Origin of the sequence: Acinetobacter colistiniresistens (assembly GCF_000413935.1) — a bacterium.
Classification (GTDB): domain Bacteria; phylum Pseudomonadota; class Gammaproteobacteria; order Pseudomonadales; family Moraxellaceae; genus Acinetobacter; species Acinetobacter colistiniresistens.
In genome coordinates this window covers 115,343-173,013 of the sequence record NZ_KE340382.1, presented here as the reverse complement: position 1 = coordinate 173,013, position 57,671 = coordinate 115,343, and the positions used below count along the sequence as shown (strand labels likewise).

Annotated in this window: 55 protein-coding genes and 6 pseudogenes (2 of these 61 running past the window's edge); 39 read left to right on the top strand and 22 right to left on the bottom strand. The window is 39.3% G+C overall.

Annotation, left to right across the window (positions count from 1 at the left end; all coding sequences use genetic code 11):
* The 3 genes from F907_RS02805 to F907_RS02815 form a co-directional block, all read left to right on the top strand.
* Positions 1–384: the 3' portion of an outer membrane protein assembly factor BamE gene (locus tag F907_RS02805; RefSeq protein ID WP_016653081.1), read on the top strand. 6 nt of this gene lie to the left of the window's left edge; 384 of the gene's 390 nt are visible here — the last part of the coding sequence; its start codon lies off the left edge, out of view; its stop codon occupies positions 382–384.
* Between the two features lie 193 nt (positions 385–577).
* On the top strand, positions 578–1,303 hold the full coding sequence (locus tag F907_RS02810) for a helix-turn-helix domain-containing protein (RefSeq protein WP_016653080.1): 726 nt from the start codon (positions 578–580) through the stop codon (positions 1,301–1,303).
* Between the two features lie 21 nt (positions 1,304–1,324).
* The gene (locus F907_RS02815) at positions 1,325–2,212 is read left to right on the top strand and encodes a LysR family transcriptional regulator (protein WP_016653079.1); all 888 of its coding nucleotides are present in this window, start codon (positions 1,325–1,327) and stop codon (positions 2,210–2,212) included.
* Between the two features lie 72 nt (positions 2,213–2,284).
* Here the strand turns inward: F907_RS02815 and F907_RS02820 are convergent, their stop codons facing one another.
* Positions 2,285–2,665, bottom strand: a complete 381-nt coding sequence (locus F907_RS02820; protein ID WP_005277219.1) for a carboxymuconolactone decarboxylase family protein — start codon at positions 2,663–2,665, stop codon at positions 2,285–2,287.
* Between the two features lie 280 nt (positions 2,666–2,945).
* On the opposite strand from F907_RS02820, the gene F907_RS02825 reads away from it, so the two are divergent.
* Positions 2,946–4,355 (top strand): methylenetetrahydrofolate reductase C-terminal domain-containing protein, encoded by a 1,410-nt coding sequence (locus F907_RS02825; RefSeq protein WP_016653078.1) that lies wholly within the window; start codon positions 2,946–2,948, stop codon positions 4,353–4,355.
* Between the two features lie 17 nt (positions 4,356–4,372).
* On the opposite strand, the gene F907_RS02830 is transcribed toward F907_RS02825, so the two are convergent.
* The 3 genes from F907_RS02830 to F907_RS02840 all read right to left on the bottom strand — a co-directional run bounded on the left by F907_RS02830 (position 4,373) and on the right by F907_RS02840 (position 7,019).
* The gene (locus F907_RS02830) at positions 4,373–4,864 is read right to left on the bottom strand and encodes a flavin reductase (RefSeq protein ID WP_016653077.1); all 492 of its coding nucleotides are present in this window, start codon (positions 4,862–4,864) and stop codon (positions 4,373–4,375) included.
* Positions 4,865–4,955: 91 nt separating this feature from the next.
* Positions 4,956–5,978 (bottom strand): methionine synthase, encoded by a 1,023-nt coding sequence (locus F907_RS02835; protein WP_032862381.1) that lies wholly within the window; start codon positions 5,976–5,978, stop codon positions 4,956–4,958.
* 27 nt (positions 5,979–6,005) lie between these two features.
* Positions 6,006–7,019, bottom strand: a complete 1,014-nt coding sequence (locus F907_RS02840) for a DUF1852 domain-containing protein (RefSeq protein WP_016653075.1) — start codon at positions 7,017–7,019, stop codon at positions 6,006–6,008.
* A gap of 448 nt (positions 7,020–7,467) precedes the next feature.
* Here F907_RS02840 and F907_RS19500 point away from each other — a divergent pair.
* Positions 7,468–7,536: pseudogene (locus tag F907_RS19500) on the top strand (hypothetical protein); the annotation flags it as partial.
* 220 nt (positions 7,537–7,756) lie between these two features.
* Complete coding sequence (locus F907_RS02845; protein WP_004890115.1) at positions 7,757–8,956, top strand: tyrosine-type recombinase/integrase; 1,200 nt, start codon at positions 7,757–7,759, stop codon at positions 8,954–8,956.
* Here the strand turns inward: F907_RS02845 and F907_RS02850 are convergent.
* Positions 8,949–9,170: a hypothetical protein gene (locus tag F907_RS02850; protein ID WP_005206861.1), complete on the bottom strand. Its 222-nt coding sequence runs from the start codon at positions 9,168–9,170 to the stop codon at positions 8,949–8,951. The two genes, F907_RS02845 and F907_RS02850, sit on opposite strands and share 8 nt — an antisense overlap.
* Positions 9,171–9,384: 214 nt before the next feature.
* On the opposite strand from F907_RS02850, the gene F907_RS02855 reads away from it, so the two are divergent.
* The 5 genes and pseudogenes from F907_RS02855 to F907_RS0118195 all read left to right on the top strand — a co-directional run bounded on the left by F907_RS02855 (position 9,385) and on the right by F907_RS0118195 (position 15,731).
* A complete protein-coding gene (locus F907_RS02855; RefSeq protein ID WP_005206863.1) occupies positions 9,385–10,281 on the top strand; it encodes a hypothetical protein in 897 nt (298 codons plus the stop codon).
* A 320-nt stretch (positions 10,282–10,601) separates the two neighbouring features.
* Positions 10,602–13,046 (top strand): hypothetical protein, encoded by a 2,445-nt coding sequence (locus tag F907_RS02860; protein WP_016653074.1) that lies wholly within the window; start codon positions 10,602–10,604, stop codon positions 13,044–13,046.
* Positions 13,047–13,452: 406 nt separating this feature from the next.
* On the top strand, positions 13,453–14,412 hold the full coding sequence (locus F907_RS02865; RefSeq protein ID WP_016653073.1) for a YagK/YfjJ domain-containing protein: 960 nt from the start codon (positions 13,453–13,455) through the stop codon (positions 14,410–14,412).
* Positions 14,413–14,594: 182 nt separating this feature from the next.
* Positions 14,595–14,894, top strand: a pseudogene (locus F907_RS19410) (DUF6508 domain-containing protein); the annotation flags it as partial.
* A 33-nt stretch (positions 14,895–14,927) separates the two neighbouring features.
* Entirely contained in the window at positions 14,928–15,731 is an 804-nt protein-coding gene (locus F907_RS0118195) for a GIY-YIG nuclease family protein (RefSeq protein WP_032811740.1), read from the top strand.
* 83 nt (positions 15,732–15,814) lie between these two features.
* Here the strand turns inward: F907_RS0118195 and F907_RS02870 are convergent, their stop codons facing one another.
* The 8 genes from F907_RS02870 to F907_RS19055 form a co-directional block, all read right to left on the bottom strand.
* Positions 15,815–16,483, bottom strand: a complete 669-nt coding sequence (locus tag F907_RS02870) for a hypothetical protein (RefSeq protein WP_005206876.1) — start codon at positions 16,481–16,483, stop codon at positions 15,815–15,817.
* A 12-nt stretch (positions 16,484–16,495) separates the two neighbouring features.
* On the bottom strand, positions 16,496–16,723 hold the full coding sequence (locus F907_RS02875; protein ID WP_005206878.1) for a hypothetical protein: 228 nt from the start codon (positions 16,721–16,723) through the stop codon (positions 16,496–16,498).
* Positions 16,724–16,852 (bottom strand): hypothetical protein, encoded by a 129-nt coding sequence (locus tag F907_RS19380; RefSeq protein WP_005206880.1) that lies wholly within the window; start codon positions 16,850–16,852, stop codon positions 16,724–16,726.
* Between the two features lie 2 nt (positions 16,853–16,854).
* Positions 16,855–17,109, bottom strand: a complete 255-nt coding sequence (locus F907_RS02880; protein ID WP_017402032.1) for a hypothetical protein — start codon at positions 17,107–17,109, stop codon at positions 16,855–16,857.
* A 556-nt stretch (positions 17,110–17,665) separates the two neighbouring features.
* A complete protein-coding gene (locus tag F907_RS02885) occupies positions 17,666–18,127 on the bottom strand; it encodes a hypothetical protein (protein ID WP_005206884.1) in 462 nt (153 codons plus the stop codon).
* A 186-nt stretch (positions 18,128–18,313) separates the two neighbouring features.
* Positions 18,314–20,518, bottom strand: a complete 2,205-nt coding sequence (locus tag F907_RS02890) for an ankyrin repeat domain-containing protein (RefSeq protein ID WP_016653071.1) — start codon at positions 20,516–20,518, stop codon at positions 18,314–18,316.
* A gap of 1 nt (position 20,519) precedes the next feature.
* Positions 20,520–20,738, bottom strand: a complete 219-nt coding sequence (locus F907_RS0118185) for a hypothetical protein (RefSeq protein WP_225761790.1) — start codon at positions 20,736–20,738, stop codon at positions 20,520–20,522.
* The gene (locus F907_RS19055) at positions 20,722–20,874 is read right to left on the bottom strand and encodes a hypothetical protein (RefSeq protein ID WP_005206888.1); all 153 of its coding nucleotides are present in this window, start codon (positions 20,872–20,874) and stop codon (positions 20,722–20,724) included. Before F907_RS19055 ends, F907_RS0118185 begins: the two co-directional genes overlap by 17 nt.
* Before the next feature lie 244 nt (positions 20,875–21,118).
* On the opposite strand from F907_RS19055, the gene F907_RS18640 reads away from it, so the two are divergent.
* The 5 genes from F907_RS18640 to F907_RS02910 all read left to right on the top strand — a co-directional run bounded on the left by F907_RS18640 (position 21,119) and on the right by F907_RS02910 (position 25,551).
* Positions 21,119–21,406, top strand: a complete 288-nt coding sequence (locus F907_RS18640) for a hypothetical protein (RefSeq protein WP_081400810.1) — start codon at positions 21,119–21,121, stop codon at positions 21,404–21,406.
* An 81-nt stretch (positions 21,407–21,487) separates the two neighbouring features.
* Positions 21,488–22,150, top strand: coding sequence for an IS1595-like element ISAcra1 family transposase (locus F907_RS02895; RefSeq protein ID WP_016651315.1), 663 nt, complete (start codon positions 21,488–21,490; stop codon positions 22,148–22,150).
* Between the two features lie 54 nt (positions 22,151–22,204).
* Complete coding sequence (locus F907_RS02900; protein ID WP_005206890.1) at positions 22,205–23,248, top strand: DUF932 domain-containing protein; 1,044 nt, start codon at positions 22,205–22,207, stop codon at positions 23,246–23,248.
* A 177-nt stretch (positions 23,249–23,425) separates the two neighbouring features.
* Positions 23,426–24,466: a YqaJ viral recombinase family nuclease gene (locus F907_RS02905; protein WP_005206891.1), complete on the top strand. Its 1,041-nt coding sequence runs from the start codon at positions 23,426–23,428 to the stop codon at positions 24,464–24,466.
* 182 nt (positions 24,467–24,648) lie between these two features.
* Positions 24,649–25,551, top strand: coding sequence for a recombination directionality factor (locus tag F907_RS02910; RefSeq protein ID WP_005206892.1), 903 nt, complete (start codon positions 24,649–24,651; stop codon positions 25,549–25,551).
* A 61-nt stretch (positions 25,552–25,612) separates the two neighbouring features.
* On the opposite strand, the gene F907_RS02915 is transcribed toward F907_RS02910, so the two are convergent.
* Positions 25,613–26,764: an IS4-like element ISAbe18 family transposase gene (locus F907_RS02915; RefSeq protein WP_016651381.1), complete on the bottom strand. Its 1,152-nt coding sequence runs from the start codon at positions 26,762–26,764 to the stop codon at positions 25,613–25,615.
* 253 nt (positions 26,765–27,017) lie between these two features.
* On the opposite strand from F907_RS02915, the gene F907_RS02920 reads away from it, so the two are divergent.
* From F907_RS02920 to F907_RS02945, 7 genes and pseudogenes are all read left to right on the top strand, one after another.
* A complete protein-coding gene (locus F907_RS02920) occupies positions 27,018–28,571 on the top strand; it encodes a type I restriction-modification system subunit M (protein WP_005206893.1) in 1,554 nt (517 codons plus the stop codon).
* Positions 28,568–29,287 (top strand): annotated as a pseudogene (locus F907_RS0118175) (restriction endonuclease subunit S); the annotation flags it as partial. The gene F907_RS02920 and the pseudogene F907_RS0118175, both read left to right, overlap by 4 nt.
* 158 nt (positions 29,288–29,445) lie before the next feature.
* Positions 29,446–30,051 carry a restriction endonuclease subunit S gene (locus tag F907_RS02925; RefSeq protein ID WP_016653069.1) on the top strand — a complete coding sequence of 202 codons (606 nt, stop codon included), beginning with the start codon at positions 29,446–29,448 and terminating at the stop codon, positions 30,049–30,051.
* A gap of 18 nt (positions 30,052–30,069) precedes the next feature.
* The gene (locus F907_RS02930; RefSeq protein ID WP_005206896.1) at positions 30,070–30,630 is read left to right on the top strand and encodes a nucleotidyltransferase family protein; all 561 of its coding nucleotides are present in this window, start codon (positions 30,070–30,072) and stop codon (positions 30,628–30,630) included.
* A 60-nt stretch (positions 30,631–30,690) separates the two neighbouring features.
* Positions 30,691–33,789 carry an HsdR family type I site-specific deoxyribonuclease gene (locus tag F907_RS02935; protein WP_005312113.1) on the top strand — a complete coding sequence of 1,033 codons (3,099 nt, stop codon included), beginning with the start codon at positions 30,691–30,693 and terminating at the stop codon, positions 33,787–33,789.
* 1 nt (position 33,790) lies between these two features.
* Positions 33,791–34,819, top strand: coding sequence for a Fic family protein (locus F907_RS02940; RefSeq protein ID WP_005312115.1), 1,029 nt, complete (start codon positions 33,791–33,793; stop codon positions 34,817–34,819).
* 25 nt (positions 34,820–34,844) lie between these two features.
* Positions 34,845–35,147 (top strand): annotated as a pseudogene (locus F907_RS02945) (recombination directionality factor); the annotation flags it as partial.
* Here the strand turns inward: F907_RS02945 and F907_RS02950 are convergent.
* The 3 genes from F907_RS02950 to F907_RS02960 form a co-directional block, all read right to left on the bottom strand.
* On the bottom strand, positions 35,137–35,421 hold the full coding sequence (locus tag F907_RS02950) for a putative quinol monooxygenase (RefSeq protein WP_005206902.1): 285 nt from the start codon (positions 35,419–35,421) through the stop codon (positions 35,137–35,139). The pseudogene F907_RS02945 and the gene F907_RS02950 sit on opposite strands and share 11 nt — an antisense overlap.
* Before the next feature lie 20 nt (positions 35,422–35,441).
* The gene (locus tag F907_RS02955) at positions 35,442–36,440 is read right to left on the bottom strand and encodes a zinc-binding alcohol dehydrogenase family protein (RefSeq protein ID WP_005206904.1); all 999 of its coding nucleotides are present in this window, start codon (positions 36,438–36,440) and stop codon (positions 35,442–35,444) included.
* Positions 36,441–36,512: 72 nt separating this feature from the next.
* A complete protein-coding gene (locus F907_RS02960) occupies positions 36,513–37,253 on the bottom strand; it encodes an SDR family oxidoreductase (protein ID WP_005228682.1) in 741 nt (246 codons plus the stop codon).
* Between the two features lie 135 nt (positions 37,254–37,388).
* On the opposite strand from F907_RS02960, the gene F907_RS02965 reads away from it, so the two are divergent.
* On the top strand, positions 37,389–38,288 hold the full coding sequence (locus tag F907_RS02965; protein ID WP_005206908.1) for a LysR family transcriptional regulator: 900 nt from the start codon (positions 37,389–37,391) through the stop codon (positions 38,286–38,288).
* 50 nt (positions 38,289–38,338) lie between these two features.
* Here the strand turns inward: F907_RS02965 and F907_RS02970 are convergent, their stop codons facing one another.
* Positions 38,339–39,355 (bottom strand): zinc-dependent alcohol dehydrogenase family protein, encoded by a 1,017-nt coding sequence (locus F907_RS02970; RefSeq protein WP_005312118.1) that lies wholly within the window; start codon positions 39,353–39,355, stop codon positions 38,339–38,341.
* Entirely contained in the window at positions 39,345–40,340 is a 996-nt protein-coding gene (locus F907_RS02975) for a zinc-dependent alcohol dehydrogenase family protein (protein ID WP_005206914.1), read from the bottom strand. The genes F907_RS02970 and F907_RS02975 overlap by 11 nt, the downstream gene beginning before the upstream one ends.
* Positions 40,341–40,807: 467 nt before the next feature.
* Here F907_RS02975 and F907_RS02980 point away from each other — a divergent pair, with 467 nt between their 5' ends.
* The 7 genes from F907_RS02980 (at position 40,808) to F907_RS03010 (ending at position 47,667) form a co-directional block, all read left to right on the top strand.
* On the top strand, positions 40,808–41,083 hold the full coding sequence (locus F907_RS02980; RefSeq protein ID WP_001133624.1) for a metal/formaldehyde-sensitive transcriptional repressor: 276 nt from the start codon (positions 40,808–40,810) through the stop codon (positions 41,081–41,083).
* A 21-nt stretch (positions 41,084–41,104) separates the two neighbouring features.
* Entirely contained in the window at positions 41,105–42,217 is a 1,113-nt protein-coding gene (locus F907_RS02985; protein ID WP_000842149.1) for an S-(hydroxymethyl)glutathione dehydrogenase/class III alcohol dehydrogenase, read from the top strand.
* A 228-nt stretch (positions 42,218–42,445) separates the two neighbouring features.
* Positions 42,446–43,276 carry an S-formylglutathione hydrolase gene (fghA, locus tag F907_RS02990; RefSeq protein ID WP_005312120.1) on the top strand — a complete coding sequence of 277 codons (831 nt, stop codon included), beginning with the start codon at positions 42,446–42,448 and terminating at the stop codon, positions 43,274–43,276.
* Between the two features lie 239 nt (positions 43,277–43,515).
* Positions 43,516–43,818 (top strand): putative quinol monooxygenase, encoded by a 303-nt coding sequence (locus F907_RS02995; protein WP_000920558.1) that lies wholly within the window; start codon positions 43,516–43,518, stop codon positions 43,816–43,818.
* A gap of 598 nt (positions 43,819–44,416) precedes the next feature.
* Positions 44,417–45,574 (top strand): iron-containing alcohol dehydrogenase, encoded by a 1,158-nt coding sequence (locus F907_RS03000; protein ID WP_005206919.1) that lies wholly within the window; start codon positions 44,417–44,419, stop codon positions 45,572–45,574.
* A gap of 85 nt (positions 45,575–45,659) precedes the next feature.
* Positions 45,660–46,337: a type 1 glutamine amidotransferase domain-containing protein gene (locus tag F907_RS03005; protein ID WP_005206921.1), complete on the top strand. Its 678-nt coding sequence runs from the start codon at positions 45,660–45,662 to the stop codon at positions 46,335–46,337.
* A gap of 202 nt (positions 46,338–46,539) precedes the next feature.
* Positions 46,540–47,667: an alkene reductase gene (locus F907_RS03010; protein WP_005206923.1), complete on the top strand. Its 1,128-nt coding sequence runs from the start codon at positions 46,540–46,542 to the stop codon at positions 47,665–47,667.
* Between the two features lie 83 nt (positions 47,668–47,750).
* On the opposite strand, the gene F907_RS03015 is transcribed toward F907_RS03010, so the two are convergent.
* Both F907_RS03015 and F907_RS03020 read right to left on the bottom strand, forming a co-directional pair.
* Complete coding sequence (locus tag F907_RS03015) at positions 47,751–47,981, bottom strand: hypothetical protein (RefSeq protein ID WP_005206927.1); 231 nt, start codon at positions 47,979–47,981, stop codon at positions 47,751–47,753.
* Between the two features lie 104 nt (positions 47,982–48,085).
* Positions 48,086–48,694, bottom strand: a complete 609-nt coding sequence (locus F907_RS03020; protein ID WP_005093648.1) for a TetR/AcrR family transcriptional regulator — start codon at positions 48,692–48,694, stop codon at positions 48,086–48,088.
* 143 nt (positions 48,695–48,837) lie between these two features.
* On the opposite strand from F907_RS03020, the gene F907_RS03025 reads away from it, so the two are divergent.
* Both F907_RS03025 and F907_RS03030 read left to right on the top strand, forming a co-directional pair.
* Positions 48,838–49,857, top strand: coding sequence for an NADP-dependent oxidoreductase (locus F907_RS03025; RefSeq protein ID WP_005206929.1), 1,020 nt, complete (start codon positions 48,838–48,840; stop codon positions 49,855–49,857).
* A 16-nt stretch (positions 49,858–49,873) separates the two neighbouring features.
* On the top strand, positions 49,874–50,512 hold the full coding sequence (locus tag F907_RS03030) for a glutathione S-transferase family protein (protein ID WP_005206931.1): 639 nt from the start codon (positions 49,874–49,876) through the stop codon (positions 50,510–50,512).
* Positions 50,513–50,924: 412 nt separating this feature from the next.
* Here the strand turns inward: F907_RS03030 and F907_RS03035 are convergent.
* A pseudogene (locus F907_RS03035) lies at positions 50,925–51,104 on the bottom strand (hypothetical protein); the annotation flags it as partial.
* Between F907_RS03035 and F907_RS0118170 the strand changes: the two are divergent.
* The 6 genes and pseudogenes from F907_RS0118170 to acnA form a co-directional block, all read left to right on the top strand.
* Positions 51,090–51,263 (top strand): annotated as a pseudogene (locus F907_RS0118170) (DDE-type integrase/transposase/recombinase); the annotation flags it as partial. The pseudogenes F907_RS03035 and F907_RS0118170 overlap by 15 nt on opposite strands.
* 296 nt (positions 51,264–51,559) lie before the next feature.
* Positions 51,560–53,149, top strand: a complete 1,590-nt coding sequence (locus tag F907_RS03040; protein WP_005206934.1) for a peptide chain release factor 3 — start codon at positions 51,560–51,562, stop codon at positions 53,147–53,149.
* A gap of 69 nt (positions 53,150–53,218) precedes the next feature.
* Positions 53,219–54,043, top strand: coding sequence for a hypothetical protein (locus tag F907_RS03045; protein ID WP_016653068.1), 825 nt, complete (start codon positions 53,219–53,221; stop codon positions 54,041–54,043).
* 108 nt (positions 54,044–54,151) lie between these two features.
* A complete protein-coding gene (locus tag F907_RS03050) occupies positions 54,152–55,066 on the top strand; it encodes an RsiV family protein (protein ID WP_005277165.1) in 915 nt (304 codons plus the stop codon).
* Positions 55,066–55,881, top strand: coding sequence for a TatD family hydrolase (locus F907_RS03055; RefSeq protein ID WP_016653067.1), 816 nt, complete (start codon positions 55,066–55,068; stop codon positions 55,879–55,881). The genes F907_RS03050 and F907_RS03055 overlap by 1 nt, the downstream gene beginning before the upstream one ends.
* 126 nt (positions 55,882–56,007) lie before the next feature.
* Positions 56,008–57,671, top strand: the 5' portion of a protein-coding gene (acnA, locus tag F907_RS03060) for an aconitate hydratase AcnA (RefSeq protein ID WP_016653066.1). 1,081 nt of this gene lie beyond the right edge of the window; 1,664 of the gene's 2,745 nt are visible here — the first part of the coding sequence; the start codon lies at positions 56,008–56,010; its stop codon lies beyond the right edge, outside the window.

The following is a 57,671-nucleotide window of genomic DNA, read 5'->3' as shown; positions in this document are numbered from 1 at the left end:
AAGATGCAAGTTTTAATCATCATGACACTGCTGAGTGTTGTATTGCAAAGCCAAGCGAATGGCAAGGCAGAAATCGAATATACACAGGATGTCACTTTTCCAGAAGTTGATAAGAGTTATCTTAAATTGGTGAAACGCTATGAAGTCAATGATGTTGCACGTTTAAGTGTGGGCATGAATAAAGACCAGCTTCGCCATATTTTGGGGAATCCGCACTTTAATGAAGGCGTGATGCTGGTCAAAACATGGAATTATGTCTTGGATATCCGTATTCCCAAGACACACGAATATAAACGTTGTCAGTTACGCATTGATTTTGATAAGACCTATAAAGTAGAGCGATTATCTTGGAAAGGAGATGAATGTCAGGAGGACATGACTTAGTTTAAAGTGAAAGTTTTTTCATTTTTAATCCGTAATACATGCTTTTTAAATTTGCTTATTCATTAAGCAAACAGGTCTACAATGATCTGTTTGTTTAATTTTCCTAAAATGGTTGTTTAAAGGGTTTAATGTGTTAAAAAATGAAGACTAAGGTTTGATAAGCTTTAGTGAATTGAAATATGAGATGGATTATATGTTTCATACTTTCTCACAGCATGGGAAAAACACAAAGCTGTACCTTATTGAGGTCGGGAATAAAGATTTAAAACACGCCGTTATTTTTTTTCTATTAGAAGTTGATAAGTTCTTTTCCCTGATTAACAACTTATCTTTAGATCATTTTAGAATTATTTTGATATATCGATGTGAGATATTAGGTCGAGATTTAGTGGCACGTGATTTCTCCAATGAGATCAGATGCTTAACCAATCAATTTAATATCGAAAATGTGCATTGCATTTTCGAACCCAGCATAGACGATTTTTATAAATATGCCTTATTTTCGAGTGACCTATTTGATTCGGTTACGGTTTCTAAAAAGTTTGATGAGCTTTGCATGCAAGCCTTTTTTGCATCATGCCCACGCAAGATTGAGGGAGCCGTCGACTTTATTGAAAAAGTGAACCTGCAAATTGGTCACACCTTGTCAGAAGGTGAGCCATACCTCATTAAAGTCGCAAAAAAAATGAGACTAACACCAAGAGTATTATCTAAAAAAATAAAAAGTGAAGGCGAAGAATTTAAATTACTGGTCAAGCAAATACGGCATGAAAAGGCATTATTTTTATTGAAAAATGAAAATGTGAGTTTGTGCGACATTGCATACACATTGGGCTATACAGAGCATAGTGCTTTTACACGTGCATTTAGAGGATGGACAGGATGTTCACCCTGTCAGTTTAGGAAATATTTAAAATAATTTAATTTGAGGTATAAAGTTTTGGATATTAGGGACTTAAAAACTTTTATATATGTCGTTGATCATCAGTCAATCACGATTGCATCTCAAAAGCTTGGTGTTAATCAGTCAACTGTGACCAAGCGTATTAGTCATATCGAAGAGCTTGTTAAAGGCGTATTGTTTAACCGAAAGACCAGACCATTACAGCTCACAAGTTTAGGGAAAAAGGTTTATTTAAAAAGCTGTTTTATTTTAAAGCAGTTAGAGTCACTTCAAAACTTTAGTAGTGAAGGAAGTAGTGAAGTTAAAAAAAAGATTCGGATTGGTATTGCTCAAACATTCATAGATGACATTCTGGATCATGTGGTTTATGAATCTAAGAAGCTAAGCTCATATTATGAGATAGATATTTATAGTGGATGGGGATGTAGTCTGGTACAGCAAGTCTATGAAGGGGAAATAGATCTGGCTGCGTTGATGATTCCATCGAATCTTGGTTTGACCACCGATATTTCATTTTTTGAGCTGGGTACACTTCCTTTTGTGATTGTTGCCAGAAAAGGCGAAGCCAGTAAATACCATAATTTGGAAATGTGTAGCAAACGAGGCTGGATACTTCATCCCGATGGTTGCTGTTTTAGAGAAAGTTTGGCTCAACTCTTATATGATCGAAAACTTAGGTTTTATATCAATAAAGAGATTTTTGGTATTGAGCTTCAATTGCAAAGCATTTTGATGGGTGAGGGTCTGGGGTTTTATCCGAAGTCTTTCTTCGATAGCTTTGTGTTACAGCATGAAGATCTGGAGATTGTTGAGCTGAATGATTTCTCTCTTTCATTGCAAGTCGGAGTGATCAAGTCTCAACAGATTGGTATGGATGAAGCCAATGCATTTATCGAAATTGTGAAGAATCATTATTTTCAATGATGAAGCTGCTGTACAAAGCCCAAATCTAGATCACAGGCTTTGTACATAAAGGGATAAGTGCTCAGACTTGGTCTATTCTTGAAGCTCATTGATGACTTCAAGCGCTGCTCTAAAGGCTTCTTGGGTTGCTGGTGCCCCACAATACGGCAAGCTGTGTAGTAAGACTTCCTGGATTTCTTCGACAGTTGCACCATTATTCAATGCACCACGAATATGGCCTTTAAGCTCGGTTGGGCTTTTCAATGCAGTTAAAAATGCAATCGTCACCAGAGAGCGGTATTTACGGGGCAGCACACCTTCACGTTGCCAAGTTGAACCCCAAGCATGCTCATTAATCCAGTCTTGTAAAGGTTGAGTGAAAGGTACAGTGTTGTCCTGCGCACGTTTCACAAAGGATTCGCCCATAACTTCGGTACGCACTTTTAAGCCATTTTCATAATCTTGTTGTGACATATTTTTACTCTTATCGCAGTGAGAAAAGGTTCGCTTTTTGATCAGACGACACTCATCCTACCCCAATCATTGCACAAGCTAAAGTTGAACATGCTGACTGCGTTGTTCGCAGTAAAATCGGCCCATTCACAATGAAGTGTTTGAAAATGACCTAAGCAGGCTTTGAAATCTGTGTATATGTCGGTGCTTGAGACCTGTTGAGGGACACTTTATTTTCTAAATAGATAAATTATACTAGTGCTTTGGGATCGCCTCCTTCCTTGTTATTTATCTCCTTTTTATGTTGTCTCTATTCGCTCAGCACTTAGGTCAAGATCGCTTCTGTATTTTAGTCGAATACTTATGTTCTATCCCAAGTATTCTGCCTGTACCACAATCAATTGCGGGCTTTCCTGCAATGATGACTTTGGCTGATCGGGTGCAAACTGATGAAGACCCTGAACCGATTGAATTTGCACAGCATTATCCTGAAACAATTGAAAAAGTATTACATTTTTCAGGCAAGGGCAGAGACATTACCGAGTTTGAAACATTCTTGGATCAGGCTGAGCAAGCAGGGCAGAAAAACCTTTTATTGCTCACAGGCGATAAGCTTAAAAAGCATTCCTCTGGTCAGCGGCTGGCAACGGATCGGACGCGCTATTTAGAATCGGTGAATGCAGTCATTGCAGCGAAAAAACGCAAGACGTTTCATATTGGTGTTGCGTTTAATCCATTTAAATATACCGAAGCAGAGCGTGATGCGCAGTATTTCAAACTACATAAAAAGATTAGGGCCGGAGCGGATTTTTTAATTACCCAATTGGGTTTTGACCTTGAGCAGACCAAGCACGCTCAAGCCATATTAGCACTTGATTATCCTGACTTTCCCTTGATTGCCTGTGTGATGCCACTGACTTTGCGTCGAGCACAATTCATGCAGCGCCATCAGGTGGCCGGTATTGTGATTTCTGAGCATATCTTAAAGGTACTGGAGCAAGAAGATCGGGGCGATTCAGCTCAGGCTGAAAAAAATGTATATGCACGTTGTGCCTTGCAAATCTTGATCTGTAAGCATCTTGGTTATAAAGGCGTACATTTATCCTCATGCCATAAACCGCAAGAACAGGCCCAACTTGAACAGGCATTACAGCAGTATCAACACTTATCGCTGACTGAGTGTGAGCAGCTTTGGTATCAGCTGTGGCAAACGACGACCCATCGGGTGTTTCAACCGAGGGTTGATATTTTTCGTAAGAAAGTAACCAGCACTCAAATTTTCAAATATAAAAATATGCAACTCCTGCATGGTGTTTTCTTTAGCTCTAAAGCGGCTTTGCAGGTTGGCCGTTTTGTGTTTAAAGCCGCTTTTTGGGATCGACCCAACGCCAGCCATCTTTTATTAAAGGTTGAACATTTCAGTAAGCATCACGTAGTTGGGTGTGACAGCTGTGGGCAATGCCGTTTAAGTGAAACATTATATATTTGTCCAGAAACCTGCCCGAAAGGCTTGGCCAATGGACCATGTGGTGGAACGACTTTAGATCGCTGTGAGTTTGGCGATCGAGAATGTATTCACTCTGTCAAAGCCAGACTGGCAAAGGTGGTTGGTCAAACGGAGCTGCTGAAAACAGAATTGATTCCAGCCGTGTCAATCGAGACACGGGCAACGAGCTCTTGGAAGAATTGGTTTAAATCAATAGAGCCATAAAATAGGGGGGAGGAGATTTAAGCGGTTTCCGTCTGCCCGACATGATGATAGGCACGATTAAAATAAACCAGACTATGCTCATGTTCACCTTGCTGAATCGCGACGATACGACAAATAAAAATCGTATGCGTTCCCACTTCCTGAATCTGCTCAATTTCGCAATCGAAATTCACCAAAGCATCGTCCAAAACAGGTGCACCAGTTTCTAGCTCTGACCACACGCCATGTTTAAAGCGTTCTTCTGGACTCAGTTTCGATGAGAACGCTTTAGAAATATGCTGATGCTGGGCGCTTAACACATTCACGCTGAGGATTTTATTGTCGACAAAATGCACATGCGAACTTGATGCTTTATTCATGCAGACCAATAAGGTCGGAGGGGTATCAGTGACGCTACATACAGCAGATGCAGTAAAGCCATAACGACCAGACATGCCTGTCGTGGTAATCACACTGACCGCACTGGTCAATAAAGACATTGCATCTCTAAAGTCTGTTGCTTCAACCATCACTTTATTCCTCAATTAAACCCGAACATTGGGAGAAGAAGGGCGAGCAAGTGTCACCCTTTACTCCATATACGATCAGTGCGTACAGGACTTAGAGTTCTCGACGAACAATGTCTGCACCTGCACTTAATGCATTCAGTTTGCCACGTGCAACATCACGCGCTAAAGGCGCCATACCACAGTTGGTTGATGGATAGAGTTTATCCGCATCCACAAATTGAAGTGCTTTACGTAGTGTATTTGCCACTTCTTCTGGCGTTTCAACGGTGTTACTTGCTACGTCAATCGCACCCACCATCACTTTTTTGCCACGAATCAGCTCAATCAAATCCATTGGCACACGTGAGTTGTGGCATTCGAGTGAGATGATATCAATTTTTGACTGCTGTAGCTTTGGAAAAGCTTCTTCATATTGACGCCATTCTGAACCGAGGGTTTTTTTCCAGTCCGTATTGGCTTTGATGCCGTAACCATAGCAAATATGCACCGCAGTTTCACACTTCAGTCCTTCCAGTGCACGTTCCAAGGTTGCAACACCCCAGTCATTCACTTCATCAAAGAACACATTAAAGGCAGGTTCATCGAACTGAATGATATCCACACCCGCTGCTTCTAATTCTTTGGCTTCTTCATTCAGGATTTTGGCAAATTCCCATGCCAGTTTTTCACGACTTTTATAATGCGCATCATACAGCGTATCAATCATGGTCATCGGGCCTGGCAACGCCCATTTAATCGGTTGATTGGTTTGCTGACGTAAAAACTTGGCATCTTCAACAAACACAGGTTTTTGACGTGATACTGCACCCACAACAGTTGGTACACTGGCATCATAACGATTACGAATGCGTACGGTTTCGCGCTTCTCAAAATCGACACCGGTAAGGTGTTCAATAAACGTCGTCACAAAATGCTGACGAGTTTGCTCGCCATCGCTGACAATATCAATGCCTGCCACTTGCTGCTCGTGCAAAGACAAACGTAATGCATCCTGTTTGCCTTCAATCAAGCCTTGCTCTTGCAATTTCCATGGTGACCAAAGCTTTTCAGGTTCTGCCAGCCAAGACGGTTTTGGTAAGCTGCCCGCAGTCGACGTTGGTAATAATCTTTTCATCATCAATAACCTTATATTTTCAATAAATTAGTGCGCGTAACTTGTTTGCGAGTCGCTTTTTTCAGAGTAGCGGTCAGACCACTGTTCCAGAATCGCTTGGTAAGGCTTGATGAATTGTTCTTCAACAAACTTTCCTTGCTCAATTGCCAAACGACTACGCTCTTCTCGGTCATATACAATGCGAGTCAGTGAATAATCTTGATGCTTCAAACTCGGTTGATACGATTTTCCAGCTGCTGAATTGGCATTATAAATTTCAGGGCGATAGATCTTCTGGAAGCTTTCCATGGTGCTGATGGTGCTGATCAATTCCAGATTGCTGTAATCGCTAAGCAAATCACCAGAGAAATAGAAAGCCAACGGCGCAACACTGTTTGGCGGCATGAAATAACGTACCTTTAAGCCCATTTTCTGGAAATACTCATCCGTTAATGAATATTCATCTTGCTCATATTCCACACCCAACACTGGATGTTGATTGGCAGTACGCTGATAGACCTTACTGCTCGAAACACTGAGACAGATTACTGGCTGTTTTTTAAAGTGTTGCTTATAGGTCTCTGAATTGACAAAACTCTTGAATAGATTGCCATGCAAGTCGCCAAAATTCTCTGGTGTGCTGAATCCCGACTGATTTTTATTATGATCAAGCAATAACACACTAAAATCATAGTCACGCACATAAGAAGAGAAGTTGTTGCCTACAATGCCTTCAATACGTTCATTGGTTTTGTGATCAACAATACTGGTTTTTAAAATTTCAATTAAAGGCAGTGCGTTGCTCGTGCTGCCAGCATCAATATTCATTTCTACAGAAATAATCTCAAGCTCGACCGCATAGCGGTCAGCGGCTGGATTATCCCAATGCGCCAAGCTGTTGAAACGATTGTCGATCATTTTTAGGGTATTACGCAGATTTTCTTGGCGGCTTTGACCACGAGCCAAATTGGCAAAGTTGGTTGTGATACGGGTATTGTTTGAAGGCTGATAGTTCTCATCAAAACGAATACTCTTGATCGTAAAATTAAATGCTTTACTCATTTTAATCTGCCACCCTAATTTCTGAGATAAATCTGAATTTCTGTATAGAGTGATTTATACCGTAATCGTTAGCTGAATAAAAATGATTTAATCTAAGTCAAAAGTGAATGAAATTCATGTTTGAGATTGTGCATTATTGTGAGCTATTAAGAAGGCGGCTCAAAAGCTTGTCTCAAGGGGATGTCGCTATAAATAGACCTGTAAAATCTCGCCACTGCCTAGCCAAGTTGGATCAAATCGGGGCATTTTTTCACGTGCTTTGATTTTGTTAGCAGGTCTTGTTGCGCAAAAAAGTCTTCTTTTGTGGATAACTTAAGACATATCAACAATCGATCAATATGTTCTGTAAATCTGCTACAATTGCGCCAATTTTAAATTCTTTCGCATGCCCTCTGTTCTTGCCATCGTTTGCAGATACAGATGGGTGCACAAATTGTAGATTTTTAGCATGTTTAAAGATGAATTAGCGGCACAGGTTGCCCAGCGTCGCACCTTTGCGATTATTTCCCACCCAAATATTTGATATCTATTCAAGCCCATTCAACCTATTTCAAATATGATAATAAAAGCATTGTAAGTACTGTAAAAATATAAAAATATTGATATTCTTTATCTTGTATATCTTTCAACCCCATTCAATAGATTTCAAGTCTAGTCAGTATGTTTGTGTACATATGTGTGTACACACTTTCTAGAATTTTCTATTTGAAAAAAAATATGTACACAGGTGGAGTAAAATGCCTTTAACAGATACGTGGCTTAAGAAGAATCTAGATCGTGAACGTTCAGCTATACATACAGAGTCTGATCAAGATGGATTGAGCGTTCGTGTATCGCAAAAAGGAAAACTCACTTTTCAGATGCGTTTTCGATATAACGATAAGCAAGCTCGTTTAGACTTGGGAACCTACCCAAATATGAGCCTTAAAGAGGCTCGTATTGAATTGCAGAAAATGAAAGCAATTTTAGAAAAGGGACATGACCCACGTATTCATAAAAAAGTAGAGCTTCACAAGATCACAGAGGCTATAACTTTTGAAGCGTTATTTCGCGAGTGGCATGCGAAATATAGTATTCCTAATAAAAAGAATGCAGATCAATATTTGAGATCATTTGAACTTTATGTTTTCCCAAAGTTAGGTAGCATACCTGCTGAGCAAATCACATTACATATGTGGTTAGATTTACTAGAAGAGCAATTTAAACAGTCGCCATCGATAACTGATCGCATTCTTACTAATACAAAGCAGTGTTTGGATTGGGGGATTAATCGAAAATTAATTGAGCAAAATCCCATAAGACATATCACTGGAAAGCGTGACTTGAATATTAAGAAAAATAAAACTGTTCGAGTATTACAAGATGATGAGTTGTCTTTAATTTTTAAAATTTGTGATGAGTCTAGAACATCATTAAGGAATGTTTTATTTCTCAAGTTATGTTTGTTTTATGGTAATCGATATAGTGAGTTGAGGCTTGCACGGAAATCAGATTTTGATTTTAGTAAAAATACATGGACAGTACCGTATGAAAATCATAAGACAGGAGAAAGTAAAGGGGACATTGTTCGACCTATTATTGATGAGATCAAACCGTGGCTTCAGTCTGCAATGGATTTGAGTAATTCTGAATACATTTTCCCACATGAAAATGGCAAAGAGCCAATGGGGCGTAGTGGGCCAACAGATACCCCTTATAACTTCATGCAATTTGCAAGGAAGAATTATAAAATTGAAATGGATCATTGGTCTATGCATGATTTACGGCGTACAGCAAGGACAAATTTCAGTGCGTTTACAAGTAGGGATGTTGCGGAACTGATGGTTGGTCATGTGATGCCTGGGGAACAGGGGACATATGACTATTATGATTATCAAAAAGAGATGTCGAAGGCTTATAAAAAATGGTGGAAAAAATTAAGTAATCTGTCTAGCTAGACAGATTACTCATTTGGTTATTATTGAAATATTTGATTAGCCATTCGTTAAACGTTTCTTCATCCCAAAGGCTAGTAGAGCCAGCGCATTTCTTAATAGGTTGAGGCATTGGTTGCTCGAACATTTTTTGATTAGGTTGTTGGTAACGCCATAAAGTCGATGTAGAGCAATTTTTGAGTTTGTGGCGAATTTCTTTAGATGTTAAGTAGCCCATATCTTTGATCCTTTTGTGATTATCGCAATTAGATAAAAGAACTAATTTTTTAACCTTAAATATTGGCTGGAAATCAACCTATAATATTAAAACTATTAGTTCAGTTCATTGATGGGATAACTATAAAATTTAGAAAATGTTTAAAATAGAGCAGTACGCATATCTAGAAATATAGTAGTATTATGCTATACAATTATCTGTATTTTAATAAATTATGATTGATAAAAAAATATCAAGCTTAGAGCAGCTTGAGCAAAATATATGGTTAAACTTTTGTTACTACTATCAGTGTGAATTGGATGATGAGTTAATAGCAACGGAGAATCAATCATATATTGATCAAAAAGAAAAAATCATAAAAAGAATGCAGCAGAATGATTTTTCAGTTAATGAGGAGAGAATTTCTTTTGCTGAAATGATGGGAAGTGATTTGAATATTCCCTTCAAACCATCTCAGCTCGCTGAGCTTTTAACACAGCTTAATGCATTAAGGGTTAAGGTGAATGACTTACCTACCAAAATTTTCCAAAGGCAATATTCAGATATTTTAATTGCTTATGTGCAAATGCTCGGTGGAGTGGAGTTTATTCAGAACCGTACACTTGCCAAAAGTGCAAAGTCAATCATTGCAGTCAAAGTTCGTTACGACAAGCATTTATATCCAAGACGGGAAATTATATATCGGATTTTACGTGATCAAGTGGCACGTCGTGGTAAATGGAAGAACCTGAATCAAGCAGTTAATTTTATTCTTAATGATTTACTCAAAGCCTTTGAGGTCTATGATATTCAGTGGCTTAAGGAAGAGCTTGCAGAGAAGCAAAAAATGCTCTGGTCGCTTGAGCAGGAATGGCAGTCAGCTAAACAAGCTTATGCTGATTCTAGTAGTGTGCGAAGAAAGCCAGCATCAATAACTAAAAAAATAGAAAAATTACAGATGGAACTGAAAAGCATCAATCAAATCCTCAAGTCAAAATATCCTTCTAGAGAGATGGAGAAATTCGGCTATAAAATGCCTTATAGTGGTGGCTACATCGCTGAGACCATTATCCATGAGTTGAGAACTCAGCCTGAGATATTGCAAGAAATTCTGCTTAAAGGTAATTGCTGATATTTTTTAGGAAAGCTGTGATTGATTTGGATGGTTTCGTCCAGTATATCCACCATACGTTTTGTTATGTATGTGCATTTGTAGGAATGTGATTTTTAGTGAACTGAGTCGAAAAGATATTTTTAGTTTTAGGGCAGAAGTAGAATCTTCTGCTTTTTTTGCGGCTTCTATTTATGAAATAATAAAATTGAGAATCACTTTATTGAAAATAATATAAAGGATTGTTATCTATAGACTATGAAATAATATTTTATAGATATATTTTTTTAACTTTCCTATACGCTATAATTCAAATAATACATGTAATAATACATTTTGAAATGATGAAAGAATCAAGATATATAGGCATTCTAGATACTTTTAATTGGAATAATTTAGAAATTAATATTGCAGATATATTTCATATTTTGAAATTTAAAAAACTACAAATGATGGCTTCTTATGGAGGCGATGCGAGTGGTTTTGATCATACTCAACAGCTGATCGATGAGTTGGAAAAGTTGCAGTATTTGTGGTGTTTTGTTGAGCAAAACTCTTCTTTGACTTTGGATCAGTTTAAGCACAATTTAATGAACAGTACGACATCGTATTGGGTGCTTAAAAGACAAGAGATCGAAGCTTTAAGTTGTGACCCGAATGCGGTGGTATTGCCATATCTTAAAATTGGCGATGGACTTTATTTAATTTGGTGTATGCTGAATCTTCATAAACAATCATCATCAAATTTAAATAATCATCAGCATCACCTGTATTCACATTTAAATGGAAATGCGACTACAGAGTTTCCAACAAATGTAAGTAATGCAAAGCATCTTCAACCTCATTGGTATTTCGAGATTTTGTTTTGCTTGAAACAGTATTTAAGTACAACTAACTATCAGCCGAATTATGTAATTACTGCCCTAACACCTCTAGTCACGAGCGAGAAGCTTCTTGATGCTCTACTAGAAAGATATCAATCGCTTTATTGCCTGTCCTTAAATATTCAGATTCCTTTCAAGTTCAGTGGAATGGATGACTATCATTCGTTTATTCAAGATCGATTGATACGAATCCCACAGTTACAGCAGATTATGCAGGGGATTGCAGGATTATTGTTTATGATGACCAAGGTGGAACACGATCTTGTATCAGGATTAAATCTCAACGTTGTATTGATATTAAAAAATAAAAAAGAACAAGTAGCAGCCAAGATAGTTAAAAGACTTGAATCTGAGTTTAAAAAGGTTTTGATTGATCGGCCTTTTCATATTCATCATTGGGGGGAGCAACTTGTTCAAGGATTGAAAAAAGATGTTATCGATGGGGAAATTAAGTTAACGGATAAACGTAAAATAAAGGATTTTAAATATTGGATTTTGGGCTTTTTTAAGCATGTAGATAATGTTATCCAGTTTCTATATACCTCCAATAACCAAAATTACCCGATCAATCAAGTCTGGTATGCCTCTGAACTTTTAGATGAACGTAATTTTCCTGTCGATCTAACGATGATGGCGCGAAAATCTTTTCAGGATTTAGTACAATATCAGGATGATAAAATATGGGCTGTCCGCCATCTACCTATCATCGAAAAAAATAGATTGAAGATTTCACAAATTTTCAATCGCGAGTTGGTAATTGAGTTAAGCGATTTTCCAAATTTTATAGGGCTCATTCAGAATATAGAAATATTTATGGCGACTGTGATGGATACCACAGTTGGTGCATTTGATCTACCTATTCGACTGGGGAATGTGGAGTTGACTGCTGAAGAAATTGAGCGTTCAATCACGCGTATTGGTCATCAATTGTTATGGATATGCAGTCACTTATCTGACTTACAACGATTAAGCATGAGTCCTTTCTTGTCTAAGTTGAATATCAATGTGCAATTCTTTTTAAAGAATATGTATCTTTGTCAGATGCAACAACTGGTGGATAAAACCAGTAAGCAAGGTGCTGAAAGATTCAATGCACTGGTCAAGCAACTTCGATTGAATTATCACTCGAATATTAGACAGTCTAAGTTGGATGTAAAAATCTGGAAACAAGTGCAGCATTCCGTAACAGCGGACTTAGGTGAGTCTAAAATTGATAATCATGAAACGATCGCTGAAGTCATTGAATATGTAGACTATGTCCAAGCGGTAGGTGTTAGTGATGAGGATATTTCTACAAATGATCATATTGAAGCGAGTTATAAAAAGTGTGGACTGAGGTTGAATAGTTTGCAGAAATATTTAAAAAGCTTGCTTAAAAAGGAATGTATTCTTTATCGAGTTCGCTTTGGTCTGGAGTCAAATGGGGCAGAAGTTAATCAGCAGATTTTCTCAAAAAATATCACTGAAATGTTTTTACGTAATCGTAGTAGGGAACCTATATCCAGTATGACAGGCTATTTTGGAGCATGGCGTGAATATGCTGGACAGTATACTTATCTTGATCTAATTTTAGTTTTTGATGCGAGGAAGTACGAGGAACTAAAAGGTAAGGATGATTTATTTGGAGAAATGTGGAAAACCCAAATGAACACTGTTCAACAGGATGGATTTAAAACATTATTCGATACGGTTCCTTTGATGCCATCAGTTCCTGAGATGAATCAGCAATCATTGTTACTTGAAATAGGTAATCAGTCAAGGCGAAAGCAAGTCTTTGAAGTGTTGGTAAATTACTACAGCTTCCTTGAGATGTATGAGCGACAAGCGACCGTTCGAGTCCCTAAAGTTTTAGTTAAAGGCAGTATGATCAAACCTAAAGTTAAAACCAAATCTAAGGCCTAACTTTAGCCTAAGCACAATTTGACATTTCTTCGGATACATCGGTGATTAGCATCTTGTGGATCAATGATCTTATTGAACCAACAGCTCAGAATGCTTAACAGGTAAGATATATTATTAACTATAAGTACTACGTAAGTAATATATATTAATAATATAAACAATAGCTTATGTTGAAAGCAACTATGATAAGTCACTAAACACAGTATAGCCCATATTCAAATGGGCTATAGACAATATATAAATTACAATGAGTTAAAACATTCTAAATTATCCCTATAGTATGTTTCAAAGTCTATGAGCATATTCAGCTGAGCAGGATGATCACAACATCTTGCTCTAGAATCATGATCAGTAAAATTTTACATCTCACTCTTAGATATGAAGCTTATATTTCAAGAGAATTCTAATGTGCCAAAATATTCAATTTCAATATAATCTATATGATCAGCTTTACCATGAAGCAGAAGTGTTGGCAGGAGTAGATCACTTCATTCAAGAGGTTTGCTTGGGTAGTTATGATCTATATCATCAAAACCTAATGATAGACCTACAAAAATTAGTTCAGTCATTTAAGCCAATCTATAACGCTCATTTATTCTATTGCAATACAGTACTGATATTCATTGAGATTGTGAAGACAGTTGATTACACACTGAGCCAAATGCCACAGGCAGATTATGAATCTATTAAGTATTTTGATGAAATGACTGTATGGCATATTCTGACTTATATTCAATCATTATCAGGTTGTATAAAACAGCAACTAATTGAACATCAACAACGTGAATTGAAGAATCAACAAAGCCTTTTTGATTATGCATCCACACTCATTCATCATTATGCGAGAACGTTAGTTGTTCGGGTGGATCTATCTATTAAGAAAGAATATCAAGCCTTATACAACATTCAGGCATTTAACCAAGCCTTAGAAGTCTTGCGTCGGCGTATCGCAGATCAGGATTCTTGCTTTAGTGGTTTGCAAGGTTATGCTTGGGCATTGGAGCATGGGGTAAGCAAAGGCTACCATTGTCATCTCCTGCTTATGTACGATGGAAATATACATCAAGAAGGTTTTATGATGGGGCAGTGGGTCGGTGAGTGCTGGAAGCAGATTACTCATGGATATGGTTATATTTTTAACTGTAACCATCCCGACTATATGGCGATCTATGAAGCGATGGGGACATTAGGGATTGGTATGATTCATCGTCATGATGAAAATAAACTTAATAATTTTCTGAATTACGTTGTCCCTTATCTGGTGAATGCTGAAAAAGAGCAACAACATCCAAGGGTCAAGGATACGTCAAATATGCGTAGTTTTGGTAAAGGTGTGATCGATTCGAAAAACCGAAGAGGTTTATAAATATTGAATTTTTAATAGAGAACACATCTAATGTATTGTGTTCTCTATATTGTGTAATCTAGATACTAATGAGCGACGCAATATGACGTTTAGGATTGATGAAGATTAATTTTTGGACAGATAAAACTATATTTTTATTGTAAATTATTGGTTTAAATTTACTATATTTTTAATAAAAATTTATGAACTTAAATCATTCACTTTTAGAAATTATTCCGAGTTTAGAGAATTTAAAGTTACATCCTGACTTGGCTATAAATGATATTGAAGATAATCTGATTAAAGCTATGGCTAATGAGATGGTTTTGAATTATCAGGAAGTATTGTCGGTATATGCCGATATAGATGAGAACATAATTCTTCAGTTTGATAAAAATACGACACTAGCCTTCTTAACAGCAGTCATTCGCATGGAGCGTTTTGTAGAAGGTACGCTTCCTCATACTATTCGCTCAGGCCTAGTTTTAAAAGCAATAGAGCATCTGTCTATTTTAGCTGAGGCTCATCATAAGGTCATGCTCAATGATCTTTTGCAAATTCAAGATTTAGATAATACAAAAATTAGACTGAATGTCATGTTTGGTGGAAATTGGAACCCGATTGAAGTATTTAAAAATGGGAATATTGACGAAATTCTTAAAGGGCACTATTGGAATTATAATTCCAAGAAATCTTATAGAGAAGGCCAGTTCACTATTGGGCTCATCAGAATAAAACCAAATGAAGACTTATGGCTATTGGTTCATGTCGGAAGAGTGACTAAGGATCTTAATAAATTTAATGATGTTGGATATGAGTTTGAGGCTTTGGAACAATACCGTAAGTTCTTTGGTCGCTTAGTTGTGAAATATAAAAATTCATCTCAAACCTTAATTCGTTGGGCAAATACAATTATTGATGAATGCGAAGTACATCAACTTCTTCCCGATATTTTTGACAATGATATTTTCCCAGGATATGAAAATGTAAATATATCATGGCAGGAGTTAACACGAGTTATTGAAAAAGAATCATGGAAGACAGCTTTGCAAAATCAAAAAGCAGTATATTTGATTACGGATACATCTAATGGGAAACAATATGTTGGATCTGCATATGCTGAAAATATGTTGTTAAATCGATGGCAGAATTATGTGAAAAGTCGACATGGTGGGAATGTTCAGCTTAAACAACTTTCGAAAGAGCATATTGAAAACCATTTTAGATATTCAATTCTCGATATTTTTAAATCGACAACGGATGACAAAGTCATATTGAGTAGAGAAAGTTGGTGGAAAGATACTTTAATGACAAGAAAGTTTGGCTATAACTCGAATTAAACCAGCTCAGAATTTTTATTCTGAGATGAAATTGAAAAGCTCGGCAAGCTGCCGAGCTTTTCAATATGTACGATTCAATATTATTAAAATGTAATATTGAAATTACCTTGATCTGTAATGATTTCAGCTTCAAGGACTTGATCACCCTTACATTTCAGTAAATATTTCACTGTACCGCTATAATTTAAAGTCACAGGCATTTTGCTATAAAAATCACCTGTACTAAAGCCACAGCGACCACGGTTAATCTTTAAACCTTGTAAGGTAAACGGCTGTTCATTGGTTGATTGGATTTCAAGGAAGTAATCTATTGCACCAGGCACATTGAATGCAGATTGAGACTCCTGAGCGGTAATACGACCACGGGCACTGATTGAGGCAACATCATCAATAGCAGCCTCTTCCTCGTCAAGCGGGATATCGGCAACTTCCTGTGTATCGGTTGGATCAAGCTCAGACTCCATCATAGCTTTTAGCATATCAGGGTAGGTCTGCCACTTATCCAAGTAAGACTGCGCTTCCTTCTCATATGCAGGTAAATATAAATGACCTGAATCAACAATCGCTCGCATATCATTCAATCTGGCTTTGACTGCTTCCTCGGTATAGGGTGCATAAATAGATTCAGGCTTGGTATGCTTTGCAACAGCACTGGCAGACTCACCCGAAGTATCAGTCTTTGCAGATTGATTACCTTGACTACATGCCATCAATAGGGAACACAGGGCAATGGTGGAAAGTAAAGATTTCATGATTGCACTCCCTTATATTTTTGGACGAATAACAACGAACCAGATAAATAACAGGATCAGAATACCCCCTACAATTTTACCAACAACAGGAAACATCACCGCAGGCCAAACAAAGCCCTGTCCAATATTGTAGGCAAAAGACTTGTAGTTATACTGCCCCCAAAAGTGTTGATAGACTGCAAAGAAAAAGCCGATTACTAGATAGATGCTAATCAGACCTGTTTTAATATTTGAATTCATTTACTTTCCCCCAGTTGCAAATTTTGCCAATGCAATAAAAATTCCCATCACGATCATGAAACCAATGAAGGGTAGACCCAGTACACAAATCACAGCTATGACGCAGATAATGCCTGCAAGTGTTCGCATAGCTACTCCTTCATGCACTGATAGGACACATTGATCATATCTGTCTGGAAAGATTCAGTTTGCTGTAAGGTATAGATATTTTCTTTCAGTCCATCCTCACCATATTTGTTTTCAAGTTTGTCGTAGATACATGAACAGGTACTGCCATCAATGCCTCCTGTTTTACAACCACTGATAAACTGACGTTCTGTTTTACTGGCACAGCCTGCTGTCATCATGACTAGTGAGATGAGTGCAAGCGAAGTTAGCATTTTCATCGATTCCCCGAATTTTTTATTGTGTTATCAATTTTGCTCAACTCACTGAATCATGGGTGAGACAAAGCTTTCTAAGGCTAAATCGCTTTTAGATTAGTTCAATCAGCAAAATTTTATGGGTGCTATTAGGGTAACAAGGAAATTGAAAATCGTTTTAGGGAAAACAATAAAGATAAAAAATGCTTAGTCATGGGTATGACTCCTTTGGCTAGAAAGAAGTTTCACCGCATTACTGCTAAATAATGGTGGCGAAACGAAAAGGGGTTAGCAGACTGATAGCCAAAGGATCAGCACACCCGAAGGTGTCCCCCTCCCGTTCCGCCGCAGAGGGGGCACGCAGGGTCGCCCACCAAAAAGATAAACTTTTTAGTGTGCTTTGGCTGAACGGTCTGCTAAAACCGACTGACGATGTAGGTCAGCAATGGAATGATAAATTTAAGGTCTCGCTGAGTCAATCAAGCTGTAGTGAAAAAGAAATTAAAATCAAAGATCGATGATATGGATTGTTGCAAATGTCCAACAGTGCTAGGCATTTTGATTGAATACAGATCAAGTTCTATTGTTCTTTGTCAGGTAGGCTAGAAGTAAACGCTTCTGGAGGAATTGGTACTTTACGGGCTTTGAAGATTCTTTCGGATTCAGGCGTTTGTTGTATTTGATCTTTCATCCACTCTTGAGAAAAAGTGGGCTGATCACTTAATTTTTTTATCGTTTCAGGGTGAAGTGGAATTTTCGCTATTTGTGGTGGAAATATGCCTAATTTATTTAACTCAGTTTCATAATAGTTTTTTAGATCAAGTGCATTGTGTAATTGTTTTTTTAATTCAGTAATTTCATTTTGCAGTGTGATTAGACCAATATTTTTAGGTTGGATACTTTCTAGAACTTGTAATGCTTCTTCTTCATTGAGCACACCTTTCTCAATTCTTCCAAGTTTACCTGAGCGAGTCGCATGTCTAATTTGATGTTCGGTAAATCCATATTTTTCACAAAATTCGGCAATTCTAATTTGGGTCATAATTCTTAAGTCATTGGTGATTTTTGGATTTATCTTACTGATTTTATTTTGATAATCAACTTGTGAGATACTGTATTTAATAAATTTTTAAATGTGTGTAAAGAAATGTGGGATTATTCGGTAAATATCTAGAAAAAATCTTACTGACATACAGTAAGATTTTAACAGTGATATAAGTTGGTTCTATTAATGAATCAGTTGTTTGCACTGTGTTGATTTAAAGTGATTTATAATGTCTGTCGGAAAGACCAACTGACCATTACGTGGGTTAACATAAGAACCATTCATATCCGCCTTACACTGCTCTAACATATATTGAGCAATTTCATACTCATCACTTTCTAAAGCGAGCATAAATGGTGTGTAGCCTGAAATAGGTAACTTGGCTGGCTGATTCACATTTGCACCAGCATTAAGTAGGATAAATACGATTTTGTTAAGCTGTTCAACAGATGCTTTGGATTTCATTGCTTCAAACACTTCTTTACCAATCATCCTGCCCGTAGGCGTATCCAGATTTTTCAAAACATCATTTAACTTGAGTTTTCCTGCTGAATGTTGATATAAGCTGTACTTGCTTTGCTCGGGATGTAATAAGGTTCGCTGAATCATGTCCTCAAAATGAAATGATCTTTTTACACAGTGAAGCATTTTTAAAGCGAGGTGTAATGGAGTGTGGTGATCAATATCCGCAAGTAAGTTGACATTTGTACCCATATCCACCAGTGTTTTTACTAAATTAACATCCCCAAGTTGAATGGCAAGGTGCAATGCGCTTAAACGTATTTTTGTTGAGACTGCATTTAATGTTACAGGTAAAAACGTATGCTTTAATAGTATAGCTAATATTTGCTGCTGTTCATCAGATAACTCCATAATATGATCATATAAGCACATCGTGAGCGAAGAATCATAGCTAGAACTTAATTTATTTATATCTGCGCCAGCATCAAGTAATGCTTTCACAGTTTTAACATCACGTAATTGAATAGCATATAAAAGTTGAGGCATTTTCACTGTTTTTTGTTCATCAATTTTGATGACCTTATTCGGCTGGCTTAGATCAATTCTTATCTTGTTTTTCAAAGTCAAAAACTTTTGATTTGGTAGATCATTTAAAAAAGAACATTCATCTCTAATGAATAACTGTTTATCAAAAATATCACATACTTTAGTTTTTAAAGCCTTTAGTTCCCATGGTTCAAACACATTTTCCAATTTAAACTTTTGCGGAAGGTTGTCGAAATCTAAATCAACTTTAGAGAAACGTAAATGATAGCGAATGGCGATATTGGCGAATTTTCTGATTGAATGATTGTCAGGCGAGTTTTGTAATGAACAAGCCGTCAAAGCCTCAGTTAAAATTTGCTCAAGATTACGTCCATCATATTGAATGCAACTTTCTACGCATTTCGTATAGGGTTGAATTGCATCTTCAAGTTTCCCAGTAAATAAGTAGTAACGAGCCTTAGCCCAATAACCACTAAAGCGAAGGCTTTCAAACTCTGGATATTGATCAATGGTCTCCATAAATAAGTTGATATTTGTGAGACTAAATTCCAGTTGATTGGATTGATTCTGAATACGCTTATATAGGAGGGATAGAGTACCTTCTGCATTATCTGTATATTTATCTAAAATGATATTTTCTTTTGGAAGTTTCAACAAAGATGAAAAAATAAACTCATTCAATGACAAATGCATATATGCCGATTCATTTTCTGAGTTAAGCATTTGCTGAATAAAAGGCGCAAACTCTTGATCTGAAATGTCTTTCTCTGTTATGCCATTTTTATAAAGACTATCTAAAGCTCTAGCAGTTAAAAGAGCGGAGAGAACATCTGCTTGATTAGTGAAATGTACATGACTTTTAACAATAAGGTGTAAGTTTTGCGGATCAGGTAACTCCTCTAAATTTCCCCATACTCTGAATCGATCTTGTAGCTCTTTATCGAGTTTTTTTACGTTAAAACTTTGTTTTAAAAGTTCACATAAAAAATGAGATTTTTGGTTTTTGGCTACGAGGCCAAGTGAAACTAAATGTTGCTTTAGAATAGGAATAAATTTTACTGAGATCATCAGATTCAAGAAATCATTTGTGGTCTTTTGCTGAGCATCACCATTCAAGCTAAATAGTAATTGAAAATCATAAAATTCCTGCATTGCTTTTCTAAATGCATGAATCATTTTACTTTGAATTTTTGCTGAAAAATATTTGGTACTAAAAAGTGCTTTGATAAAGCTCTCTTCAAAATAATGCGGATAGTGAATATTATTCGTATATTCATCTATTTGCTTTGCTAGACCTGTATGATTCTTTAAGCCAAAATGGTTGGTGATTTCTCTGAGCAGTACCGCGCCTGTGGGAAATACTAATGATGGTGTTTGCATGTTAATTTCTTCTTAAAAATCGGTTTATATCGTGTTTAAATTGTTGAAAGCTTCTAAAATCACTTGGCGTAGATGGAATGGCTAACTTCCTATTGTTAATCATTAAAAAATTATGCTTTTTCCCTTTAGATAAATAGATAGATTCTTGCCTTAAAAGTTTAACAATGAATTGATGAATGTCTTTGTTGTTTGAAAACTTCATATCAATCATCATCGTCATAAAAATCATCATCTTGCTCAGCTTGACATGAAGAGCATAGTTCACCGTTCACGATAGAATTATAATATTCACCTTCTGGTAAAGCATCGCCATAGAGTGTTGTGTAACATTCTGCACATTGATATAAATTAGCCATGATTATCTCCTTTACAGCATGGAGGTAATATAAAATTTGTTAAATAAAATCACAGCAAAGCTGTTGGCGGAAAAATATCAAAAAAATGCAAATAGCGAAGTAGACTGAATAACATTCTAAATTATTTCAAATACATAACATCCTAATGAGAATCATGAAGCTTTTTCGAGCCATTCATGAATATATGAAAACAAAGCCTGCCACCCCGCAGGTTTTTTTATGCCCAAAATTAAGGAGTAGAGCTATGAGCTTGAGCTGTCCCTTTTGCCATTCAACGAATGTGATGTTGGTTGAAGCAAGTACGCAACAATCCAATACAACCTTATCTAGTCTGGTTACCCCAACCACATTGGGAGTATTAGGAACAACAGTCGCAAAGACATTCAATCTACCACCAATTATTGGTGGAATCGCAGGAACGGTTTTGGGAAGTGTATTGAATTCATTCACAGAATCAAGCACACCATCACAGCAAAATTTATGCTTCTGCCATAACTGCTACCAAAAGTTTCCAACACATCTTCTGTACTAAAGATTGATTCGTATCAACACAGATTCAAATTTCAATTTCAAAGGCTCTAGACTAGCAGAATAATTATGTTAGTCTAGAATAATGATAGAAAACAGTAAATTAAGTCACTACAAGATTAAAAAAATTATTCAATGCTTTTGTGTTGATATTCCTGCTTCCAAAACAGCCTTATTACTCAATTTAAATCGTAATACGATTAATTATTGGTACATGCTTTTTAGAGAAACTATCTATGATCATCAAACAGATTTAAGAGCTAAGTTTGTTGGTTCAATAGAAGTAGATGAAAGCTATTTTGGAGCGAAAAGGCAACGTGGGTTTCATGGAAAGTTAAAGCGTGGTCGTGGGACTCTAAAACAGCCAGTATTTGGAATATTCGAACGTAATGGGCGCGTCTATACTGAAATCGTACCTGACTGTAAAATGAAGACTTTACAAGAGGTTATAATTGGTAAAGTTTCACTTGAGAGTGTGATTTATAGTGATGGATGGCGTGGCTATAATGGTCTTGTTGATGTGGGTTATTCAAAGCATTTTAGGGTAAATCACGGAGCAAATGAGTTTGCTAGAGGACAATGCCATATAAATGGAATAGAATCATTTTGGAGCTTTTGTAAAAGAAGGCTAGCAAAGTTTAACGGCATATCAAAAGAGTACTTTGATTATCATCTTAAAGAAACTGAATGGCGTTGGATGAGGGAACCTAATGAGTTAGCAACTGAGCTGTGGAACCTCATTAGGTAAAATTAAGTGTAAATCTGCTAGTCTAGAGCCTTTCAAATTAAAAGGAATAAAACGATGTCACATCAAATTGAACAAATGGCGTATGTCGGAGAAACCCCTTGGCATGGGCTCGGCAACCAACTCACCCAAAACCAACCGATAGAAGTCTGGGCACAACAAGCAGGCATGGACTGGCGCATTGAATCCTCCAATGTCAGTTATATGGCTCAAAATGAACGAGGGCAAAGTATCATCATGCCCTATGAAGAACAACGAGTCCTTTATCGTTCTGATACCCATGCTCCACTGTCAGTCGTCAGTCAACGCTTTCAGGAAGTTCAACCCAGAGAGATTTTAGAATTTTATCGCAACCTCACTGAGCAATCAGGCTTTGAGCTTGAAACCGCAGGTGTATTGAAAGGTGGAAAGAAATTCTGGGCATTGGCACGTACTGGACAAACCTCTATGTTAAAGGGTAAAGATGTCAGTAATGGCTATATGCTTTTAGCAACCGCATGTGATGGAACCCTTGCCACCACCGCACAATTTACCTCGATCCGTGTGGTCTGTAACAACACTTTATCCATTGCCTTAAAAGGACAAAATAGCAGTGCAGGTGTGGTCAAAGTTCCACACAGTACTAAATTTGATGCAGATAAGGTCAAACAGCAATTGGGTATTTCAGTACGTGCATGGGATGAACACATGTATGAAATGAAGCAACTGACACAGCGTAAGGTTAGTCAGATGGAAGCCTCTGCTTATTTTGATGCAGTATTCAATAACAACACCATGAACAACGTATTAGATCAGGAGGACAACATCATTCAGTTCTACCGTGATGTAGCCTTGCAAGCCCAAGCCAATAGCAAGGAAAAATCTGAACCGAATGCCAAATCGATGAGTAAAGCGATGGAGATGTTTAACGGTCAGGGGCGTGGTGCAGAGCTGAGCTCTTCCAAAGGAACAGCCTATGGATTACTGTGTTCCATCACAGAATTTATTGACCATGAACGCAGAGCTATGAGTACTGATCACCGTCTCGATTCAGCTTGGTTTGGTGCTGGTGCATCGATCAAACAACGAGGATTGGAGCAGGCACTCAATATGCTTGCATAGTGAGACAAATACATTTTTCAGTCATGGAAATTTAGACCTATATTCTTATTTTAAAACGGAATATTAAATTTTAAGAATAATCAAACCATAGCTTCGGCTGTGGTTTTTTTATGCCCGAAATTTGTCATTTCGATCAAAACGACTTCATAACGCTCAATTAAAAATCAGGAATTCAACATGAATACAGCAATATTAAATCCTTCCATTCAACAAGCAAGTACACCTTTTATTGCCCCAAAATTGTTTACAGCCAAACGCCTAGTGAATACCAAAAATATGACACAGGCAGAATGGCTTGAAGTAAGACGCAAGGGAATCGGCAGTAGTGACTGTGCATCCGCATGTGGGCTGAATCCCTATATGTCGATGCTTGAACTGTGGATGATCAAAACAGGGCGAGTTAAACAATCCATCGAAGATGAAAGTTCAGGACATGCACCTTTATATTGGGGCAAGCAACTTGAACCTTTGGTCGCTGAATACTACAGCATGCACACCAACAACAAAGTCCGTCGTATCAATGCTGTACTGCAACATCCCGAAGCGGATAAGCATTTCATGCTAGCTAATTTGGATTACTCCGTGGTGGGCAGTGATGAAGTACAAATTTTAGAATGTAAAACCGCAGGAGAATATGGTGCCAAACTTTGGCGAGATGGTGTGCCTTTATATGTCCTGTGTCAGGTACAACATCAATTGGCGGTGACAGGTAAAAAAGCAGCACATATTTGCGTACTGATCTGTGGGCATGAAACTCGTATTTTCAAAGTGACACGCTCGGAATCAGTGATTGAGCATATCGTCAATGCTGAACGCTACTTTTGGGAATGTGTGGAAAATGATACACCACCTGATGTGGATGCCAGTGAATCGGCAGCCAAAGCCATACAGCAGCTCTATCCACAACATATTCCGTTGACTGTTGAAGACTTGAGTCATAACGAACAAGCCAATCAATTGTTTGCTCAACTGATTCAAGAAAAGCATCACATTGAAAAACATCAAAACAATTTTGATGAAACTAAGCATCAAATTCAGATGTTGATGAGGGATGCTGAACGAGCAACCTTTGTCAGTGGTTCAGTGACATGGAAGAAATCCAAAGATTCAATCAGTTTAGACAGCAAAGCCTTACTCAAATTTCACCCAGAAATGCTTGAGCAGTTTCCGCAAAGCAAAACAGGTACACGACGTTTTCAGATCTACACAGATGACTGAATTCATCGCATCGATATTTCTAATCTTCCAAAAAGCGCAAAAAACCACCCCGATCCACCGACTCCCGAAGGAGCGGTGGACTAATAATGGCGGTCTTTGCATTTCATCTGATCTTTAAATGGTTTTGTATTTGTTTACATAACAAAGGGTCAGCAGTAAAAAAATATTAGGAGTTACAAACCATGATTAAAGGTTTAGCGATTACACCACCGGCTCTGGGACGTATCAGTATTGGCCGTATGGTAGAAAAGAATGGCAAACGTCTACCTGAAAAAGATGATCAGTTCACCATTACTTCCCAGATTCAAAGTAAAGAGAGTGGCTGGATAAAACATCCATTAGATGAACAACTTCGGGCGCAGGCACCCAATCAAAAACTTAGAACCATTCCAGTTAGAATGATCTTTAATGATCCTGATTTAAACTTACGTGCGGAGTACAGCCTATTCGATCGGCAGACCGGTCGACCTGTTTGTGTAGGTAATGGTGAAACCTGCCAACGTTTAACCAATCAAGGGGTCGAGCAACATCCCTGTCCATCACCTGATTTATGTCCATTGGCTCAAGGAGGGAATTGCAAGCCTTATGGACGTTTGCATGTGAATTTGGATGACTCGGATGAGTTTGGAACATTTATCTTTAGAACCACAGGCTTTAACAGTATTCGGACTTTGGCAGCACGCTTGAGTTACTACAGTGCAGCTTCAGGAGGCTTACTGTCGTGCCTACCATTGCAACTCACTTTAAGAGGGAAAAGTACCACACAAAGCTATCGCCAGCCGGTGTACTACGTGGATCTAACTTTACGAGAGGGTATTAGCCTGAATGATGCCATTACTCAAGCCAAGCAAATTGATGAACAGAGCAAGCAGGCAGGGTTTTATCAGGAGGCACTGGATCATATTGCCAGACGAGGTTTTGCCAATGCACGGTTTGAGATGGATATACAAGAAGGGTTAGACGTGCTGGAGGAGTACTTTCCTGAACAAGAGCAGAACCTGACGGTAGAGCAACAAGGTTCACCTGAAGGGTTTGTGCAGGATATTCAGCAGGGGTTGCAGCAGAGTGTGAGGGTGGTGAATTAAGATGGTTGAATTACAGAATTGATAAACTTGGGAGCTTCGGCCATTGCTGTCCCACAATTTTTCACAAGAGGAAGCTCATTTGAGCTTCCTCTTGTTTTATGGGTATTTTATCGGGTGAAAATAAAGCTTTTAAAGTTCTTCTTTCAAACAAATTCACTTGAATTATTCTGAGTAAACGTTGAACTGTCCAACCTGTTTTCCCTAAATGTTGAGCGAAACTCACCAATAAATAGGCGATCATCGCAATCCAGATTTGTGTCTGAATTGCGTTCCTGCTGCGGCCTAGAAACGCTTTTAATTTGAGATTCTGCTTAATCGCCTTAAAGAACAGCTCAACTTTCCAACGATCTTTATAAATCGCCGCAATGGTGGAGGCGGCTAAATGAAAGTTATTGCTGAGAAAGCTAAAGTGCTTGCCACTTTGCTGATCTCTATATTCAATTCTTCTTAACACTGGGGCTTTTCTTTTTAGGGCATGTGCGCTATTCAGCTGAATGGTTTCATCTTTTAGAATACCTTTGGATTCAAGCACTGGATGTTGCTGGATCACCTGATACACAGATTTAGGCCTAAAACGTGTGACAAATCCAATGTTTTGAGCAGTCAGATTTGCATACCATTGGTAATCGACATAGCCTTTATCAAAAACTACAATGCTGCCAGCAGGAAACTGGAATTTGCGGCCTTGTACCATGTCATTTTCTTTGCCATCTTCAACTGCAACAAACTCAGGAATATCATTGCTGTGATTCAATCCTATGCTGAGTTTCATGCTGGCTTTTGAGTCATGAACTTTGGCCCATTCACATAAGGAAAGCGACAGGTCAATATGACTGGCATCCAAGGAATACAAGGGATTCTTAAAGCGAAATTTATGAGCTACTTTTGAGTGTTCATAGTATTTAAGCAACTTGTAAAATAGCTGTTGATACAAGGCAGCAGGCTGCTGCTCATTGATTCGTGCCAGCGTGCTTCGGGGAATAGACTTTGCTCCGAGATGACTTAGCTTTTCCTGTTGGCACTCCAAATTGGATTGAATATCTCTCAGGCTTTGTCTACAAGAGAATTGAGACATCAATATGGCAATAAACTGATCCCACCGGGAAGCCGCTCTAAATTTCTGTCCAACATGGTGTACTTTAGCAAGTTGTTCAAAATCCTGTCGCACAACAGGTTTAATTAGCTCATGAAATACGGTATTCTGATGTGACAAAACCTGAATCCTGGTCGTTAAAGTGTTTGTTTGCACTCATATTTTAACTGTTAGGACTCAGGTTTTTTTATTTAAAGCAAACTATGGGACAGCAGTGGAGCTTCGGCTCCCTTTATTTTTTATATCTGCCTGATGCTAAATGAATGAGTGGGTAATCAGGTCTAATTGTTGATTTATCTTGTATTTGAATATTAACTTATAGGTTAATATTCGTTTTAACTTTGATTCTTATTTTTTTTTACAGGATTTGTAAATGACCAGTACCCAACAACGCGCAGCACTGCAACGCCAAATCTGGCAGATAGCCAACGATGTCCGTGGCGCAGTTGATGGCTGGGACTTCAAGCAATATGTTTTAGGTACGCTATTTTATCGTTTTATTAGTGAAAATTTTGCCAGTTATATCGAAGGCGGTGACGACAGCATTAAATATGCTGAACTTTCTGACCAAGTTATTACTACAGATATCAAAGACGATGCGATTAAAACCAAGGGTTACTTCATCTACCCAAGTCAATTGTTCGGCAATATTGCTAAAAATGCGAATAATAACGAGAGTTTGAATACTGACTTAGCTGCTATCTTTGCTGCTATAGAAAGTTCTGCCAATGGCTACCCGTCGGAGCAGGACATTAAAGGCCTATTTGCTGACTTTGACACAACCAGTAACCGTTTGGGTAATACTGTCAAAGATAAAAATATCCGCTTGGCTGCTGTGCTCAAGGGCGTAGCAGGGTTACATTTTGGGGATTTTCAAGGCAGTCATATCGACCTGTTTGGTGATGCTTACGAGTTTCTGATTTCTAACTATGCAGCCAATGCAGGAAAATCAGGAGGAGAATTTTTTACTCCGCAGCATGTGTCAAAGTTGATTGCCCAGCTTGCCATGCACAAACAAACCAGCGTCAATAAAATTTATGATCCTGCTTGTGGTTCGGGTTCTTTACTTTTACAAGCCAAAAAACATTTTGATGCTCACATTATAGAAGACGGTTTTTTTGGACAAGAGCTCAATCATACGACCTACAACCTTGCGCGTATGAATATGTTCTTGCACAACATTAACTACGACAAGTTTAATATCCAGTTAGGCGATACGTTAAGAGAACCTCACTTTGGCGATGACAAACCTTTTGATGCGATTGTGTCTAACCCACCGTATTCGGTGAAATGGATTGGTTCGGATGACCCCACTTTAATCAATGATGAACGCTTTGCCCCAGCAGGCGTACTTGCTCCCAAATCTAAAGCCGATTTTGCCTTTGTGCTTCATACCTTAAGTTATTTATCTGCTAAGGGTCGAGCGGCCATTGTGTGCTTCCCTGGTATTTTTTACCGAGGTGGTGCTGAGCAGAAAATTCGCCAATATTTGGTAGATAATAACTATGTAGAAACGGTCATTTCGCTTGCATCGAACTTGTTTTATGGCACCACCATTGCTGTCACCATTCTGGTTCTATCCAAACATAAAACAGACACTACAACCCAGTTTATAGATGCTGGTGGGTTATTCAAAAAAGAAACCAATACCAATACTCTGACAAATGAACACATTGAACAGATCATGCAGGTGTTTGACAGCAAGGCCAATTTAGACCATTTTGCCCAGTCTGTACCTTTAGAGGCGATTCAATCCAACGATTATAATCTGTCCGTGAGTAGCTATGTTGAAGCCAAAGACACGCGTGAAAAGGTGGATATTTTTCAGCTTAATGCCGAGTTAAAAACCACTGTGACTAAAATTGATCAACTTCGTAAAGAGATTGATGCGATAGTGGCAGAGATTGAAGGGGAAGACGTGGTATGAGTAATACAGATTTTATGCAAAAGCTACTTGATGGCGCACAGGTTGAATGGAAAGCAGTTTCAGAAATATTTCATTTAAAAAATGGCTATACACCATCGACATCAAAAAAAGAATTTTGGGAAAATGGTTCTGTTCCGTGGTTTAGGATGGATGACATCCGCGAGAATGGTCAAATCCTTGGAGACTCATTACAAAAAATCTCGGAAAGTGCTGTAAAAGGGGGGAAATTATTTCCTGCCAATTCCATCATAATTTCAACATCGGCCACGATTGGTGAACATGCATTAATTACTGTTCCATATTTGGCAAATCAAAGGTTTACCAATTTAAGTTTGAAAGATAGCTATGTAAAAGTTTTTGATATGAAGTTTATTTTTTATTATTGTTTTTTATTGGCAGATTGGTGTAAAAAAAATACAACGATGTCAAGTTTTGCCTCTGTAGATATGGATGGTTTTAGAAAATTTCAAATCCCCATTCCAAGCCCAGAGAATCCTAAAAAATCCCTTGAAATTCAAGCCGAAATTGTACGAATTTTGGATGCATTTACTGCTATGACTGCGGAGCTGACTGCGGAGCTGACTGCGGAGCTTAAACTGAGAAATCAACAATATCAATATTTTAGAGATAAATTATTGACATTTGATATGAGCGAAGCACAATCGCCTTCGGACGAGAGCGGACGAGAGCGGACGAGAGCGGACGAGAGCGGACGAGAGCGGACGAGAGCGGACGAGAGCGGACGAGAGCGGACGAGAGCGGACGAGAGCGGACGAGAGCGGACGAGAGCGGACGAGAGCGGACGAGAGCGGACGAGAGCGGACGAGAGCGGACGAGAGCGGACGAGAGCGGACGGCGGATAGAGGCTAAATGGATGACGTTGAGAGATGTTGGTACTTGGTACGGTGGGGGAACTCCATCTAAAAGCCATAGTGATTATTGGGAAAATGGAACTATCCCATGGGTTTCGCCTAAAGATATGGGGCGACCAATTGTTGATTCAGCTCAGGACTATATTACCGAAGATGCGATTGAAAACTCTTCGACAAAGTTAGTACCAGCAAACTCAATTGCAATAGTTGTTCGCTCAAGTATTTTAGATAAATTACTGCCAAGTGCACTAATTCCTGTACCTGTTGCACTTAATCAAGACATGAAAGCTGTAATACCACACAACCATATTATGCCTAGTTACCTTGCACATATGATTAGATCAAGAGGGGAGGATATTTTGCGGGCAGCTAGGAAAACAGGCGGATCTGTAGCATCTATTGAAAGTAGTAAACTCTTTTCTTTTTATGTTCCAATTCCTCACCTTGATGAGCAAAAGCGAATTGTCACTATTTTAGATAAATTCGATACTTTAACCAGTTCAATTACTGAAGGTTTACCACGTGAAATTGAGCTACGCCAAAAACAGTATGAGTATTACCGTGATTTGCTATTAAGTTTTCCTCAGTCATCTATCCCATCACATTGATATTTGTGGAGCACCAACATGGAAAAAATTGGTCAAGTCAAACAACTCATTCGCGAAGTTAACCGTTTGCACCGTGATTTTTCCAAGGATTATTTTGAACATGGCAAAATTGAGAAAATTAACCTCTCTAAAACCATTCGGCACGTGCCTGCTGCACATATTTATAAATACCGTTTAACCTTACACGAAAGCATTAATGACTACTTGATGACCGCAGATATAGACATCAAATATTTTTACCGAGTAAAAACCCGTGAAAGTATTGATGACAAAATACAGCGCTATTCTGCTCGTGAAGACCAATATCCTGTAAACAATTGGCTTAATGATATTTTTGGTGCACGTATTATTTTAACGACTGAAGAAATTGAGAGCGTGATGGATTTGCTGGATGACTGGCAAGATGAACTAAACCTTAAAAACTGGTATTTGCGGGATAAAGAAGGCTATCGTGGTTTGCATATCTACTTTAAAAACAGAAGTAATTTTTATTTCCCTTGGGAATTGCAAATTTGGAATCATGAAGATATTCAAAGCAATATTGAAAATCACGAAAAATTTAAACGCAATTTTATCTAAAAAATTCTAAAAATCACTTTGGACCTATCTTCTCGGTCAAAAATCAATGGAATCAAAACCATGACTAATTATAAGCCTATTGCCGAAACTAACAATTTTATTGTCTTAGATAAATATTGCAAAGAATGGCAAGCGGTTGACAGCTACCAAAGTGAAGGGGATTTAGAGCGCGAATTCATTCAGGACTTGGTCAATCAAGGCTATGAATATTTGCCCATTTTAAACAATGCTAAAGCTTTGTTGGCAAATGTACGTGAGCAACTTCAAGCATTGAATAACGTACAGTTTTCTGATGGCGAATGGTTACGCTTTGTTGAAATCTATTTGGATAGACCGAGTGACAGTGTTGTTGATAAAACCCGCAAGATTCATGACGACTATATTCATGATTTTGTCTTTGATGATGGGCATATTCAAAACATCTACCTTTTAGATAAGAAGAACGTTGCTCGTAATAAAGTGCAGGTGATTAAGCAGTTTGAGCAAAAAGGCAGCCATGCAAACCGTTACGATGTCACCATTTTAGTAAATGGCTTGCCTTTGGTGCAGGTCGAACTAAAAAAACGTGGCATCGCCATCCGTGAAGCTTTTAATCAGGTACACCGTTACAGCAAAGAAAGTTTTAATAGCGAAAATTCCCTCTATAAATATTTACAGCTGTTTGTGATTTCTAATGGGACTGATAGTCGTTATTTTGCCAATACGACGACACGTAATAAAAATAGTTTCGACTTCACTATGAACTGGGCCAAGGCCGATAATAGCCTAATCAAAGATCTGAAGGACTTCACGGCTACTTTTTTCCAAAAAAATACTTTGCTGAATGTGCTGCTGCATTACTCTGTTTTCGATATCAGCGATACCTTGTTGGTGATGCGTCCTTACCAGATTGCGGCTACCGAGCGCATTTTGTGGAAAGTCCAAAGTTCGTATCAAGCCAAAAACTGGAACAATACCGAAAGTGGCGGTTTTATTTGGCACACTACAGGTTCTGGCAAAACCTTGACCAGTTTTAAAGCAGCACGTTTAGCAACTGAGCTGGATTTTATTGACAAGGTTTTTTTTGTGGTAGATCGCAAAGACCTTGATTATCAGACCATGAAAGAATACCAGCGCTTTTCGCCCGATAGCGTCAATGGTTCAGACAGTACCGCAGGTTTAAAACGGAACTTGGATAAAGATGATAATAAAATTATTGTCACCACCATCCAAAAACTCAATAACCTGATTAAAAGTGAAGGTGACTTGCCCATTTATAACAAGCAAGTAGTATTTATTTTTGATGAATGTCATCGCAGCCAGTTTGGTGAAGCTCAGAAAAACCTGAAGAAGAAGTTTAAAAAGTACTATCAGTTTGGCTTTACGGGTACGCCTATTTTTCCACAAAACGCCCTTAGTGCTGAAACTACAGCCAGCGTATTTGGCCGTGAGTTGCATTCTTATGTCATCACCGATGCGATTCGTGATGAGAAAGTGCTGAAATTTAAAGTGGACTACAATGATGTACGTCCACAGTTTAAAATCATCGAAACCGAACAGGATGAGAAAAAACTCAGTGCAGCGGAAAACAAACAAGCCTTATTGCATCCCGACCGCATCCGTGAAATTAGCCAGTACATCCTGAATAATTTCCGCCAGAAAACGCACCGCTTACAAGCGGGTAGCAAGGGCTTTAATGCCATGTTTGCCGTCAGTAGTGTAGAAGCTGCCAAGCTGTATTATGAGTCACTCAACAACCTGCAAAAAAACAGTGACAAGCCTTTAAAGATTGCCACTATTTTTTCCTTTGCAGCCAATGAGGAGCAAGATGCCGTAGGTGATATTCAGGATGAAAGTTTTGATATTTCAGCCATGAACAGTAGTGCAAAAGAGTTTTTAAACGCCGCAATTGCGGACTACAATAAATTGTTTAAAACCAATTTTAGTGTTGATAGTAAGGGTTTTCAAAATTATTACCGTGATCTTGCCAAGCAAGTCAAAGCCAAAGAAATAGATTTGCTGATTGTGGTAGGGATGTTCCTGACAGGATTCGATGCCCCTACGCTTAACACTTTATTTGTAGATAAAAATCTACGTTATCATGGGTTGATGCAGGCCTATTCGCGTACCAATCGTATTTATGATGCCACCAAAACGTTCGGCAATATTGTTACTTTTCGAGACCTAGAGCAAGCGACCATTGATGCGATTACTTTATTTGGTGATAAAAACACTAAGAATGTGGTGCTAGAAAAAAGTTATAAGGAATACATGGAAGGCTTTACCGATGTGGTGACTGGTGATGCACGGCGCGGTTTTGTGGATATTGTGAAAGAATTAGAACAACGCTTTCCTAACCCCGATGAAATTTTTAAAGAATCAGATAAAAAAGCCTTTACGAAATTATTTGGCGAATACTTGCGTGTAGAAAATGTGTTGCAAAACTACGATGAATACGCCAGCCTAAAGGCTTTGCAGAATGTTGATGCGAATGACCTTGTGGCAGTTGAAGTATTCAAGACCCAACATTACTTAAGCGATGAGGATCTGTCAGCCTTGCAAACCATTCAGATGCCAGCTGAACGAAAAATCCAAGATTACCGTTCCACTTATAATGATATTCGTGATTGGTTACGTCGGGAAAAATTGGCTGAACAAAAAGAAAAATCGACCATTGATTGGGATGATGTAGTTTTTGAAGTAGACTTGCTGAAATCACAAGAAATCAATCTGGATTACATTCTAGAGCTGATTTTTGAGAACAATAAAAAGGTGAAAGATAAGGCAACGTTAGTTGAGGATGTGCGCCGAGTGATCCGTGCTAACCTAGGCAACCGTGCCAAAGAAAGTCTACTGGTCGATTTTATTAATCAAACAGACTTAGATCAGATTGGTGATAAGGCTAGCGTGATTGATACTTTCTTCACCTTTGCTCAAGCAGAACAACAGCGTGAAGTACAAGAACTGATTGGCGCCGAGAACCTGAATGAGGATGCAGCGAGACGTTATATTGCGACCTCGCTGAAACGGGAATTTGCCAGTGATAATGGCACTGAGCTCAATGCTATTCTGCCTAAAATGAGTCCATTAAACCCACAATACTTAACCAAAAAGCAGAGCATTTTTCAAAAAATTGCAGCGTTCGTTGAAAAGTTTAAAGGGGTAGGGGGAAAAATTTAGTATGAAATACCAACCGCCTTATACCATCACCTCAAAAATCATTCATCTGATTGCTCAGATCAGTGAGAATATAGGGCGTTTGACTGTTTTAGAGGAAATTCAGGACAGCTTAAAACTCAGAAAAGCCAATCGTATCCGTACTATTCAAGGTTCACTTGCGATAGAAGGGAATACGTTAAGTACAGAACAAATCACGGCGATTCTAAATGGTAAGACTGTGATTGCACCTCCGAAAGAAGTTCAGGAAGTGCGCAATGCCATTAAAGCCTATGAAGCATTTCAACAATGGCAGCCAAGCCAAGAAGTAGACTTATTACAAGCACATCAAATTTTAATGACAGGCTTGATTGATGAAATCGGTCAATATCGTCATGGTGGTGTGGGCGTAATGTCAGGTGATCGAGTGGTACATATGGCTCCACCTGCCAATCAAGTTCCACGTTTAATGGCTGATTTACTAGAATGGTTAAATGATAGAGAAATACATCCACTAATCCAAAGTTCAGTATTTCATTATGAGTTTGAATTTATCCATCCATTTGCAGATGGTAATGGCCGAATGGGTAGACTATGGCAAACATTGATCCTGAGTGGGTGGAATTCAATCTTTGCCAATATCCCAGTTGAAAGTCTGATCTATCAAAATCAAAAAGCTTATTACGAAGCATTGCAAGCAAGTACAGATCGTACTGATTCAGCACCATTTATTGAATTCATTTTGCAGATGATTTTAGATGCAATCCTTGACTCTACACAAAGCGATCAAGACACCGCTCAAGCTAGCGATCATGTTACCGCTCAAGCTGGCATACATGTCCATAAAGAACTCAGTGATCAAGTACAGCGTTTAATTTCAGCATTAGGGCAAGATGATTATACCTTGGCTGAGTTGATGCAATTTGTGGGTTTAACGCATCGAGCAACGTTCCAAAAGAATTACTTGAATCCAGCAATAGAAGCAAATTTGATTGAACGTACCATTCCTGATAAACCGAAAAGTCCGAAGCAAAAATATAGATTAAAAAGATAACAATACTTTCAATTATGGATAAATCCCCTATGGGTGCTTGCATATGAATTTGGATGACTCAGATGAATTTGGGACCTTCATCTTTAGAACCCCTGGCTTTAATAGTATTCGAACCTTGGCTACACGATTGAGTTACTACAGTGCAGCTTCAGGAGGCTTACTGTCGTGCCTACCATTGCAACTCACTTTAAGAGACAAAAGCACCACACAAAGCTATCGCCAACCTGTGTATTACGTGGATCTAACTTTACGGGAGGGTATTGGCCTGAATGATACCAGTACTCAGGCCAAGCAAATTGATGAAAAGAGCAAGAAGGCTATATTTTTTTGATTTCTACAATATCACTTGATTCAATGAGCGATTGGATATTACCAAATAAACTTTGAATATAATCAGACGCTATATGGATATCTAAATCCTCCCTGCTACGCCATTCTTCTAAGAAGAAATATCTACTCGAGTCATTTTCGCTAATATAAAGCTCATATTTCAAGCATCCTTCTTCTTGAAGCGTAGGCTCTATTACACTTTGTAAAAGCGCTTCTAACCTCTCTTTTTGATCTGATTTTGCCTTAAAGTTCGCAATTACTGAAATAGTCATTATTTCACCTTTAATTTGTTTTAGAAGTTTTCTAGTACAATTTTGCCTTTTGACTTGCCTGATTCAAGTAACTTATGCGCCTTCTCCAAGTGTGAAGCGTTAATTTTGCCTAGATTTTGGTTGAGGGTACTTCTAATTTTTTGCTGGTCAACTAATTGGGCAACCTGTTGCAACAGATCACCTTGCTTTTCAATATCATCGGTTTCATACATTGAACGAGTGAACATCAACTCCCAATGGATAGAAATAGATTTAGTCTTAAACGGCATAATATCAAATGTTTGTGGATCATCGATCAATCCAAGCTTGCCTTGTGGTGCAATCAGAGAAACTATTTGCTTGATATATGTTTCTGTATGATTTGTAGAGAATACGTATTTTGGTTTTGCAATGCCTAGTGTCTCAATTTGTGCATTTAAATCTTTGCTATGATCAATGACATGGTCGGCACCAAGTGATTCCACCCAAGATTTCGTTTCTTCACGCGAAGCAGTTGCTATAACCGTCAGATTTGTTTTTGCTTTTAGGAGTTGGATAGCGATTGATCCTACACCGCCTGCACCACCAATAATTAAAATACTGCCAACTTCTGTTTCTGAAATTTGAAACCGATCAAAAAGCATTTCCCATGCCGTTATTGCAGTTAATGGCAATGCTGCTGCTTCTGCATTAGATACTGTAATTGGTTTAAGACTGATAATTCGTTCATCGACTGCTTGAAACTCAGCATTACTACCATCTCGGGTTAAATCGCCAGCATACCAAACAGAATCTCCTACTTTAAACGAGGTAACTTTTGAGCCAACTTCGATAATTTCCCCAACGGCATCCCAACCTAAAATACGATTATTTGCTTCAGACGAATTTTTTCTCACTTTGGTATCAACTGGATTCACAGAGATTGCCTGAACTTTTACCAGTACATCACGCTCCTTAAGCGTAGGCTTTGCTTTTTCAATATCTACCAATGAATTTTTAAAATCATCATGGTTATTTATAACATACGATACGGCTTTCATAGATTTGTCCTTAAATTTAAAAAATATAGTAAAAATAGGAGCGAAGTGCTCCCATTTTATGTTATTCAATAATTAAAACTCTTGGCTCGTTGGGCGCAAAACAATTTCATTAATATCTACATCCGCAGGCTGTTCAATTGCATAAGCAATTGCTCGAGCGACTGAGTCAGCTGGTATGGCTTGTTTGTAGAAATCAGTAACAAACTCTGAGCTTTCTTTATGAGAAGAACCAAATTTTAGTTCTGACTCAACTGCACCAGGCTCAATAGTAGTCGTTCTAATGGTTCCCCCAACTTCATGACGAAGTCCTTCTGAGATGGCTCTTACAGCAAACTTAGTACCGCTATAAACAGTACCTCCTGGACTAAATACTTTTATCCCTGCAACAGATGCGAGATTAATAAAGTGTCCAAAGTTTTGTTTTTGGAAAACAGGTAGGGTAGCTGCTATACCATAAAGAACACCTTTAATATTAATGTCGATCATACGATCCCATTCATCAACTTTTAGCTCACTTAATGGTGCAATAGACATTAATCCAGCATTGTTTACCAATACATCGATTTGACCAAATGCGCTTAATGCCTTTTCAATAAGTGCTTGTACTTCATGTGGTTTGGTTATATCCATACCAATAAATTCAGCTTGACCACCTTCAGCACGAATGTCGTGAACAATAGCCTCTAATTTTTCATTACGTCTAGCACCAAGTACAACCTTTGCACCTTTTTTAGCAAGTAAGCGAGCAGTAGCTTCACCTAAACCACTACTTGCACCTGTGATAACAATAACTTTATTTTCTATATTATTCATACAAGTAACCTTCAACCTATCTGTCAATCATATTTGCTGGATTAAGTATTACAGCCTTGTTAGGTATAATAAATGAATAATATTATCTTTCAGAATTCCTATTTACGGAATAATTACCAGAACACAGGATTGGACATGCAGAACAAATTGGAAATGATACGTATCTTTTGTGTCGCAGCAGAGTCTCGAAATTTTAAAGAGGCAGCAACTCAGCTGGGTATTTCCCCACAGGTAGTGACACGGGCAATAAAAGAGCTAGAAGAGCAGCGCGGAGAGATTCTGTTCTACAGGAGTACTCGACAAATTAAAATTACCGCTGATGGTGAGCGTTTGGCAAAGCAAGCACGTTTTGCGGTGGGATCCATTGATGCTTTGCTTGTAAAAGACACCAAGGAAAAACGAGATGAAATGCGTGGGACTGTCCGTCTTACTGTGTCGTCTGTGTTAGGGCGTAAATTGGTAGTACCTGCACTAGCAGAATTTGCCACACGTTATCCAGATATTGTCGTGGATTGTGTGCTAACAGATTCACACTCGGATGTGATCGATGAGCGGATAGATATCGGGATCAGATTTGGATTTTTGCCGGACAATCGATATGTAGCAAGGGAATTGGCGAAAGTGAACTTTTATTCTGTGGGTACGCCAGAGTTAATTGATAAGGTTGGAATGCCTAAAAAAATTATTGACCTTGATAAATACCCTCTAACAGCACTAGTCGATCATAAAACAGGGCGTTACTGGCCATGGACATTCACCGAAAGTCGAAACTTTACGCCATCAAATCCCCGTTTTATTACAGATGATCTAGAAGCTGAATTTCAAGCGATTCTCGCTGGAGTCGGATTCGGACACATGCCTGGATTTCTAGTTTTGCCGTGGCTTAGGAGTGGTAAGCTCATTCAGATACTTCATGAGGAAACCTCTCCCGTTTGGCGCCTGTATTTATATCGTCCACAGCGGGGCCCGACACCTTTGCGAATCAGAGCATTGTTTGATTACTTAACGGAAGTGCTGGGCCATATAGAAACCTGAATCAGATGGAACTAACCTTTTTTCTAGAAAGTAGAAATCAGATAAGACCATCATGTATTTAGAGTAACAACAATTTTTCCTATTTGCTGATTTGATTCAAGATAGCGCTGAGCATCATGCATGTCCTCAAAGTCAAAGCAACAGTCGATCACTGGACGAAGATATCCTGCACCTATACTGCTAAGAATAAATCGTCTGGCTTGCTCCCTTAGAACAGGGTCATGGAGAACCTCAAGGAACAAAAAACCTCGCATGGTTAAGCTCTTGCGTAATGCAACTTTAAGGGGAAATGGTGTGATCTCCGGGCTAAGTGCACCATGCATAACCATAGTTCCTCCTATAGACATCGCTTTTGCAATCTGTTCAATATGTGGCCCTCCTACAGCATCGAAGGCGACATCAAGATATTCTCCACCCAAACGTGAAACAAGCGCCTCATACAAATCTGGTTCATCTTCACTGGCTATAACATTTTTAACACCGAGATCCAGTAAACGTTGCTTTTTCTCTATCGTTTGTGTACTTGCAATGACCTTAGCACCCGCTGCTTCAGCTATCTGTATCGCAGCTAGTCCTACACTACTTGAAGCTGCTGTGATCAAGATCGTTTTTCCTTTCGAAACTCCACCAGCATGGATTACACCACCCCAAGCCGTCAAATACTGCATCCAGATTGAAGAAGCTTCTTCCCAACTTAAACTATCGGGTTTGTGAACTAAAAAAGTTTCTGGAATCAGAAGCTTGTCCGCATATGTCCCATATTTGGCTAGATTGTCAGTCGGAAGAATCGATACTGCATCTCCTGGAGAAAATTGGCGTACACCTTCACCTATCGCCAGAACTATGCCTGCTCCCTCATATCCCAGACGAGAAGGGAATACTGCCTTTTGAATATAAGTACCACGCCGAAACATTACATCAGCCCGGTTGAGTCCGATCGTTTTCATCTGGATTAGAACTTCTCCTGCGGCTGGTAAAGCCACAGGAAGTGTTTCTAATGTCAGAACATCTGGATCTCCAATAGAATTGAAGCGCCAAGTCTTGGCCTGAAGTGCATTAAATGACATCAATCACGACCTTAATATTGGCAGAGCGATCTTGAACAGCATCATGAGCCTCAATCGCTTGGTCTAGAGTAAAATGACGAGGATCAACAATAGGACGCAGTTTACCTTCCTCAACGAGACGAGTCGCGATCTTAAGGATATCACCATGATGAGCACGGCGATTGCCTGTTAACATCGGCATTAGGACGAATACGCCAGACACTGTGGCACAACGTAGAGATGAACTCGCTAAATTATGATTACCAAATGCAGCACAGCTGGTAATGTGGCCATAGTGAGTTGTCATGGAAAGTGAAGCTTCGAGTACTGGACCACCCACAGTGTCGTAAACAATGTTAAAACCTTGACCCTCAGGGCTTGCAGCAATAATGTCATCGGAAGATGCTGTTGTGTAATCGAGAGGTGTTGCACCGAGTTCTGAAATCAGTGATTGATCAGCTGTACGACCAGTCGCCCAAACATTTGCATCAAGTGCTTTTGCAAGCTGAACCACCATATAACCAACGCCACCAGCACCACCCTGAACCAGTACAGTTTGCCCTGGTTGGACCTTCGCATTATCCACTAAACCTTCCCAAGCGGTGAGGAACGTCAATGGTAGTACTGCTGCCTCGCGCATAGAGATATTGCGTGGCTTTAATGCGATCAGATCAGCATCTGCTACAACATATTCTGCTAAAGATCCTTGAAGACCACGAACGCCACCTATCAGACCGTAAACTTCATCTCCGACGTTGAAGTGGGTGACACCTTCACCAACAGCAGTTACAACCCCAGCCATATCTGTTCCTAACACGGCAGGAAGTTCTGGCATAGCATATGGTGCTTCACCAAGACGAATTTTATAATCAATAGGGTTTACACCACTAGCATGAATACGTACTAGAACTTGCCCAGCCTCTGGTTGAGGTATAGGGAGTTCTACACGTGTAAATTCATGATCGCCAAAATTTTCTAGGATAAGAGCATTCATCATCTTATTCATAGTTGTTCCTTATTCTTAACTGGGGGATGATATGCACAGTACCAAAGTAAATTAATCCAATAAATGATATTTATAGGATTTAATAATTCCTAAATAATGAATAATAAATATCATCCGCTCACTAAAAATATTCTAGTACAGTCTGTAAAGGCAGTTTAATCTAAACTGTCGGTAGTATTTTCAAGGCTTGAAACGTTTAAAATATCTACAAAGTGGCTAAAATTTGAAACATAATTCTAAAAGGTCACAGCATTACAAAGAACATGAGCCAAAATAAAAAATGGGAGCTAAAAGTCCCATTTTTTTGTGACTTTCGCATAAGCTCTATGATGTTAATTTAAAAAAAACTAAAAACAGGGATAGAAAATTTTCGCTAAAGAGCTTTTTGATTTTCGATTTATAAAAAATATTGCTTTTTTTATACTATGGGGTACTATAGTATAAAAGCTAGCAAATAAGGAGGTCTGATGCCTAATCAGGTTGAAGACAAAAAAAAGATTCTTCTACGCGTCAGAAAGATCAAAGGTCAGACGCAAGCGATTGAAAAAGCGTTAGAAGACAATGTGGAATGTGGTGCAATTCTGCAACAAATATGCTCTGTGCGTGGTGCTATTAATGGTTTAATGAATGAGATGTTAGAGGTTCATTTAAAGGACACTTTAGTATCAGGTGAAACCACAGAACAACAACGAAAAGAAGAATTGGCTGAAATCGCTAAGATTCTAAAATCATATTTAAAATAGATCTGTATAAGGAATTATTCCATGAAGTCACGTGCTGCCGTTGCGTTTGGTCCTGGTCAACCTCTTCAAATTGTTGAAGTTGATGTTGCACCACCGAAGAAAGGTGAAGTATTAATCAAGATCTCCCATACCGGTGTGTGTCATACCGACGCATTTACTTTATCTGGCGATGATCCTGAAGGTGTTTTTCCGGCTATTCTCGGTCATGAGGGTGCTGGTGTTGTCGTTGAGGTTGGTGAAGGCGTAACTAGCGTCAAACCAGGTGATCATGTCATTCCACTTTACACCGCTGAATGTGGCGAGTGCGTATTCTGTAAATCTGGAAAATCGAACTTGTGTATTTCCGTTCGCGAAACTCAAGGTAGAGGCGTAATGCCAGATGGTACCACTCGTTTTTCCTACAATGGTCAACCGATTTACCACTATATGGGCTGCTCAACGTTCAGTGAATACACGGTAGTGGCAGAAGTATCATTGGCTAAAATCAATCCTGAAGCCAATCACGAACATGTCTGCTTACTGGGTTGTGGTGTAACAACAGGTATCGGTGCAGTACACAACACGGCTAAAGTACAAGAAGGTGATAGTGTTGCGGTCTTTGGTTTAGGTGGTATTGGTTTGGCAGTCGTACAAGCCGCACGTCAAGCTAAAGCAGGACGTATTATTGTGGTTGACATGAATCCAGATAAATTTGCGCTGGCAAAAGAGTTTGGTGCAACGGACTTCTTGAACCCTAAAGATTACGACAAACCAATCCAGCAAGTCATTGTCGAAATGACTGGCTGGGGTGTAGATCATTCATTTGAGTGTATTGGTAACGTGAATGTGATGCGTGCAGCCCTTGAAAGTGCACACCGTGGCTGGGGACAATCCGTAATTATTGGTGTAGCTGGCGCAGGTCAGGAAATCTCTACCCGTCCATTCCAACTGGTTACTGGTCGTAAATGGCTAGGTTCTGCCTTTGGTGGCGTAAAAGGTCGTACGCAACTTCCAGGAATGGTTGAAGATGCCATGAAAGGTAAAATTCAATTAGAACCATTTGTGACACATACGATGGGCTTGGATCAGATCAATGAAGCCTTTGATCTAATGCATGAAGGTAAGTCAATTCGTACTGTAATTCATTACGAATAATTGCGTCAGACCTTATAGTTTTCCATGCATGTGCATCATGAATGACATGCATGGAATCCTCTAAAACGGCACATTATCTGTAAAACCGATCTATCTGTGTAGGCATCGTGTATAGGTTCAATAAACCTGCCTACATTTTAAATCTTTATCACTATTCTCTGTGGAGAATGTGAGACTCTTTGTTTACTCGATTTCTCATGAAGTCTTGCTCAACATAGGTAATTGATTATGGAAATAATTGAGAAACATGCTTCTTTTGGTGGATCGCAAGAAGTGTATCGCCATCAGTCAACAGCATTAAACTGTTCAATGAAATTCTCAATATATCTGCCACCTCATGACAAAGATGAGCGGTTGCCAGTTTTATATTGGTTATCAGGGCTGACTTGCAACGAACAGAACTTTATTACTAAAGCCGGAGCACAAAAGTATGCGGCTGAACATAAAGTCATTATTGTTGCACCAGATACCAGCCCACGTGGAGAGGATGTACCAGATCATGCAGATTATGATTTAGGCCAAGGCGCAGGATTCTATGTGAATGCAACACAAGCACCCTGGTCACAGCATTTCAAAATGTATGATTATATTGTGGAAGAACTCAGAAATCTGATTGACCTGAATTTTCCGACCAATCAAGTCCAAAGCATTATGGGTCATAGCATGGGTGGTCATGGTGCATTAGTAATTGGGTTAAAAAACCCTGAGCTGTATAAAAGTATTTCTGCTTTTGCACCAATTGTTGCACCTAGCCAAGTACCTTGGGGGAAAAAGGCTTTTACACACTACCTAGGTGAAACCGAAACTTTATGGAAAAGCTATGATGCGATTGAATTAATCAAAAACGCTGAAGTTCATTTACCTATTTTAGTCGACCAGGGAACAGCTGATGATTTTCTTGAAGAACAGTTAAGACCTAATCTTCTTAGTAATATTTGTTTGGAACAAGAATATCCTCTTACACTTAACCTAAGAGAAGGGTATGACCATAGCTATTACTTCATTGCGAGCTTTATAGAGAAACATATAGAGTTTCACAGCAAATTCCTAGCTAAATAACTTTCATAGATATGAGGATGTACATGTTGTTCTTGAATGCTTCTTGAGCAATATTTTTTGATTCAAATGTTAATGATATTAACTTGAATAAATTCATAGCATTATGTCGAAATAAACACCCAGATTTTGGCTCAGCTATGGAAAATTGTTTTTAACTTTTGTACAACAAAACTTTCTGACATGCATACATTAGCAATGTCAGAATGAGTTTTAATTTTAATCAATAGTGGAGTTTAGTCATGCTTAAAACAGCTTTATATGTCCGTCTTGAAGCTAAACCGGGTAAAGAAGACGAAGTGGAAGCTTTCCTTAAAGCCGGTTTACCTATTGTAATGGAAGAACCTGCGACAGTTGCGTGGTTTGGCCTACGTCTTGGACCTACAACATTTGGTATTTTTGATGCATTTCCTGATGAGGCGGGTCGCCAAGCACATTTATCTGGCAAGGTTGCAGCTGCGTTGATGGCTCAGGCCGAAGAGCTATTTTCAGAGCCACCGTCTATTGAAAAAGTAGATGTTTTGGCAAGTAAACTACCAGCTTAAACCGACGCTTAAATGTATAAATGTGCTGCCTGAAATTTTGAATGAAAGGCAGCACTTCAACCCTGTGAGGTTTGTCAGAGGCTTTTTATTCAAGTTGGGCTACTTTATTTAATGGCTTAATCTCATCATTTACATGGGTCAATATCCAAAACAGGGTAAATAAACGAATGCACCGATATACATGCTTTATATTGAACCAATATATCTAATTTACTGTCGCATTTGTACATCTCTTAAACCATGCCAATCTGCTTTTAAAATATTTAATTATTGCTATTTTGTATGAGCCATTCACTGCTTTAGCGAATGCGTTCACGACCATATCAGTAGTCATACGTGATGATACCTTCCATCCAACTATCGCTCGTGAAAATACATCAATAATAAAAGTGATATAGAACAAGCCTGAATTTGTTTAACCATCACACAAGTCGGCAAGCTGAGATATTTTTTATAAAAATAGACGACTGGTCTATTTTTATGTATAGTTAGCACATGGTGCAGTCAAAAGCCGCAATGTTGTCCAATTTTTTAAAGTTTATTTGATGAATAACGGTGGTTTTTCAAATCAATTAGCTGATCATCCTAGGATAAAAATATGCTGAATTTTAACTTTTATAATCCGACCCGCATTATTTTTGGTGGCGATACAATAGCTAAAATCAATGACTATGTGCCTACAGAAGCAAAAGTATTAATGTTGTTTGGTGGTGAAAGTGCACGTAAGAATGGTACTTTAGCTGAAGTGCGTGAAGCATTAGGTGCAAGAGAAATTCATGAATTTGGCGGAATTGAGCCGAATCCGAGTTATGAAACCCTCATGAAAGCTGTAGAGCTGATTCGAGAACAAAATATTGATTTCTTGATGGCTGTCGGTGGTGGATCGGTAATTGATGGTACTAAATTTATTGCAGCAGCAGTCAATTATACAGGGGATACATGGGAGATTTTAGAAACCCATGGTACTAAAATTACTCAAGCTTTGCCCTTTGCGAGTGTACTCACCCTTCCAGCAACTGGTTCAGAAATGAATAGCGGTGGGGTAGTCACCAGAAAATCGACCCAAGCCAAATTGTCATTTAGCAGCCCCTATGTTTTTCCGCAATTTTCCGTACTCGATCCGAATAAAACTTTTAGTTTGCCGACGCGCCAGTTAGCAAATGGCGTGGTTGATGCATTTATTCATGTCATGGAACAGTACTTAACTTACCCTGTCAATGCACAAGTACAAGATCGTTTTGCCGAAGGTCTATTGCAAACTCTGATTGAGATTGGGCCGAAAATCTTGGAAGATTCAGCAGATTATGACACGCGTGCGAATTTGATGTGGGCTGCTAGCATGGCACTGAATGGGCTAATTGGAGCTGGTGTACCACAAGATTGGTCAACCCATTTGATTGGGCATGAGCTCACGGCTTTACATGGTATTGATCATGCTCGTACCTTGGCCATTGTGTTGCCGGCCAATCTACAAGTGCGTCGTCAAGAGAAGCGAGAAAAATTACTACAGTATGCAGCTCGAGTCTGGCAGATTGTCGAAGGTGATGAAGAACAACGTATTGATACTGCTATTGCTCGTACTCGAGCCTTCTTTGAGCAACTTGGATTGCCGACTCGTCTTAGCGATTATGGACTGGGGGAGACGGATATTGAGATCATCATTACGCAACTTAAATCACACAATCTTACACAGCTAGGCGAACATAAAACTGTTTCATTAGAGATCAGTCGCCAAATTCTCGAGACGAGTATCTAAATAAGCGTATCTGTCATGGTCACGCTACACGACAAGTGATCATGCAACAATGCTCCTCAATCCTGAAAAATATCGGAGAAATAACATGAAAATTTTAATCGTTTTAACCTCACATGATCAACTTGGCAATACGGGTAAGAAAACAGGTTTCTGGCTAGAAGAACTTGCTGCACCGTATTACACCTTTATTGACTCTGGTGCTGAAGTTACGCTGGCGTCGCCTCAAGGTGGGCAGCCACCACTAGATCCTAAAAGTAATTTGGCAGAAGCACAAACTGAAACCACTCATCGTTTTGAAGCAGATCCAACTGCAATGCAAGCATTGGCACAGACGCATAAACTTAGCGAAATCTCTGTAGCTGATTATGATGCAGTGTTTTATCCAGGCGGGCATGGCCCATTGTGGGATTTAGCAGAAGATCCGATTTCAATTTCTGTGATTGAACAGGCGATTCAGTCTGGCAAACCTGTTGCAGCAGTGTGTCATGCCCCGGGTGTTCTTCGTCATGTGAAAGCGAGTAATGGAGCGCCTTTAGTGAGCGGTAAATTAGTGACTGGTTTCACCAATACTGAGGAGGCCGCTGTAGGTTTGACTGAAATTGTACCATTTTTAGTTGAAGACATGCTTAAAGAAAACGGTGGTCATTATTCTAAAGTAGATGATTGGCAAGTATATGTTCAAGTTGATGGCTTGCTGGTTACTGGACAAAATCCAGCATCTTCTGCTGCAACTGCCTCAGCATTACTTCAATTGTTGAAATAAAGAGTAGCTGGTGTCTGTTGTGGTGCTTAGCAGTGAATAAACTTCTGACGCTGAGCAACTGACGCAATAAGCAAAATAACCCTCCCTTAATGGTGAAGGGCCTGAGTGAATAGCTTTCCTTCCTTTAATTTTCTATATACAGGAAGGAAGGGTATTTTTTTAATTTAGATCAATTTAGTCATGATTACTTGGATACAATGAAATGAAAGCCAGCAAACTTTTTCAAAACTTAAACTTAGGCCCTTATGTTTTGCAAAACCGTATTGTATTGCCACCATTAACGCGGTCGCGCAGTACTCAGCCAGGGAATATTCCAAATGAATTGATGGCAACCTATTATCAACAGCGTACCGGGGCAGGATTTATGGTCACCGAAGGTACGCAAATCGAGCCACGTGGTCAAGGCTATGCTTGGACTCCCGGTATTTACAGTCCTGAACAGATTGCTGGATGGCGTAAAGTGACGGAAGCAGTGCATGCTAAAGGAGGCATTATTTTTGCACAACTTTGGCATGTTGGGCGTGTTTCACATACATCTTTGCAACCCAATCATGCATCACCGGTCGCGCCTTCGGCTATTGGGGCTGATAGTAATGTTAAAGTCTTTATTGAGACCGGGCCCAATGCGGGGGCCTTGGCTGATCCTTCCATGCCACGTGCTTTAAGCAATGCAGAGGTTAAAGAATTAGTGCAACTCTATGCTCAAGCAGCACGCAATGCCTTGGCTGCTGGTTTTGATGGGGTTGAAATTCATTGTGCAAATGGTTATTTGGTAAATCAATTTATCTCTGCACATAGTAACCACCGTGAAGATGAATATGGGGGATCACTAAACAATCGTTTGCGTTTTTTACGTGAAGTAGTACAGGCAGTTGCTGAGGTGGTTGGTGCAGATCGTTTAGGAGTGCGTTTTGCCCCGCTATTTGAAAGTACAGAGGAAGATCGTGTTTACATGGGGTTGGTTGAAGATGATCCACATGTGACTTATATTGAAGCCATAAAAATACTTGAAGAAGTTGGGATTGCCTATTTATCGATTGCAGAAGCTGATTGGGATAATGCACCAGAACTTCCTCATGATTTTCGTAAAGATGTCAGAGACACTTTCAGTGGTCGGATTATTTATGCAGGTCGATATACGGCAGAAAGAGGGACTCGAATTTTAGAGGCAGGGCTGGCCGATTTAATTGCATTTGGACGCCCATTTATTGCGAATCCAGATTTACCCGATCGCATCGCCAATGGCTGGCCATTGAATGCAGTAGATGCAAGCACTATGTATGGTGGGACGGAAAAAGGCTATATTGATTATCCAGCTTACGCAGATTAATATTGACTTAATGAGTTATTTTGCCAACCTTTGTGGTTGGCAAAATAACGACTTAGGATTGCTGTTGCCAGCACAATTTCTTCTTAAAACAGGCTCTTAAAATTTTTTAGCTGTGTAATGAGCCAACCTGCCAGTGGGAAAGAAATCAGTTGCGTTACTGGCACTAATACTATGACTTCAATCAACACCATCATCGGGAAACTTTGATGCTGAGTAATTGGCTTTAATAAAGTGAGTACCAGTAATAGTGTGGGATATAAGCCTAAATATCCGACTAAAATACGAGTCATGAGGGCTTTAGAAGGAGAATTCATTGTGCGCTATACTCATGGATTGTAAATTGATCTAATAGCAACACATTAATAAGTAATTATTGGGCTGCTGTCATTAATTATGTAATTGATATTTAATCTAATTTTTATGAATCTTCACTTTTTAATAGAAATTTAGTTGCTCTCAGAGCTTGATGTAATGGTGTTTTATCTTTTTGCAACTTACTCAGTAATGCTGCACCTAACCACATTTGGTAAAGTACTTGTGCCAACGTCGAGGCCTCAGTATCTGCTTGGATAGACTGATCCTGTTTTCCCAAATCAATTAAACCAGCAATACGTTCGATTACATCATCGACGCCAGCGGACATAATGGAGCGCATATCTTCAGATAGATCGGCAACTTCTGCGGCAAGTTTCACAATTAAACAGCTATCCGCCCAACCACACTGTGTTTCAGGATCTTCTATCCATAAATTAAAATACTCAATCAGCTTTTGATAAGGGGATTTATCGCTACGCCATACATCATTTAAACGGACTTGGTAATTGTCTACATAATGCTGTACCAATTCACATCCGAAAGCTTCCTTGGATTGGAAATAATGATAAAACGAGCCTTTGGGGATCTCACAGCTCTGTAAAATTTCCTGTAATCCTACACCGGTAAAACCTTTATGCAAAATCAGGTCTGAACTAGTGTTAAGAATGTGTAAGCGTTTCGCTTCAGACTTTTTAATAGGATTAGGCTTCATATTAATTATTTACTCTATTGTAAAAAATAGACCAGTCGTATTGTTTTTTAGTATAACTCATCTACAATGGTTGTAAAGAAATTTTAATCATAATTTTTGATTGTGAAGAGAAATACTTCTAAATAAAACATGGAGTTATATTTGTGAAAACAGTTATTAATCAACGCATCGTTTTAGCTAAACGGCCAGTGGGTGAGCCAAAACACAGCGATTTTCGTATTGAGCAAATTGAGCTCAATGAACTTAAACAAGGCGAGATATTGTTAAAGACCATTTACTTGTCACTCGATCCTTATATGCGTGGTCGCATGAGTGATGCTCCTTCATATGCAGCACCGGTTGAAATTGGCGAAGTGATGGTCGGTGGAACAGTCAGTCAAGTGGTGGCCTCTAAAAACCCAAAATTTAAAGAAGGCGAGTGGGTTCTTTCCGGAAATGGCTGGCAGAGCTACGCAATTTCTAATGGGTCTGCCTGTCAAAGCTTAGGTATGCAACCTGAACATCCATCTTGGGCATTGGGTATTTTGGGAATGCCAGGATTTACTGCTTATATGGGGTTGTTGGACATTGGCCAGCCTAAAGCTGGTGAAACTTTGGTCGTTGCAGCTGCAACAGGACCTGTTGGTGCTACGGTTGGACAGATTGGCAAACTTAAAGGTTGTCGCGTGGTTGGCGTCGCAGGTGGGGCTGAAAAATGTCGTTATGCAGTAGAAGAACTCGGCTTCAATGCTTGTATCAATCATCATGATGAAAATTTTGCAGAACAATTACAACAAGCAGCTCCCAACGGTATTGATATTTATTATGAGAATGTGGGGGGTAAAGTGTTTGATGCTGTATGGCCATTGCTTAACTCTGCGGCACGTGTACCGGTGTGTGGTGTGGTTTCCCAGTATAACGCTACCGAGCAAGCACAAGGGCCAGACCGTTTACCGGGCTTTATTTCTACCCTTTTAAAAAAACGTATTCGCATGCAAGGCTTTATTATTTTTGATGATTATGGCAGTCAGTATCCGGAATTCTATCAGCAAATGTCTGAATGGTTGAAAGACGGAAAAATCAAATATAAAGAGCATATGGTGCAAGGTTTAGATAACACGATCAATGCTTTCAATGGTATGTTGAAAGGCGAAAACTTTGGCAAAGTCGTTGTAAAAATTTAAAAAAATAGGAATTATCATGATTACACTACATCATTTAGATCAATCACGTTCTTTTCGCATTTTGTGGTTACTTGAAGAAATCAAGCAGCCTTATGAGCTGAAACGCTATTATCGTGACTCAAACACGCATTTGGCCCCTGACTCTTTAAAAACCATCCATCCTTTAGGGAAATCTCCAGTATTGGAATGGGATGGCAAAGTTATTGCAGAGTCAGGCGCAATCGTTGAGTTATTAATTCAGAAACTTGCGCCGCATTTAGGACCTGATATGGATGAACCTACCTATGTCGATTATCTACAGTGGATTCATTTCTCAGAAAGCTCTGCCATGCTGCCATTTTTATTAAAAACGTTTAATGCGATTGAAACCAAGCAGGGTACGAAGTTGGTATTTCTAGAAAATTATACCCAAGTTGAGTTCGATAAAGTATTTAGCTATTTAAATGAATATTTAAAAGATAAAGAGTTTCTAGTGGCAGACCGTTTAACCGGTGCTGACTTTATGATGGGCTTTGGACTACATGCTTTAGTTTATCATATGGGACAAGGTGAAAATTATCCCCATATCCAACGTTATGTAGCAGGTTTAAGCCAACTACCTAGCTGGCAAGCCGCAGTACAAATTGAACAAAATGGTGTGAAAAGTCAAAAATAGCAAGATTGATTTTTAAGGCAATTGAGAAAAAGAATCGTGATTGTCAAGTACAGCTAGTTATAAAATAAGCTGACACATATTTAAGTAAACGCCTAATGAATTTCATCGGGCGTTCTCTATTTTAAAGATAAGGAATTACCATTATTTAAGACAAGTTGCGCCTGTTCTTCCACTGTAAATTCCTATCAAAAGAGCTTGAATATCGTGACGGTTACGTTGAAAGATATAATCAACTTTTGAAAGAAAGAAACGTGGCTAACGCACAGCAAGATTAAATTATTCCTCGGGGTCTTAAACAAGTAAACTACATCATTTTACTAACATAAACACATATACGTAAAAATCAGGCCCCGTTTAACTGGCAATAGTTTTTGAACTCTTGTATAAAAGCTTAAAAGAATCTAGCAAGTCTTTATTTAATGTTAATATTCATCCAGTATTGAGGTTTTTTATCTTTTCTTGCCTGTGATCTAGGTTGTAATACTCTAATTTCATACTCACCTGAAGCAGGTAAAATATAAATACCATTATCATCAAGCTCTGGAGAATATTCTCCAAGATTGATGGAGTCTTTTAATTGATTACCCCTGCTCTCAGCATGGCTGTTGGCAATCATAAACCATCTCGAAAATTAATCGTTCACTCGGACAGAGGAAGCCAATATTGCAGCCATGAATATCGCAATATGATTGAAAAATATGGATTTCAGGCTTCGATGAGTAAAAAAGGCGATTGCTACAATAATGCACCAAATCAAATGGCAGAGGACTTTTACAAGTTGCCTGCCTAGAATCTCCTAAGTAAGAGTGTCCTGTTAATCCAGCAAACATCAATTCCCGATAAGCCGAAAAGTCCGAAGCAAAGAGATAAATTGAGTTTATAAAACTAGGTGTTTCCCCCCCCCAAAAAAAAGCCACTGGATTTCCACCTATGCCTATACAACTCTAAATCTGCTACAATTACGCCAATTTTGAATTCCCACTTTTTCAGTTTTAGTACATATTTAGAAATGTGTACATAACTGTGTACATATTGTAGATTTTTCTTATGTTTAAAGATGAATTAGCTAGAGAAGTAAAGGCTCGTAGAACCTTTGCCATCATTTCCCACCCCGATGCGGGTAAGACTACCATGACAGAAAAACTGTTGTTATGGGGGAAGGCGATTCAGGTTGCGGGGATGGTTAAAAGCCGTAAGTCTGACCGTTCAGCAACATCAGACTGGATGGAAATGGAAAAAGAACGTGGCATCTCGATTACCACGTCGGTGATGCAGTTCCCTTATAAAAAGCACACCATTAACTTACTCGATACTCCGGGACATGAAGACTTCTCGGAAGATACCTATCGTACCCTGACAGCCGTTGACTCCGCCTTGATGGTGATCGATGGGGCAAAAGGTGTCGAAGAACGTACCATTAAATTGATGGAAGTGTGTCGTATGCGCGACACGCCGATCATTTCATTTGTCAACAAAATGGACCGTGAAATCCGTGAGCCTTTAGAGTTACTCGACGAAATTGAAAATGTCTTGAACATCCGTTGTGTACCGATTACATGGCCGTTGGGAATGGGACGTGACTTTGCCGGTGTGTATAACCTGCTTGAAAATAAACTTTATGTTTATAAAGCTGGTTTTGGTTCAACCATTACCGATATCGAAGTACGTGATGGCTATGACCATGCCGATATTCGTGAAAAAGTCGGTGAGTTGGCGTGGTCTTCATTTGAAGAATCACTTGAATTGGTACAAATGGCCAATGAGCCACTCGACCGTGAGCTTTTCTTGCAAGGTAAACAAACCCCAGTATTGTTTGGTACGGCGTTAGGTAACTTTGCGGTGGATCATGTTTTGGATACCTTTATCAACTGGGCGCCAGAGCCGAAAGCACATCCAACACAAGAACGTATTGTTGAAGCCAATGAAGAAGGCTTTACAGGCTTTGTCTTCAAGATTCAAGCCAATATGGATCCAAAGCATCGTGACCGTATTGCCTTTATGCGTATTTGCTCAGGTAAATATGAAAAAGGCTTGAAAATGAATCATGTACGTATCGGTAAAGATGTGCGTATCAGTGATGCATTAACCTTCCTTGCAGGTGAGCGTGAGCATCTGGAAGAAGCTTGGCCGGGTGATATCATTGGTTTGCATAACCACGGGACCATCCAGATTGGAGATACCTTTACCAGTGGTGAAGATCTGCATTTCACAGGGATTCCACACTTCGCACCAGAAATGTTCCGTCGTGTCCGTTTGAAAGATCCTTTGAAATCAAAGCAATTGCAAAAAGGCTTGAAAGAATTATCTGAAGAAGGTGCAACACAGGTATTTATGCCACAAATCAGTAATGACCTGATTGTCGGCGCGGTCGGGGTACTACAGTTTGATGTGGTCGCATACCGCCTCAAAGAAGAATATAAGGTTGACTGTATTTACGAGCCAGTCAGTGTGCATACTGTTCGCTGGGTGCATTGTGACGATGACAAGATTCTGAATGAATTTAAGAAAAAGGCACATGACCAACTTTCTGTCGATGGTGGTGGTCACTTAACTTATTTGGCGCCTAGCCGTGTAAACTTGCAGTTGATGCAAGAGCGCTGGCCAGATATTCAATTCCGTAACACACGAGAACACTAAAATATACAAAAACAGCTTCTAATTAGAGGCTGTTTTTAATTGAACGATCTAAAAATAAAGGATGATGAAATGAATGCTTTAAAACCACTTTTTGCTGTCAGTGTCTTGATTGGAATGATGGCTTTAACCGCATGTGATCATCCAGATAAAAATAAGGCCGATACCGCCGAAAGCAAACAGGCGGCGTCATCGGTCGAAAAAGCAGATGTTCTCCCTTACTTAAATATGAAAGAAGCCAAGGCCGATTATGCCTTGCCATTTTGTGAAAAGAAGAACTGTATTGATGTCGATATTCAAACCATCAAAACTCAAGATGACTGGCTCAATGCATGGATTGCCAAAAATCAAGCCAATGTGATTCAACAACAAATCGAGCAGAACAAGAATTTAACCTTACAGCAAGCCGTGAATGCCTATGTGAAGAAGTCAGATGAATGGCAAGACAAATACTCTAAGAATAAAGCTTATGAGCTTCATCTCAACACGCGTATTGCCTCACAGCGTAATCAATATGTGTTGTTGCAAGTGGGGGTAGATACGCAACAAGAAGATATTGCGGTGAAAGATCGCTTCTATTTCTTTGTGGCAGATCGTAAATTGCAAAAAAGCGTCAGTGTTCTGGATGTGATTCAGAAAAATCAGCAAAATGCTTTAAACCAGATTATTCAAACCCACTATCAAACATGGGTACAGAAGCAATCGCCAGAGGTCAAAAAGCAAGTCGCGAAAAAACTGTATTGGGGGCAGGCAGATTGGTTCTTTGATGGTGAAGGGATTGGATTACACTACCGAGCCAATGAGATCAGTAAAGATGCACCTCAACTGGATATCTACCTCACCACTGAACAAAGCAAACAGATGCTGCAACCTGAAATTTATCAAAAAATGTTTTGATTTACTTGCTTGAGTTTCGTATAGAAATTGCATGTGCTGGTAGCGGTTTTACGATAAGTTCGATAGCATTTAAAAATCCTGTGTAATAACAATGCTGATAGGTTTTAAATGAAAACAATTTTTAAATATAGCGTTCTTGCTTGTGCAATTTTGCTTGCCGCTTGCCAGCCGAAATCAGAGCCGAAAGAATCACAGGATAAACCGACAGACCCTCCTGCAGTACAGCAAGCCGCCGAGCCCGTTTTACGTGGTGAAACGGTGAAGTTGCAGGTGAATTTACCTGAGTGCAAAGGCAATACCTGTCCAGATTTTACCGTTGAACGATTACAAAGTAATTTCCCGTTTATTGATCAATTACTGGATCAGCAAATTCTTGAGCAACTGAGCAAGATTTTAGATGTGGTGGATGCGGACACGTCTGCCGCTTCTACACCTAAAACTGCCGAGGACAAATCAAGTCTAGATGCTCAGGCACAAGCCTATGCCAATGCCTTTGTGAAAATAGATGAAGAGTTAAAGGCGCTCAGTAGTAGTCATCAGATTAGCTTGATGATCAAGCCCAAGATTTTACGACCGAAAGGAACTTTAGCGACGGTTGTGTTGAATAGCAGCAGTTACTTGGGGGGAGCACATGGCGCGACCTCACAACGCTATTACAACTTTGATCTGGTGAGTCAAAAACAGATTAAACTGCATGATTTGTTATTACCAAAGCAAAAAGCAAGCTTAGATAAATTGGCACATGAAGCTTTTAAAACCTGGATTGTTGATTCCAAACTGGCAACAGATCCGAAGGAATATGAACAGGCATGGCCATTTCAAGTTACCGATAATTTCCTCTTGGGCGAACAAGGCCTGATTTTACAATATGGTGAATATGAGATTGGCCCGTATGTGGTTGGTTTGCCTCGGTTGGTGATTCCATTCAGTGAGTTACAAGGCGTGTTAAAACCTGAATATTTACCAAAAATTGATCCGCCAGCAGCCTCTACACCCGCTGCAAGTACGCCAAGTCAAAGCTAATGCAACTGTTTGATACCCATACCCATTTTGATGTTGCCGATTTCGATCATGATCGGCAACATCTGGCTGAACAAGCAAAACGGGTGGGGGTCGAAGCTTTGGTGTTAATTGGTTTTCTGGAATCACGATTTGATGAATTGATTCAGACTCATCAACAATTACTCGCTTGGGAAAATGTGCCGCGATCTTATCTGGCCCCGGGTTTACATCCGTTCTATATTGAGCAACACCAAACCGAACATTTACAGCGACTTGAGCACGTGTTACAGCAGCATGATTGTGTGGCAGTGGGTGAAATTGGGCTGGATACCTTTTTAAAACAGCATAAACAGCCCGAACGATTTGCCAAGCAGCAGCATTATTTTATTGAACAATTGGCATTGGCAACACAATATCAAAAACCGGTGCTCTTACATATCCGTAAAGCACATGCGGAAAGCATTGCGATTTTAAAAGCCCAAAAATTCAAATTAGGGGGTATCGCTCATGCCTTTAGTGGTGGCGTAGAAGAGGCTAAAGCCTTGGTGAAACTGGGCTTTAAAATCGGGGTGACAGGACAAATTACCAATCCGAATGCTAAAAAACTGCATCAAGTGGTACAAGCCATCGGCAGTGAAAACTTGGTGATCGAAACCGATTGTCCGGATATGACCCCGTTGTGTTGCCAAACTTCGACCGAGCATCGTACCCGCAATACCCCAGTTAATTTACCTTATGTTCTGGAGAGTTTGGCCCAGACCCTTGACCAGCCTAAGCTTCAGCTTGCGACACAACTCTGGCACAATTCATTGGCAGCGCTACAACTTAAATTTTAAGAGAATAAGCAAATAATCTTGTTAAAAATAAGATACTAAAAGGGAACACATGCTTTTCTAAACAGGGGTACATTAAAAGAACAATTTGATAATAATCACATCAGCCAATACTGGGAGGGCAACCTTATGGCCAGATATAGCAAAATCAATAGTTTCAATGCATTACAAACACTCAGCGTCGGTTCGACCTCATATCAAATCTTTAGCTTGGCGCGAGCGGCTCAAACACTCGGTAATATTGAACGATTACCGAAGTCTTTAAAGGTTTTGCTAGAAAATTTACTCCGTTTTGAAGACCAAAAAAGTGTAAAAGTAGAACATATTCAAGCACTGGTCGATTGGCAGAAAAGTAAACGTTCAGATCAAGAAATTCAATATCGACCGGCACGGGTACTGATGCAGGATTTTACAGGCGTTCCTGCAGTGGTGGATCTGGCGGCGATGCGTGCGGCAATGGCACAGGCAGGTGGTGATCCCAACCTGATTAACCCTTTATCTCCTGTGGATTTGGTGATTGACCACTCCGTGATGGTCGATCATTTTGCCGATGACAATGCCTTTGCTGAAAATGTTGAAATTGAAATGCAGCGCAATGGTGAGCGTTATCAATTCTTGCGTTGGGGACAATCTGCTTTTAATAATTTTAGTGTGGTGCCACCTGGTACCGGCATTTGCCACCAAGTCAATTTAGAATATTTGGCGCAAGCGGTTTGGTTGGGCGATGATGAAGGTCAGGTTTTTGCCTTTCCAGATACCTTGGTGGGGACAGATTCACATACCACTATGATCAATGGTCTTGGCGTATTGGGATGGGGTGTTGGAGGGATTGAGGCCGAGGCAGCAATGCTTGGGCAACCTGTATCGATGCTGATTCCAGAAGTGATCGGTTTTAAACTGACAGGAAAATTAAAGGAAGGCATTACCGCCACGGATTTGGTTTTAACCATTACCCAGATGCTGCGTCAAAAAGGCGTGGTGGGAAAATTTGTTGAGTTTTATGGCGATGGTCTGGCTGATTTACCTTTGGCCGATCGTGCCACCATTGCCAATATGGCTCCAGAATATGGTGCGACCTGTGGGTTCTTCCCGATTGATGAGGTGACGCTGGGTTATTTGGCATTGACGGGACGCAAACAAGACCGTATCGATTTGGTCGAAGCTTATAGTAAAGAGCAAGGCTTATGGCGTCATACCGGTGATGAGCCAATTTTTACCGATACGCTCAGCTTGGATATGAGTACGGTACAAGCCAGTCTGGCAGGACCAAAGCGTCCACAAGATCGGGTTTTGTTGGGCGATGTTCCGAAAACCTTTAATGCGTTGATGGAACTGAATCTTAAACCCGCCAAAGAAGCGAAGGAGCGCTTGGAAAATGAAGGTGGGGGCGGTGCACAAAAAGCCAATTTAGCGCATGAACAACCTTCTTGTACCATCGATGGAAAATCTTATCCCCTAAATGACGGCGATGTGGTGATTTCCGCGATTACCTCATGTACCAATACCTCGAATCCAAGTGTGATGTTGGCGGCGGGGCTGCTGGCCAAAAAAGCCATTGAAAAAGGCTTGCAACGTAAACCTTGGGTGAAAAGCTCACTGGCGCCAGGTTCCAAAGTGGTGACTGATTATCTGGCAGCAGCAGGTTTAACGCCGTACCTAGATGAGTTGGGTTATAACTTGGTCGGTTATGGTTGTACCACCTGTATTGGTAACTCTGGACCTTTACCTGAGCCGATTGAAGAAGCGATTCAGTGTCATGATCTGAATGTGGCTTCGGTACTTTCAGGCAACCG

Bases quoted from the DNA above. Each gene is read 5' to 3' on its own strand.
- F907_RS02810 (WP_016653080.1), top strand. From the start codon at position 578: ATGTTTCATACTTTCTCACAGCATGGGAAAAACACAAAGCTGTACCTT.
- F907_RS02820 (WP_005277219.1), bottom strand. From the start codon at position 2,665: ATGTCACAACAAGATTATGAAAATGGCTTAAAAGTGCGTACCGAAGTT.
- F907_RS02825 (WP_016653078.1), top strand. From the start codon at position 2,946: ATGTTGTCTCTATTCGCTCAGCACTTAGGTCAAGATCGCTTCTGTATT.
- F907_RS02830 (WP_016653077.1), bottom strand. From the start codon at position 4,864: ATGGTTGAAGCAACAGACTTTAGAGATGCAATGTCTTTATTGACCAGT.
- F907_RS02835 (WP_032862381.1), bottom strand. From the start codon at position 5,978: ATGAAAAGATTATTACCAACGTCGACTGCGGGCAGCTTACCAAAACCG.
- F907_RS02840 (WP_016653075.1), bottom strand. From the start codon at position 7,019: ATGAGTAAAGCATTTAATTTTACGATCAAGAGTATTCGTTTTGATGAG.
- F907_RS02845 (WP_004890115.1), top strand. From the start codon at position 7,757: ATGCCTTTAACAGATACGTGGCTTAAGAAGAATCTAGATCGTGAACGT.
- F907_RS02850 (WP_005206861.1), bottom strand. From the start codon at position 9,170: ATGGGCTACTTAACATCTAAAGAAATTCGCCACAAACTCAAAAATTGC.
- F907_RS02855 (WP_005206863.1), top strand. From the start codon at position 9,385: ATGATTGATAAAAAAATATCAAGCTTAGAGCAGCTTGAGCAAAATATA.
- F907_RS02860 (WP_016653074.1), top strand. From the start codon at position 10,602: ATGATGAAAGAATCAAGATATATAGGCATTCTAGATACTTTTAATTGG.
- F907_RS02865 (WP_016653073.1), top strand. From the start codon at position 13,453: ATGTGCCAAAATATTCAATTTCAATATAATCTATATGATCAGCTTTAC.
- F907_RS0118195 (WP_032811740.1), top strand. From the start codon at position 14,928: ATGCTCAATGATCTTTTGCAAATTCAAGATTTAGATAATACAAAAATT.
- F907_RS02870 (WP_005206876.1), bottom strand. From the start codon at position 16,483: ATGAAATCTTTACTTTCCACCATTGCCCTGTGTTCCCTATTGATGGCA.
- F907_RS02875 (WP_005206878.1), bottom strand. From the start codon at position 16,723: ATGAATTCAAATATTAAAACAGGTCTGATTAGCATCTATCTAGTAATC.
- F907_RS19380 (WP_005206880.1), bottom strand. From the start codon at position 16,852: ATGCGAACACTTGCAGGCATTATCTGCGTCATAGCTGTGATTTGTGTA.
- F907_RS02880 (WP_017402032.1), bottom strand. From the start codon at position 17,109: ATGAAAATGCTAACTTCGCTTGCACTCATCTCACTAGTCATGATGACA.
- F907_RS02885 (WP_005206884.1), bottom strand. From the start codon at position 18,127: ATGACCCAAATTAGAATTGCCGAATTTTGTGAAAAATATGGATTTACC.
- F907_RS02890 (WP_016653071.1), bottom strand. From the start codon at position 20,518: ATGCAAACACCATCATTAGTATTTCCCACAGGCGCGGTACTGCTCAGA.
- F907_RS0118185 (WP_225761790.1), bottom strand. From the start codon at position 20,738: ATGACGATGATGATTGATATGAAGTTTTCAAACAACAAAGACATTCAT.
- F907_RS19055 (WP_005206888.1), bottom strand. From the start codon at position 20,874: ATGGCTAATTTATATCAATGTGCAGAATGTTACACAACACTCTATGGC.
- F907_RS18640 (WP_081400810.1), top strand. From the start codon at position 21,119: ATGAGCTTGAGCTGTCCCTTTTGCCATTCAACGAATGTGATGTTGGTT.
- F907_RS02895 (WP_016651315.1), top strand. From the start codon at position 21,488: ATGATAGAAAACAGTAAATTAAGTCACTACAAGATTAAAAAAATTATT.
- F907_RS02900 (WP_005206890.1), top strand. From the start codon at position 22,205: ATGTCACATCAAATTGAACAAATGGCGTATGTCGGAGAAACCCCTTGG.
- F907_RS02905 (WP_005206891.1), top strand. From the start codon at position 23,426: ATGAATACAGCAATATTAAATCCTTCCATTCAACAAGCAAGTACACCT.
- F907_RS02910 (WP_005206892.1), top strand. From the start codon at position 24,649: ATGATTAAAGGTTTAGCGATTACACCACCGGCTCTGGGACGTATCAGT.
- F907_RS02920 (WP_005206893.1), top strand. From the start codon at position 27,018: ATGACCAGTACCCAACAACGCGCAGCACTGCAACGCCAAATCTGGCAG.
- F907_RS02925 (WP_016653069.1), top strand. From the start codon at position 29,446: ATGACGTTGAGAGATGTTGGTACTTGGTACGGTGGGGGAACTCCATCT.
- F907_RS02930 (WP_005206896.1), top strand. From the start codon at position 30,070: ATGGAAAAAATTGGTCAAGTCAAACAACTCATTCGCGAAGTTAACCGT.
- F907_RS02935 (WP_005312113.1), top strand. From the start codon at position 30,691: ATGACTAATTATAAGCCTATTGCCGAAACTAACAATTTTATTGTCTTA.
- F907_RS02940 (WP_005312115.1), top strand. From the start codon at position 33,791: ATGAAATACCAACCGCCTTATACCATCACCTCAAAAATCATTCATCTG.
- F907_RS02950 (WP_005206902.1), bottom strand. From the start codon at position 35,421: ATGACTATTTCAGTAATTGCGAACTTTAAGGCAAAATCAGATCAAAAA.
- F907_RS02955 (WP_005206904.1), bottom strand. From the start codon at position 36,440: ATGAAAGCCGTATCGTATGTTATAAATAACCATGATGATTTTAAAAAT.
- F907_RS02960 (WP_005228682.1), bottom strand. From the start codon at position 37,253: ATGAATAATATAGAAAATAAAGTTATTGTTATCACAGGTGCAAGTAGT.
- F907_RS02965 (WP_005206908.1), top strand. From the start codon at position 37,389: ATGCAGAACAAATTGGAAATGATACGTATCTTTTGTGTCGCAGCAGAG.
- F907_RS02970 (WP_005312118.1), bottom strand. From the start codon at position 39,355: ATGTCATTTAATGCACTTCAGGCCAAGACTTGGCGCTTCAATTCTATT.
- F907_RS02975 (WP_005206914.1), bottom strand. From the start codon at position 40,340: ATGAATAAGATGATGAATGCTCTTATCCTAGAAAATTTTGGCGATCAT.
- F907_RS02980 (WP_001133624.1), top strand. From the start codon at position 40,808: ATGCCTAATCAGGTTGAAGACAAAAAAAAGATTCTTCTACGCGTCAGA.
- F907_RS02985 (WP_000842149.1), top strand. From the start codon at position 41,105: ATGAAGTCACGTGCTGCCGTTGCGTTTGGTCCTGGTCAACCTCTTCAA.
- fghA (WP_005312120.1), top strand. From the start codon at position 42,446: ATGGAAATAATTGAGAAACATGCTTCTTTTGGTGGATCGCAAGAAGTG.
- F907_RS02995 (WP_000920558.1), top strand. From the start codon at position 43,516: ATGCTTAAAACAGCTTTATATGTCCGTCTTGAAGCTAAACCGGGTAAA.
- F907_RS03000 (WP_005206919.1), top strand. From the start codon at position 44,417: ATGCTGAATTTTAACTTTTATAATCCGACCCGCATTATTTTTGGTGGC.
- F907_RS03005 (WP_005206921.1), top strand. From the start codon at position 45,660: ATGAAAATTTTAATCGTTTTAACCTCACATGATCAACTTGGCAATACG.
- F907_RS03010 (WP_005206923.1), top strand. From the start codon at position 46,540: ATGAAAGCCAGCAAACTTTTTCAAAACTTAAACTTAGGCCCTTATGTT.
- F907_RS03015 (WP_005206927.1), bottom strand. From the start codon at position 47,981: ATGAATTCTCCTTCTAAAGCCCTCATGACTCGTATTTTAGTCGGATAT.
- F907_RS03020 (WP_005093648.1), bottom strand. From the start codon at position 48,694: ATGAAGCCTAATCCTATTAAAAAGTCTGAAGCGAAACGCTTACACATT.
- F907_RS03030 (WP_005206931.1), top strand. From the start codon at position 49,874: ATGATTACACTACATCATTTAGATCAATCACGTTCTTTTCGCATTTTG.
- F907_RS03040 (WP_005206934.1), top strand. From the start codon at position 51,560: ATGTTTAAAGATGAATTAGCTAGAGAAGTAAAGGCTCGTAGAACCTTT.
- F907_RS03045 (WP_016653068.1), top strand. From the start codon at position 53,219: ATGAATGCTTTAAAACCACTTTTTGCTGTCAGTGTCTTGATTGGAATG.
- F907_RS03050 (WP_005277165.1), top strand. From the start codon at position 54,152: ATGAAAACAATTTTTAAATATAGCGTTCTTGCTTGTGCAATTTTGCTT.
- F907_RS03055 (WP_016653067.1), top strand. From the start codon at position 55,066: ATGCAACTGTTTGATACCCATACCCATTTTGATGTTGCCGATTTCGAT.